Annotated in this window: 42 protein-coding genes (1 of these 42 only partly in view); 18 read left to right on the top strand and 24 right to left on the bottom strand. The window is 64.5% G+C overall.

Going from position 1 to position 57,671, the window contains the following annotated elements; genetic code table 11:
• Nucleotides 1-1,356, bottom strand: partial view of a glycoside hydrolase family 15 protein gene (locus tag ABIB66_RS25875; protein ID WP_354205074.1) — the 5' portion only. The gene continues 444 nt to the left of window position 1, outside the view; only the first 1,356 of its 1,800 coding nucleotides appear in the window; its start codon is at nucleotides 1,354-1,356; its stop codon lies off the left edge, out of view.
• Between the two features lie 43 nt (nucleotides 1,357-1,399).
• Nucleotides 1,400-3,361 (bottom strand): 4-alpha-glucanotransferase, encoded by a 1,962-nt coding sequence (gene malQ, locus ABIB66_RS25870; RefSeq protein ID WP_354205072.1) that lies wholly within the window; start codon nucleotides 3,359-3,361, stop codon nucleotides 1,400-1,402.
• 204 nt (nucleotides 3,362-3,565) lie between these two features.
• Between malQ and ABIB66_RS25865 the strand changes: the two genes are divergently transcribed.
• From ABIB66_RS25865 to treY, 6 genes are read left to right on the top strand one after another with little or no spacing between them, the layout of a single operon-like run.
• Nucleotides 3,566-5,512: a maltotransferase domain-containing protein gene (locus ABIB66_RS25865; RefSeq protein ID WP_354256070.1), complete on the top strand. Its 1,947-nt coding sequence runs from the start codon at nucleotides 3,566-3,568 to the stop codon at nucleotides 5,510-5,512.
• Nucleotides 5,513-5,523: 11 nt separating this feature from the next.
• Complete coding sequence (treS, locus tag ABIB66_RS25860; RefSeq protein WP_354256067.1) at nucleotides 5,524-8,817, top strand: maltose alpha-D-glucosyltransferase; 3,294 nt, start codon at nucleotides 5,524-5,526, stop codon at nucleotides 8,815-8,817.
• Nucleotides 8,810-10,948 carry a 1,4-alpha-glucan branching protein GlgB gene (gene glgB, locus ABIB66_RS25855; protein ID WP_354205066.1) on the top strand — a complete coding sequence of 713 codons (2,139 nt, stop codon included), beginning with the start codon at nucleotides 8,810-8,812 and terminating at the stop codon, nucleotides 10,946-10,948. The genes treS and glgB overlap by 8 nt, the downstream gene beginning before the upstream one ends.
• A gap of 3 nt (nucleotides 10,949-10,951) precedes the next feature.
• Complete coding sequence (gene glgX / locus ABIB66_RS25850; protein WP_354205064.1) at nucleotides 10,952-13,030, top strand: glycogen debranching protein GlgX; 2,079 nt, start codon at nucleotides 10,952-10,954, stop codon at nucleotides 13,028-13,030.
• Nucleotides 13,027-14,781, top strand: coding sequence for a malto-oligosyltrehalose trehalohydrolase (treZ, locus tag ABIB66_RS25845; RefSeq protein ID WP_354205062.1), 1,755 nt, complete (start codon nucleotides 13,027-13,029; stop codon nucleotides 14,779-14,781). The genes glgX and treZ overlap by 4 nt, the downstream gene beginning before the upstream one ends.
• 1 nt (nucleotide 14,782) lies before the next feature.
• Nucleotides 14,783-17,569, top strand: a complete 2,787-nt coding sequence (gene treY / locus ABIB66_RS25840; protein ID WP_354205060.1) for a malto-oligosyltrehalose synthase — start codon at nucleotides 14,783-14,785, stop codon at nucleotides 17,567-17,569.
• Between the two features lie 3 nt (nucleotides 17,570-17,572).
• On the opposite strand, the gene ABIB66_RS25835 is transcribed toward treY, so the two are convergent.
• Nucleotides 17,573-17,890, bottom strand: a complete 318-nt coding sequence (locus ABIB66_RS25835) for a polyhydroxyalkanoic acid system family protein (RefSeq protein WP_354205059.1) — start codon at nucleotides 17,888-17,890, stop codon at nucleotides 17,573-17,575.
• A 184-nt stretch (nucleotides 17,891-18,074) separates the two neighbouring features.
• On the opposite strand from ABIB66_RS25835, the gene ABIB66_RS25830 reads away from it, so the two are divergent.
• Complete coding sequence (locus tag ABIB66_RS25830) at nucleotides 18,075-18,239, top strand: DUF3309 family protein (protein ID WP_007595743.1); 165 nt, start codon at nucleotides 18,075-18,077, stop codon at nucleotides 18,237-18,239.
• Nucleotides 18,240-18,331: 92 nt separating this feature from the next.
• Here the strand turns inward: ABIB66_RS25830 and ligD are convergent, their stop codons facing one another.
• Complete coding sequence (gene ligD / locus ABIB66_RS25825; RefSeq protein WP_354060248.1) at nucleotides 18,332-21,016, bottom strand: DNA ligase D; 2,685 nt, start codon at nucleotides 21,014-21,016, stop codon at nucleotides 18,332-18,334.
• A gap of 118 nt (nucleotides 21,017-21,134) precedes the next feature.
• Here ligD and ku point away from each other — a divergent pair, with 118 nt between their 5' ends.
• Nucleotides 21,135-22,019 carry a non-homologous end joining protein Ku gene (gene ku, locus ABIB66_RS25820; protein ID WP_354205056.1) on the top strand — a complete coding sequence of 295 codons (885 nt, stop codon included), beginning with the start codon at nucleotides 21,135-21,137 and terminating at the stop codon, nucleotides 22,017-22,019.
• A gap of 225 nt (nucleotides 22,020-22,244) precedes the next feature.
• Here ku and ABIB66_RS25815 read toward each other — a convergent pair whose 3' ends face one another.
• The 6 genes from ABIB66_RS25815 to ABIB66_RS25790 form a co-directional block, all read right to left on the bottom strand.
• Entirely contained in the window at nucleotides 22,245-22,934 is a 690-nt protein-coding gene (locus ABIB66_RS25815) for a response regulator (protein WP_354060246.1), read from the bottom strand.
• Nucleotides 22,931-25,654 (bottom strand): DUF4118 domain-containing protein, encoded by a 2,724-nt coding sequence (locus ABIB66_RS25810; RefSeq protein WP_354205518.1) that lies wholly within the window; start codon nucleotides 25,652-25,654, stop codon nucleotides 22,931-22,933. Before ABIB66_RS25810 ends, ABIB66_RS25815 begins: the two co-directional genes overlap by 4 nt.
• Before the next feature lie 36 nt (nucleotides 25,655-25,690).
• Nucleotides 25,691-26,293, bottom strand: coding sequence for a K(+)-transporting ATPase subunit C (locus tag ABIB66_RS25805; RefSeq protein WP_275169293.1), 603 nt, complete (start codon nucleotides 26,291-26,293; stop codon nucleotides 25,691-25,693).
• Nucleotides 26,294-26,445: 152 nt separating this feature from the next.
• On the bottom strand, nucleotides 26,446-28,560 hold the full coding sequence (kdpB, locus tag ABIB66_RS25800; RefSeq protein ID WP_275169294.1) for a potassium-transporting ATPase subunit KdpB: 2,115 nt from the start codon (nucleotides 28,558-28,560) through the stop codon (nucleotides 26,446-26,448).
• A gap of 82 nt (nucleotides 28,561-28,642) precedes the next feature.
• Complete coding sequence (gene kdpA, locus ABIB66_RS25795) at nucleotides 28,643-30,346, bottom strand: potassium-transporting ATPase subunit KdpA (protein ID WP_275169295.1); 1,704 nt, start codon at nucleotides 30,344-30,346, stop codon at nucleotides 28,643-28,645.
• 31 nt (nucleotides 30,347-30,377) lie between these two features.
• Nucleotides 30,378-30,467 (bottom strand): K(+)-transporting ATPase subunit F, encoded by a 90-nt coding sequence (locus ABIB66_RS25790; RefSeq protein WP_018454042.1) that lies wholly within the window; start codon nucleotides 30,465-30,467, stop codon nucleotides 30,378-30,380.
• Nucleotides 30,468-30,883: 416 nt separating this feature from the next.
• Between ABIB66_RS25790 and ABIB66_RS25785 the strand changes: the two genes are divergently transcribed.
• From ABIB66_RS25785 to ABIB66_RS25775, 3 genes are all read left to right on the top strand, one after another.
• Nucleotides 30,884-31,351 (top strand): hypothetical protein, encoded by a 468-nt coding sequence (locus ABIB66_RS25785; RefSeq protein ID WP_354060235.1) that lies wholly within the window; start codon nucleotides 30,884-30,886, stop codon nucleotides 31,349-31,351.
• A gap of 227 nt (nucleotides 31,352-31,578) precedes the next feature.
• Nucleotides 31,579-32,214 (top strand): uracil phosphoribosyltransferase, encoded by a 636-nt coding sequence (upp, locus tag ABIB66_RS25780; RefSeq protein ID WP_275169298.1) that lies wholly within the window; start codon nucleotides 31,579-31,581, stop codon nucleotides 32,212-32,214.
• 33 nt (nucleotides 32,215-32,247) lie between these two features.
• Complete coding sequence (locus ABIB66_RS25775) at nucleotides 32,248-33,834, top strand: AMP-binding protein (protein WP_354205050.1); 1,587 nt, start codon at nucleotides 32,248-32,250, stop codon at nucleotides 33,832-33,834.
• Nucleotides 33,835-33,889: 55 nt separating this feature from the next.
• Here the strand turns inward: ABIB66_RS25775 and ABIB66_RS25770 are convergent, their stop codons facing one another.
• Complete coding sequence (locus ABIB66_RS25770; protein WP_354205048.1) at nucleotides 33,890-35,056, bottom strand: acyl-CoA dehydrogenase family protein; 1,167 nt, start codon at nucleotides 35,054-35,056, stop codon at nucleotides 33,890-33,892.
• A 230-nt stretch (nucleotides 35,057-35,286) separates the two neighbouring features.
• Between ABIB66_RS25770 and ABIB66_RS25765 the strand changes: the two genes are divergently transcribed.
• On the top strand, nucleotides 35,287-35,739 hold the full coding sequence (locus ABIB66_RS25765) for a MaoC family dehydratase (protein ID WP_354205046.1): 453 nt from the start codon (nucleotides 35,287-35,289) through the stop codon (nucleotides 35,737-35,739).
• A complete protein-coding gene (locus ABIB66_RS25760) occupies nucleotides 35,739-36,590 on the top strand; it encodes an HpcH/HpaI aldolase/citrate lyase family protein (RefSeq protein WP_354205044.1) in 852 nt (283 codons plus the stop codon). Before ABIB66_RS25765 ends, ABIB66_RS25760 begins: the two co-directional genes overlap by 1 nt.
• Nucleotides 36,591-36,783: 193 nt before the next feature.
• Here ABIB66_RS25760 and ABIB66_RS25755 read toward each other — a convergent pair whose 3' ends face one another.
• Entirely contained in the window at nucleotides 36,784-37,581 is a 798-nt protein-coding gene (locus ABIB66_RS25755) for a fumarylacetoacetate hydrolase family protein (RefSeq protein ID WP_354205042.1), read from the bottom strand.
• A 199-nt stretch (nucleotides 37,582-37,780) separates the two neighbouring features.
• Here ABIB66_RS25755 and ABIB66_RS25750 point away from each other — a divergent pair, with 199 nt between their 5' ends.
• Complete coding sequence (locus tag ABIB66_RS25750; protein ID WP_354205040.1) at nucleotides 37,781-38,680, top strand: LysR substrate-binding domain-containing protein; 900 nt, start codon at nucleotides 37,781-37,783, stop codon at nucleotides 38,678-38,680.
• A gap of 3 nt (nucleotides 38,681-38,683) precedes the next feature.
• Here the strand turns inward: ABIB66_RS25750 and ABIB66_RS25745 are convergent, their stop codons facing one another.
• From ABIB66_RS25745 to ABIB66_RS25710, 8 genes are read right to left on the bottom strand one after another with little or no spacing between them, the layout of a single operon-like run.
• Nucleotides 38,684-40,171, bottom strand: coding sequence for an amidase (locus tag ABIB66_RS25745; RefSeq protein ID WP_354256063.1), 1,488 nt, complete (start codon nucleotides 40,169-40,171; stop codon nucleotides 38,684-38,686).
• Nucleotides 40,172-40,188: 17 nt separating this feature from the next.
• Nucleotides 40,189-40,986 carry an FAD binding domain-containing protein gene (locus ABIB66_RS25740; protein ID WP_354205036.1) on the bottom strand — a complete coding sequence of 266 codons (798 nt, stop codon included), beginning with the start codon at nucleotides 40,984-40,986 and terminating at the stop codon, nucleotides 40,189-40,191.
• Between the two features lie 11 nt (nucleotides 40,987-40,997).
• Complete coding sequence (locus tag ABIB66_RS25735; RefSeq protein ID WP_354256060.1) at nucleotides 40,998-43,385, bottom strand: xanthine dehydrogenase family protein molybdopterin-binding subunit; 2,388 nt, start codon at nucleotides 43,383-43,385, stop codon at nucleotides 40,998-41,000.
• Nucleotides 43,386-43,387: 2 nt separating this feature from the next.
• The gene (locus ABIB66_RS25730) at nucleotides 43,388-43,876 is read right to left on the bottom strand and encodes a (2Fe-2S)-binding protein (protein ID WP_473320519.1); all 489 of its coding nucleotides are present in this window, start codon (nucleotides 43,874-43,876) and stop codon (nucleotides 43,388-43,390) included.
• 24 nt (nucleotides 43,877-43,900) lie between these two features.
• The gene (locus ABIB66_RS25725) at nucleotides 43,901-45,007 is read right to left on the bottom strand and encodes an ABC transporter ATP-binding protein (RefSeq protein ID WP_354060218.1); all 1,107 of its coding nucleotides are present in this window, start codon (nucleotides 45,005-45,007) and stop codon (nucleotides 43,901-43,903) included.
• Between the two features lie 7 nt (nucleotides 45,008-45,014).
• A complete protein-coding gene (locus ABIB66_RS25720) occupies nucleotides 45,015-45,920 on the bottom strand; it encodes an ABC transporter permease (protein WP_275169308.1) in 906 nt (301 codons plus the stop codon).
• Entirely contained in the window at nucleotides 45,917-46,849 is a 933-nt protein-coding gene (locus ABIB66_RS25715; protein ID WP_354205029.1) for an ABC transporter permease, read from the bottom strand. The genes ABIB66_RS25720 and ABIB66_RS25715 overlap by 4 nt, the downstream gene beginning before the upstream one ends.
• 40 nt (nucleotides 46,850-46,889) lie before the next feature.
• The gene (locus ABIB66_RS25710; RefSeq protein WP_354256057.1) at nucleotides 46,890-48,239 is read right to left on the bottom strand and encodes an ABC transporter substrate-binding protein; all 1,350 of its coding nucleotides are present in this window, start codon (nucleotides 48,237-48,239) and stop codon (nucleotides 46,890-46,892) included.
• A 245-nt stretch (nucleotides 48,240-48,484) separates the two neighbouring features.
• On the opposite strand from ABIB66_RS25710, the gene ABIB66_RS25705 reads away from it, so the two are divergent.
• Nucleotides 48,485-49,975 carry a glycosyl hydrolase family 79 N-terminal domain-containing protein gene (locus ABIB66_RS25705; RefSeq protein ID WP_354205025.1) on the top strand — a complete coding sequence of 497 codons (1,491 nt, stop codon included), beginning with the start codon at nucleotides 48,485-48,487 and terminating at the stop codon, nucleotides 49,973-49,975.
• 6 nt (nucleotides 49,976-49,981) lie between these two features.
• On the opposite strand, the gene ABIB66_RS25700 is transcribed toward ABIB66_RS25705, so the two are convergent.
• Complete coding sequence (locus ABIB66_RS25700; RefSeq protein ID WP_275169312.1) at nucleotides 49,982-51,283, bottom strand: MFS transporter; 1,302 nt, start codon at nucleotides 51,281-51,283, stop codon at nucleotides 49,982-49,984.
• A 348-nt stretch (nucleotides 51,284-51,631) separates the two neighbouring features.
• Here ABIB66_RS25700 and ABIB66_RS25695 point away from each other — a divergent pair, with 348 nt between their 5' ends.
• From ABIB66_RS25695 to ABIB66_RS25685, 3 genes are read left to right on the top strand one after another with little or no spacing between them, the layout of a single operon-like run.
• The gene (locus ABIB66_RS25695; RefSeq protein WP_275169313.1) at nucleotides 51,632-52,846 is read left to right on the top strand and encodes an ABC transporter substrate-binding protein; all 1,215 of its coding nucleotides are present in this window, start codon (nucleotides 51,632-51,634) and stop codon (nucleotides 52,844-52,846) included.
• A gap of 7 nt (nucleotides 52,847-52,853) precedes the next feature.
• A complete protein-coding gene (locus tag ABIB66_RS25690) occupies nucleotides 52,854-54,587 on the top strand; it encodes an FAD-dependent oxidoreductase (protein ID WP_354256054.1) in 1,734 nt (577 codons plus the stop codon).
• A 23-nt stretch (nucleotides 54,588-54,610) separates the two neighbouring features.
• Nucleotides 54,611-55,405, top strand: coding sequence for an IclR family transcriptional regulator (locus ABIB66_RS25685; RefSeq protein WP_275169315.1), 795 nt, complete (start codon nucleotides 54,611-54,613; stop codon nucleotides 55,403-55,405).
• A gap of 145 nt (nucleotides 55,406-55,550) precedes the next feature.
• Here ABIB66_RS25685 and ABIB66_RS25680 read toward each other — a convergent pair whose 3' ends face one another.
• Genes ABIB66_RS25680 through ABIB66_RS25670 form a run of 3 tightly spaced genes read right to left on the bottom strand, consistent with a single transcriptional unit; the run spans nucleotide 55,551 to nucleotide 57,521 of the window.
• Nucleotides 55,551-56,333: an SDR family NAD(P)-dependent oxidoreductase gene (locus ABIB66_RS25680; protein WP_354205022.1), complete on the bottom strand. Its 783-nt coding sequence runs from the start codon at nucleotides 56,331-56,333 to the stop codon at nucleotides 55,551-55,553.
• A gap of 58 nt (nucleotides 56,334-56,391) precedes the next feature.
• A complete protein-coding gene (locus ABIB66_RS25675; protein WP_275169317.1) occupies nucleotides 56,392-56,982 on the bottom strand; it encodes a thiamine pyrophosphate-dependent enzyme in 591 nt (196 codons plus the stop codon).
• Complete coding sequence (locus ABIB66_RS25670) at nucleotides 56,982-57,521, bottom strand: thiamine pyrophosphate-binding protein (protein ID WP_275169318.1); 540 nt, start codon at nucleotides 57,519-57,521, stop codon at nucleotides 56,982-56,984. The genes ABIB66_RS25675 and ABIB66_RS25670 overlap by 1 nt, the downstream gene beginning before the upstream one ends.
• Between the last annotated feature and the right edge of the window lie 150 nt (nucleotides 57,522-57,671).

The following is a 57,671-nucleotide window of genomic DNA, read 5'->3' as shown; positions in this document are numbered from 1 at the left end:
CTCCACGAAGGCATTCTCCTCCGCGTCGAAGCCCTGGTTGCAGACGTCGCGATGAATGGCGTCGCGCAAGGTGCGCCAGTGCAGCAGCGGCGCCTTGAAGCCGAAGGTCTCGGCGCTCTTGATGCCGCGGTCGAAGGCGACCCAGGCCATCACCTTGGAGAAGACATAGTGCTTCGGCTGTCCGCGCCGCTCCCAGATGCCATGATCGGGCTGGTCCCAGACTTCGGCGAGATGCTTGAGCACGGCGCATTCCAGCGCCCAGCTCTCGTCGTCGAGCTTGAGCTTGGCCATCCGCGACTGGTGGAAGGCGTCGATCAGTTCGCCGTAGACGTCGAGCTGGAGCTGCGCATGCGCGGCATTGCCGACGCGCACCGGCTGCGCGCCCTCGTAGCCGTCGAGCCAGGTCGCCTCCCATTCCAGCAGCCGCCGCTGGCCCCAGATGCCGTACATGATCTGCATGTTCGACGGCGAGCCTGCCGCCGCGCGCAACAGCCAATTGTGCCAGGCCGAGGCTTCCTCGGTGTAACCCGAGTTCATCAGCGCCAGCAGCGTGAAGGTGGCATCGCGCAGCCAGCAGAAGCGGTAGTCCCAATTCCTGGCGCCGCCGAGCTTCTCCGGCAACGAGGTGGTCGGCGCCGCGACGATGCCGCCGGTCGGACCGAAGGTCAGCGCCTTGAGTGTGATCAGCGAGCGCACGATCAGGTCGCGATAGTCGCCATCGCGATTACAGTGGCTGCACCAGTCCTGCCAGAATTTTTCCGTCTCCTGGAGCGCGAGCTCCGGGTCGATCGGCGGGGGCGGCTCGAGATGCGAGGGGCCGTAGGTCAGCACGAACGGTACGGTCTCGCCGGCCTTGACCTCGAAATCGGAAACCGTGGTCAGATCCTCACCGCGGGTCTTCGCCGGCGTCCGCAGCACGGTCATGTCCTGGCCGGCGACCGCCAGCAGGGAATGGTCGATCCGCCGCACCCACGGGATGTCGACGCCGAAGCCGAAGCGGATGACGAGCTCCATCCGCATCTTCACCGTGCCGCTGACGCCGCGGACCAGCCGCACGATGTCGGAGGCCTTGCCGCGCGGCGGCATGAAGTCGATCAGCGCAACCGTGCCGCTGTCAGTCTCAAAGCGCGTTTCGAGGATGAGGGTGTCGCCGAGATAGCGGCGGGACGTCGCGGTCAGGTCCTCGCCCGGCGCGATCAGCCAGCGGCCGTTCTTGTGCGTGCCGAGGAGCGCGGCAAAGCAGGCGTCGGAATCGAAGGCCGGCCAGCACAGCCAGTCGATCGAGCCGTTGCGGCCGACCAGCGCCGCGGTCTCGCAGTCGCCGATCAGCGCATAGTCCTCGATTTTCTGAGACAATGTCGTGCGAGCCTCGAAAACGGCGTCCTGGACGACCCGGCGATCAACGCCCGCCGGGCAACGAGCGTTCGCGTGTGGCGGCCTTCAAGGCCGCGAGATCGACCTTCGAGGCGATCTTGTCGAGCGTCACTGGCAGGCGCTGGCGCCAGTTCGGATGCTCGTCGATCGTGCCGGGAATGTTCGGCTGGTCGATCACGCCGAGCAGATCCTCCAGCGACACCGCAAGCAGCCGCGAGGGCGTGCGCGACAGGAAGGCGAGCACCGAATAGACATCATTGGCACGGATGCCGTTGGCACGCAGGATCTCGTCGAGCAGGCCGAGCGCATCCCAGCGGGCCTGATCGTTCTCGCCGGGATCGAGCCCGAGCGAGCGCTTCATCTTGAGATCGCTGAAGGAGCGCCAGCCGGCATAGGTCGACAAATCATGGGTGTTCAGCGTCACCAGCGCGTTGGGCCGGTAGTGATCGACGGGCCGGAAGTGACCGGCATCGTCGCGCTCGAACATCATGACAAGGTAGGACCAGATGCCGAAATCCTGCATGGTCTCGCGAAATCCTTCCGGCACCGTGCCGAGGTCCTCGCCGATCACGATGCACTTATGGGCCGCGCTCTCGCGCGCCACGGTCGCCAGCAGCGCCTCGAACGGCATCTGCACATAGGCGCCGTTGTCGGGCTTGAAGCCGCGCGGCACCAGATAAAGCCGCTTCAGGCCCAGCACGTGATCGAGACGGATCGCCCCGGAATGGCGCATCGAAGCCGCGAGCATATCGGCGAACGGCACGAAGGATTGCGCCTCCAGGCCGCCGGCATTGAAGCCGGCGAGGCCCCAATCCTGGCCGACGGTGTTGAGCACGTCCGGCGGCGCGCCGACGGCGAGATGACGGGAGATCGCCCCCTGCTCGTTCCAGGCATCGAAGCCGTTCGACTGCACGCCGACGGCAACGTCGAGATAAAGCCCGACCCGCATGCCGAGCTGGCCGGCCAGCTCCTTGGCCGCATGCAACTGGCTATCGGCCGTCCATTGCACGAATTCGACGAACTCGACCTCGTGCTTGTCGGGCCCGCTGCGCAGCTCGGCGCATTTCGCCTCGTCCGGCTGCTGCCATTCCATCGGCCATTCCCACCACGGCGCCGCGAAGCGATGACGGAGCACCTCGAAGCAGGCAAAACGGGACAACAGCGGGGCGCGAGCCGCGCGGAAGGCGTCGAACTGGTTGCGGCGGACGCCGCTCGCGGTTTTCACGAAGCTGTCGAAGGCGGCACGCAAGGCCAACCATTTCAAGGCCGCCATGTCCGGATACGGCACACGATCGCCTTTACGGAGCCGCGCGGCGGTCGCGGCCGCGTCGGGGACGAGGTCGGGAGAAAATTCCGGGATCGCCTCGACGTCGATATAGAGCGGATTGAGAAACAGCCGGCTGTTCGGCGAATAGGGGCTGCAGTCCGCCGGATGGTCGTCGAACAACACATGTAGGGGATTGAGCCCGACGCCGTCGGCCCCCAACTGCTTGGCGAGCCGGACGAGACCTGCGAGGTCGGTGAAATCGCCGATGCCCCAATTGCGGTCCGAGCGGACGCTGTAGAGCTGCACGGCAAGCAGCCAGCCGCGGTCGAAATCGCCGCCAAAGGCCCGCTCCGGCGCCACGATCATCGGCACTTCTTCGGTCACGCCTTCGGCATCGGTCAGCGTCAGGCGGTGATAGCCGAGCGGCAGGCCGGCGGGCCAGGCAATCACGGGCTCGCGCGTCTCGCCTTGCGCGATCAAATTGCCGTTGCCGCTGATCTTCCATTTGAGCGGCGGCGTACCGATCGTCACCAATTCGGTGCGCGGATGTCCCAAGGCGCGCACCACCACGGGCCCGCCGACGAAGCGGTAAACCCGCTTCTCCGGCAGGGCGTCGAGGATGGATTTGAGGGCCACGGGATCGGTGACCCGCAGCTTTCCGAGGGCATCGACGAATTCGGATTGAACGCCCTTGATCCGGGCTTGAGCTAAAAGATCCATTCGGCACGCAGCTTGCAGGCCATTTTTTGGCCGGGGGCATCGATTTTAACGAGGTCGCGGAAGAGGTTAGTCAGGGTTAACTCGCGAGCCGCGCCTGCCGTTCCCAACGGAACCAATGACACACAAGCGGCTTTCTATAGTGGTATCAAGCGTAGGTTCCCGGCAAGGGAAACGGGCTCCTGCTTTCTTGTCAATGGCATCACCGTGAACAAGACAATTCAAACTGTCGAGAGTGCCGCAGCGGGCAGCACTTTCCTCATCGAAGACGTCTATCCCCTGATCGACGGCGGGCGCTTCCCGGTGAAGCGGATTGCGCGCGAACCGGTCGAGGTCTGGGCCGACATCTACCGCGACGGCGACGCCGTGATCGGCGCAGCGCTGATCTGGCGACAGGAGCAGGACCGCGAATGGCAGAGCGAGCCGATGATCCCTCACGGCAATGACCGCTGGTCCGGCGCGTTCACACCCGTCGAGCCCGGCAAATATGTCTATGCGATCGAAGCCTGGACCGACGAGTTCGCGACGTGGTCGCACGGGGTCGCGCGCAAGCAGCGCTCCGGCGCCGACGTCACGCTCGATGCGATCGAGGGCGCCGGCCTTCTGACCAAGGCGCATGGCGCGCAGCAGGACGCCGCCGCTCTCATCGTCAGGCAATGCGAGGACTATCTTCAAACCGGCGACGTTGCCCCCCTGCTGGCAACCGAGCTCGGCGAAGCCATGGCCGAGAGCCAGTCGCGGCCTGATCTCTCGCGCTCGGCGCTATTCCCGCTGTTCGTCGACCGCGACAAGGCGCGCTTCGGCGCCTGGTATCAGATGATGCCGCGCAGCCAGAGCGTGGTGCCGGGACAGCATGGCACGCTCCGCGACTGCATCGCGCGCGTGCCCGACATCGCCGCGATGGGCTTTGACGTGCTCTACTTCACGCCGATCCACCCCATTGGCCGCACCCGGCGCAAGGGCCGCAACAACATGCCGGTGGCGGGCGACGGCGATCCCGGCTCGCCTTATGCGATCGGCGCCATCGAGGGCGGGCACGATGCGCTGCACCCCGAACTCGGCACGATCGAGGATTTTCGCGCGCTGGTCGCGACCTGCCTGGAATACGGCCTCGAGCTCGCGCTCGACTTCGCCGTGCAATGCTCGCCGGACCACCCGTGGCTGACGCAACATCCGGAATGGTTCAAATGGCGCCCGGATCGCTCGGTGCGGACGGCTGACGGGCCCTATTCGGATATCGTCATCCCCGATTTCACGTCCGTCGACCGGGCTGGACTGTGGAACGCGTTTCGCGACGCCATGCTGTTCTGGATCGACCACGGCGTCACCATCTTCGCCATCGACAATCACGACACCGCGCCGCTCGCCTTCTGGGAGTGGCTGATCCGTGACATCCGCCGCCGGCATCCCGAGGTGATCCTGTTCTCCAAGACGTTCGCGCGCCCGAAGTTGATGAAGGGGCTCGCCAAGCTCGGTTTTGCACAATCCTTGAGCTATTTCCCCTGGCGCACGGCAAAGTGGGAGGTGGAGCAATATCTCGGCGAGCTGACGCGCTATCCCGAACGTGACTTCTATCGGCCGAACCTGTTCGTGAACACGCCCGATCTTTTGCCCTATCATCTCCAGGGCGGCGAGACATGGGCGTTCAAATCCCGCCTCGCGCTGGCGGCGACCTTGTCCGGCAGTTACGGCGTCTACAGCGGATTCGAGTTGCTGGAGCACGACGCGGTCCCCGGCCGCGAGGAATATCTCGACTCGGAGAAATACCAGATCAAGCAGCGCGACTGGAACAAGCCCGGCAACATCAAGGCCTACATCACGGAGCTCAATCGCATCCGCAATGAGAATGCTGCGCTTCAGCAGACGGCGAACCTGCGCTTCCTCGGCATCGAAGACGGCGAGACGATCGCCTTCGTCAAGGAAGCGACCGACCCAGCCAACATCGTCGTGGCCGTGGTTGCGCTCTCGCGCGACGTTCGCGAATTCTGGTTGCCGCTCGGCGACGTCACGGTTGACGCCGGCGGGAAGCGACACCATGTGTCGGCACTCGAAAACCTCCTCACCGGCGAACAGGCCCGCATCGAATGGGGCGGGATCAGGTTGCGTATCGATCCCGAGCGCGATCCGGCGCTGCTGTTCCGCTGCCTGGCGTAAGGGCGCACGCCATGAACGTATTGTCTTCCGTCGACACCAAGAAAGCCGAGGCTGCCGAGATCGTGGATGAGCTCTGGTACAAGGACGCCATTATCTATCAGCTCCACGTCAAGGCGTTTGCCGATAGCAATCAGGACGGTATCGGCGACTTCGCCGGGCTGACCGAGAAGCTGCCTTATCTCCAGGAGCTCGGCGTCACCGCGCTGTGGCTGCTGCCGTTCTATCCTTCGCCCGGCCGCGACGACGGCTACGACATCGCCGACTACGGCGCGGTCAATCCCGATTTCGGGACAATGAAGGATTTCAAGCGCTTCATCCAGGAGGCGCAGAAGCGCGGCTTGCGCGTCATCACCGAGCTCGTCGTCAACCACACCTCGGACCAGCACAATTGGTTCAAGCGCGCGCGCCGCAGCCCTCCGGGCTCGAGCGCCCGCAACTGGTATGTCTGGAGCGACACCGACCAGAAATACCAGGGCACGCGCATCATCTTCACCGACACCGAGAAGTCGAACTGGACCTGGGACCACGAGGCCGGCGCGTTCTACTGGCACCGCTTCTTCTCGCACCAGCCGGATCTCAATTTCGACAATCCCCGCGTCGTCAGCGCCCTGATCCAGGTGATGAAGCGCTGGCTCGACGCCGGCGTCGACGGCTTCCGTCTGGACGCCATTCCCTATCTCTGCGAGCGCGAAGGCACCTCGAACGAGAACCTCCCGGAGACGCATGCCATCATCAAGCGGCTGCGCCACGAGCTGGATTCCTACTCCAAGGGCAAGCTGCTGCTGGCCGAGGCCAATCAATGGCCGGAGGACGTGCAGGAATATTTCGGCCGCGGCGACGAGTGCCACATGGCCTATCACTTCCCGCTGATGCCGCGCATTTACATGGCGATCGCCCAGGAGGACCGCTTTCCGATCACCGACATCCTGCGCCAGACGCCGGACATTCCGGCGAGCTGCCAATGGGCGCTGTTCCTGCGCAACCATGACGAGCTGACGCTGGAGATGGTGACCGACGTCGAGCGCGACTATCTGTGGACCACCTACGCCAACGATCCGCGCGCCCGCATCAATGTCGGCATCCGCCGGCGCCTTGCGCCGCTGATGGACAACGACCGGCGCAAGATCGAGCTGATGAACTCGCTGCTGCTGTCCTTCCCGGGAACGCCGATCATCTATTATGGCGATGAGATCGGGATGGGCGACAACATCTATCTCGGCGATCGCAACGGCGTGCGCACGCCGATGCAGTGGAGCCCGGACCGCAATGGCGGCTTCTCGCGCTGCGACCCTGCCCGCCTCTATGCGCCGCTGATCATGGATCCCGTCTACGGCTATGAATCAGTGAACGTGGAGGCGCAGTCGCGCAGCCTGTCCTCGCTGCTCAGCGCCACCAAGCGCCTGATCTCGGTGCGCAAATCGACGCTCGCCTTCGGCCGCGGCACCATGACCTTCATCCGTCCGGCCAACCGCGCCGTGCTGGCCTATGTCCGGCAGTACCGCGACGAGGTGATCCTCTGCGTCGCCAATCTGTCGCGCGCAGCCCAGGCGACCGAGCTCGATCTGTCGCCCTGGAAGGACCGCATCCCGCAGGAGATGCTCGGCCGCACGCGTTTTCCGGCGATCGGCGAACTGCCCTACATGGTCACGCTGGGGCCCTATGGCTTCTACTGGTTCCAGCTCGCCGAGCGCGACAAGTCCGAGCCGGTGACACCGCGCGCTGTGCCGGAATTCGAGACGCTGGTGGTGCCGGTGAACTCGACCTGGGTGTCGCTGGCGCGCGAGCGCGGCGTGTTCGAGCATGAGGTGCTGCCGGGCTTCCTGTCGCGCACACGCTGGTATCCGGAGCACAATCCCAAGCACATCAAACCGACGCTGACCTCGGCGGTGCCGTTCTGCGACATCGGCGACAACAGGCCCTGGATCGCGTTCTTCGAGGCGGCGCAGGGCGACGTCACCACGCGCTACGTGCTGCCGATGCAGATCGAATGGGTTCGCTTCGACCGCGAACGCTTCAATCCCAGGGCGCTCGCCGCCGTACGCCAGGGTGCCCGCGAAGGCACGCTGCTGGATGTGGCAACCGAGCAGATCTTCATTGGCCTGTTCCTGCGCAATCTGTCGCAGAACCTGGTGGTGGAGGAAAACAATCTGCGGCTGGAGTTCAAGGCGACCAGCCGGTTTGCCGAGTACACCATCAAGGAGCCCGAACGCATCCGCGCGATCGAACAGTCGAACAGCACCGCGCTGGTCGACAACCAGTATGTCGCCAAGATCTATCGCCAGCTCGAAGCCGGTATCCATCCCGAGATCGAGATCGGCTCCTATCTCACCGAAATCGCCCGCTTTGCCAATACGCCGGCACTGCTCGGCAGCGTCGAGCTGGTCGAAGACGACCGCCGCAGCGCGGTCGGCGTGCTGCACGCCTATGTCGAGAACCAGGGCGACGGCTGGGGCGTCACCGCGGGCTATCTCGACCGCTATATCGACGAGCAGCGGGTGCTGCCTCCGGGCGAGATGCCCCGCGAGACCCAGGAGCAAGCGCCCTATCTGCACTTCATTACGCAGATCGGCCGGCGGCTCGCCGAGCTGCATGTGGCTCTGGCCGCCGCAAAGCCCGGCGATCTCGCGCCGGAGCCGATTGGCTCCGCACAAATCAAGCGCTGGTCATCCGAGCTCAAGGCACGGGCCGAGCGCGTCTTCGAGCGGCTGGCCGCCAGCACCGACGGCCTGCGGGAGGCGGATCGACCGCTGATCAATCAGCTCGTCGCGGAGCGCGCGTCCCTGTCCGGCCGGCTCAATGCGCTATTACCTTCCGAGATCGGCGGGTTGAACATCCGTCATCATGGCGATTTCCGCCTCGGGCAAACTCTGATCGTGAAGGACGATATCTTCATCATCGACTTCGACGGAGATCCGCGTTTGCCGCAGGCCGACAAGCGGCGCAAGCTGCCTGCGGCGCGCGACGTTGCCGGCCTGATCCGCTCGATTGATCTTTCGGTTAACGCGGCGCTCCATCGCGCGCTCACGGGCGCCTCCGACGAACAGGGCCGGCTTACGGCTGCGCTCGACGAATGGCGCGAGCGCACCACCGCGACGTTCCTCACCGCCTACCGCGACGCCATGACCGATCGGCGGCTGTGGCCGGAAGATCCGCAATCCGCGGCAGGCCTGTTAAGCTTTTTCCTGCTTGATCATGCGTTTAAGGAAGTAGAGTACGAGCTGTCCAACCGGCCTGAGGGGCTCCATGCGCCGCTGTCCGGACTGCTTCGCATTCTGTCCAGTATCGAGAGCGAAGCCCATGCCTAAACTCCCTGCCGAGGCCTATGCGATCATCGAGGGTCGCCACTCCGATCCCTTCCACTATCTCGGGCTGCATCCCGAGGGCGACAAGAGCGTGGTGCGCGCGTTTCTTCCCGATGCTTCCAACGTCGAAGCGGTGGGCGAGCACGGCGAGGTGGCGAAGCTCGATCGCGTCCATGATTCCGGCCTGTTCATCGGCGCTCTGCCGAACGGCGCGAAGCACTATCAGCTCCGCGCGAAGTTCGGCGACAACGTCATCGAATTCGAGGACACTTATCGCTTTCCGCCGATCCTGACCGATTTCGACCTCTATCTGCTCGGCGAAGGCACCCACCAACGCCTTTACGACAAGCTCGGCGCACATCCGATGCGGCTCGAAGGCATCGATGGCATCGGCTTCGTGGTGCTGGCGCCTAACGCCCGGCGTGTCTCCGTGGTCGGCGACTTCAACTTCTGGGACGGGCGGCGCCATCCGATGCGGGTGCGCGGCGCGGGCTATTGGGAATTGTTCATCCCGCACGCCAAGGCCGGCGACCACTACAAGTTCGAAATCATCGGACCGCATGGCCATCTGCTTCCGCTGAAGTCCGATCCGATGGCCTTCGCGAGCGAGGTGCGGCCGAAGACCGCTTCCATCGTGTTCGACGAAGCGCATCTGCCGCGGCCGCGACCGGCGCCCGACGGCATCAACGCGCTGTCCGCGCCGATGTCGATCTACGAGGTGCATCTCGGCTCGTGGCGGCGCAAGAACGGCGATGAATGGCTGACCTATCGCGAGCTGGCAGAGCAGCTGCCGGCCTACGCCCGTGACATGGGCTTCACCCATCTCGAATTCCTCCCCGTCAGCGAGCATCCCTTCGATGGCTCGTGGGGCTATCAGCCGACCGGCCTGTATGCGCCGACCAGCCGCTTCGGCACGCCGGAGGATTTTGCCGCGCTGGTCGATGCCTGCCACCGCGAGGGCGTCGGCGTGCTGCTCGACTGGGTGCCCGGCCACTTCCCGGACGATCCGCACGGGCTCGGCAGTTTCGACGGCACAGCGCTGTACGAGCACGCTAATCCGCTCCAGGGCCGTCACCTCGATTGGGGCACGCTGATCTACAATTATGGCCGCACCGAAGTGACGAACTTCCTGGTGTCGAACGCGCTGTTCTGGCTTGAGCGCTACGCGATCGACGGACTGCGCGTCGACGCCGTCGCCTCCATGCTCTACCTCGACTACAGCCGTCCGCCCGGCGCGTGGATTCCGAACCAGCATGGCGGCCGGGAGAATATCGAGGCGATCGCGTTCCTGCGCCGCTTCAACACCGAGCTGTTCGCGCGTTTCCCGCAGGCGACCACGGCCGCCGAAGAGTCCACCGCCTGGCCGCAGGTCTCGCGTCCGGTCGAATTCGGCGGGCTCGGCTTCGGCTACAAGTGGAACATGGGCTGGATGCACGACACGCTGAACTACATCAGCAAGGACCCGATCCACCGCAAGCATCATCACGGCGACATCCTGTTCGGCCTGCACTACGCCTTTTCGGAAAACTTCGTCCTGCCGCTGTCGCATGACGAGGTCGTGCACGGCAAGCGCTCGATCCTGGGGCGCATGCCCGGCGACGAATGGCAGCGTTTCGCGAATTTGCGCGCCTATTACAGCTTCATGTTCGGCCATCCCGGCAAGAAGCTGCTGTTCATGGGCGCCGAGATCGCGCAAAGCCGCGAATGGAATCACGACCAGTCGCTCGACTGGCACTTGCTCGAGTACAAGCCCCATTCAGGCATCCAGGCGCTGATCCGCGATCTCAACCGGCTCTATCGCGCGGTGCCCGCCCTGCACCAGATGGACTGCGAGCCGGCCGGCTTCGAATGGCTGATCACCGACGACGCCGACCGCAACGTGTTCGCCTGGCTGCGCAAGGGATTTGACGAGCAGGCCCGGTGCATGGTGATCGTCAACTTCTCACCCAACGTCTATCGAAACTACCGCGTTCGCGCGCCCTTCGGCGGCAAGTGGAAGGAAGTGTTCAACTCGGACTCCGCCCATTACGGCGGCAGCAATGTCGGCAACATCGGCGAAGTCCACGCCGTCAATGGCGAGCTACGGCTCACCATTCCGCCGCTCGCCGCGATCTTCCTCGTTCCGGAAAGCTGAACGATGCGCCTGACTGCTGGATCGCCCGCACGCCTCGGCGCAAGCTGGGACGGACGCGGCACCAATTTCGCGCTGTTCTCCGCCAACGCGCAGAAGGTCGAGCTGTGCCTGTTCGACATGCAGGGCCGCCGCGAACTCGAGCGCGTCGAGCTGCCGGAGCGCACCGAAGATGTCTGGCACGGCTATCTCAACGACGTCTCACCGGGCCAGCTCTACGGCTACCGCGTGCATGGCCCCTACGAGCCCGAGCAGGGCCACCGCTTCAACGCCAACAAGCTGCTGCTCGACCCCTATGCCAAGCGGCTTTCCGGGCGGTTGGTCTGGAGTGACGCGCATTTCGCCTATCGCACCGGAAGTCCGCGCGAGGATCTGTCGTTCGACCGGCGCGACAACGCGCGCGGCATGCCCAAGGCCGTCGTCGTCGACGAGACTTTCAACTGGGGCCGCCGCGAGATCCGGCCCAACATTCCCTGGGAAGACACCATCATCTACGAGGCTCACGTCAAGGGACTGACACAGAAGCGCGACGACGTGCCGCCGAATTTGCGCGGCACCTATGGCGGCCTGTCCTCGCCCGCGATGATCGAGCACCTGAGGAAGCTCGGCGTCACCACGGTGGAGCTTCTGCCGGTGCACAGCTTCGTCGATGACCGCATCCTGGTGGAGAAGAAGCTCGCCAATTACTGGGGCTACAACACTTTGTCCTTCTTCGCGCCCGAGCAGCGCTACGCCCAGGACAACGCCCTCGATTCCTTCCGGACCACGGTCGCACGCCTGCACGATGCCGGCATCGAGGTGATGCTCGACGTCGTCTACAACCACACCGCCGAGGGCAATCACCTCGGCCCGACGCTGTGCTACCGCGGCATCGACAACGCCTCCTATTACTGGCTGAACCGCGAGAACCCGCGCTATTACGACGACTTCACCGGCTGCGGCTCGTCGGTGAACCTCACCCACCCGCGCGTGCTGCAGATGGTGATGGATTCCCTGCGCTACTGGGTCGAGGTCTGCCACGTCGACGGCTTCCGTTTCGACCTCGCCACCACGCTGGCGCGCGGGCCGAACGGTTATGATCGCGGCAGTTCGTTCCTGACCGCGATCCGCCAGGACCCTGTGCTGGCAAGCGTCAAGCTCGTCGCCGAACCCTGGGACCTCGGGCTCGGCGGCTACCAGGTCGGCGCATTTCCCTCGCAATGGTCGGAATGGAACGACCGTTACCGCAGCGCCATGCGCCGCTATTGGAGCGGCGAAGGCAGCCTGATCGGCGACATCTCCAGCCGCATGACGGCGTCCTCAGACCTGTTCAACCACGATGGACGGCGGCCGCGCGCCAGCGTCAACCACATCACCGTGCATGACGGTTTCACTCTCGCCGACCTCTTCAGCTACAACGAGAAGCACAACGAGGCCAATGGCGAGGACAATCGCGACGGCTCCAACGACAACCACAGCAACAATTGCGGTGTCGAGGGCCCGACCGACGATCCCCAAATCGTCAGCTTGCGCCGACAGCTTCGCAAGAACGTGCTGGCCTGCCTCATGCTGGCGCAGGGCATCCCGCTGATCCTCGCCGGTGACGAGGTCGGGAATTCGCAATCGGGCAACAACAACGCCTATTGCCAGGACAACGAGGTTGGCTGGGTCGGCTGGGACAATCTCGGCAAGGACGGCGACGACATGGTCGATTTCGTCGCCGAACTCGCCGAGATCCGCCGCCGATTCTCGCAGCTTCGCAGCCATCGCTGGCTCGACGGCCGCCCCAAGGACGGCATCTCCTATGGCGCGCTGTGGCTGACGCCGGCGGGTGACGAAATGACGGAAAGCGACTGGAAATTCCCGGAAGGGCGGTTTCTCTCCTATGTGATGGGGCCGATGGAACCGGGCAGCGCGGCGATCTTTATCGTACTCAACGCAGCCCCCGAAGAGATCGCATTCAAATTGCCAAAATTGACCGAATACAAGAGCTGGCAGCAAATCCTGAACACGACCGACGCCAAGCTGAACACGGTCGACTTCCTGCCCGGGAGCGACAGCAAGGCGCCGCCGCGCTCCGTGCTCGCTTTCGCGGGGGCGCTATGAGGCCATCCTTCGGGGCGAGGCCGACGAAGGACGGCGTGTCGTTCCGGCTGTGGGCGCCTGCCGCGCGCCGCGTCGATCTCCTGCTCGACCGACGACACGCGATGCAGCGCCGGCAGGATGGATGGTATGTCGCCGACATTGCCGACCTGCCCGTCGGCAGCAACTACAAATTCAGGATCGACGACGAGATCGACGTGCCCGATCCGGCGTCTGCATTCCAGCCCGACGACGTGTTCGGCCCGAGCGAGGTGATCGATCATGACGCCTTCGCCTGGCGCGCATCCGATTGGCGCGGCCGTCCCTGGGAAGAGACGGTGCTGATCGAGACGCATGTCGGCACCTTCACTGCGGAAGGCACCTATCGCGCCATGATCGACAAGCTCGATCATCTCGTCGCGACCGGCATCACCGCGGTCGAGCTGATGCCGCTGGCCGACTTCGCCGGTCGCCGCGGCTGGGGTTATGATGGCGTGCTGTGGTACGCGCCCGACAGCGCCTATGGTCGTCCCGATGATTTGAAGACGCTGATCGACGAAGCCCATCTGCGCGGGCTGATGGTGTTCCTCGACGTCGTCTACAATCATTTCGGGCCCGAGGGAAATTACCTCGGCCGTTACGCGCCGGCCTTCTTCACCGACGCGCACACGCCATGGGGCAGTGCGATCGATTATCGCGTGCCGCAGGTTCGCGCTTTTGCCGTCGAGAACGCGCTGTCGTGGCTCAGCGACTATCGCTTCGACGGCCTGAGGCTCGATGCCGCCAATCACATCATGGCGATCCCCGGCGAGCAATCGATGCTGCAAGACCTCAGCGTCGCCGCGGGCGAGCTTGCCAAGGCGACGGGGCGGCATATCCATCTCGTGCTGGAGAACGGCGACAACCGCGCGAGCCTGCTCGACGCCGCGCAGGAGCCCCCGAACGGTAAATATCGCGGCCAGTGGAACGACGACTACCACCACGTCTGGCACGTGATGCTGACGGGCGAGCTGGCCGGCTATTATGCGGACTATCAAACGCCGCGGCTCGATCTCGCACGTGCGCTCGCCTCCGGCTTCGTCTATCAGGGCGAGATCTCTGAATTCTGGGGCAAGAAGCCGCGCGGCGAGAAGAGTGACGCGCTGCCGCCGGCAACCTTCGTCAACTTCCTGCAAAATCACGACCAGATCGGCAACCGGCCGCTCGGCGACCGGCTCGAAAGCCTGGCATCGCCCAAGCAGATCGAAGCCGCACTCGCGGTGACCCTACTCGCGCCGATGGTACCGATGCTGTTCCAGGGCGAGGAGTGGGGCTCCACCGCGCCCTTCCCGTTCTTCTGCGACTTCCAGGGCGGACTGGCTGATGCCGTGCGCAAGGGGCGCAAGCACGAATACGCCTGGGCCTATGAGACGTACGGCGACGAGGTGCCCGACCCGCTCGATCCGGCAACGCTGCAATCGGCCGTGCTCGACTGGACCGGTCACACGCCGGAGCAGGGTGCACGTCTCGCGCTGGTGCGCGAGCTGCTCGCACTCCGCCACAAGGAGATCGCGCCACGACTGAAAGGCGCGCGGTTCGGCGATGGCGCCGTGGCCGATAACGGCCTGCTCACCGCACATTGGCACATGGGAGATGGCACGACGCTGCGCCTCGTGGCCAATCTCTCCGACAAGGACATTGCGTATTCCGACGACGGCGTGGGGACCCTGATCTGGGGCGGCGCGACCAGCGACCGGCTTGCGCCCTGGTCGGTGGTCTGGCGCCTCGGAGGGTGACATGCCTTCAGCCGTTCCTCTCGCAACCTACCGGCTTCAGCTCACCGCGGAGTTTGACTTCGACAAGGCCGCCGCGGTGGTGCCTTATCTGAAGGCGCTGGGCATCACGCATCTCTACACCTCGCCGGTGATGAAGGCCCGCAAGGGCTCGACCCACGGCTATGACACCGTCGATCACAGCCAATTCAATCCGGAGCTCGGCGGCGAGGCCGCCTTCGCGCGGTTGAGCGAGGCGCTAACGCAGAACGAGCTCGGCCTCATCATCGATTTCGTACCGAACCATGTCGGCGTGCACTTTGCCGACAATCCCTGGTGGCTGGACGTGCTGGAATGGGGCCAAGCCTCGCCGCACGCCGTTTCCTTCGATATCGACTGGGATCAACTGGCTTTCCGCGCCCGCGGCGGCGTGCTGCTGCCAATCCTCGGAGCGTCCTATGGCGAAGCGCTCGAGAGCGGCGATATCGAGCTGCGCTACGATCCCGACGAAGGTAGTTTTTCCGCCTGGTATTTCGAGCATCGATTGCCGATCGCGCCGGAGCGCTATGGCGAGATGCTGCGGATGATCGTGAAGGAAGCCGACGCCGCCGAGACCGAGGCCGGCAAGCGCCTGCTGTCGCTCGCGGCCCGCTACACGGGACTGCGCCGTCCCAACCGCAAGGAAGCGCCCGGCTTCAAGGCGGAGCTTAGGGAGATCGCAGGCAGTGCCGATATCATCGCGCGCGGCCTCGGCGCCTATCGCGCCGCCAAGGACCGCCCCGCGCAGACGCTGGCGCTGCATCATTTGCTGGAGCGCCAGCACTACAAGCTCGGCCACTGGCGGCTTGCCTCCAGCGACATCAACTATCGCCGCTTCTTCGACGTCAACGGGCTCGCCGGCATGCGCGTCGAGGATCCCGGCACGTTCGCCGCCACGCACCGGCTGGTGAAGCAACTCATTGCCGATGGCAAACTGCAAGGCATCCGGCTCGACCATATCGACGGCCTGCGCGATCCCGCGCAATATTGTCAGCGGCTGCGCCGGCTGGTGCGCGACGCGCAGGGCACCACAAAGCCGTTCTATACGGTGATCGAGAAAATCCTGTGCGAGCACGAGCGCCTGCCGCATTTCGCCGGCGTCCAGGGCACCACCGGCTATGAGTGGATGAATGCCATCACTCACGTTCTGGTCGACGCCAAGGGGCTGGAGGCCCTGGACGAGACCTGGCGGCAGATCAGCAACCGGTCGCCACGGCTCGCGCCTTACGTCAAGGACGCCAAACGGCGCGTGCTGGAGACGTTGCTGACCAGCGAATTCACGGTTCTGACGCGCCTGCTTGCGCGCATCGCCAACGGGCACTATTCGACCCGCGACTTTTCAGCCGACAGCCTGCGGCAGGCGCTCGAACTCTACGTGCTGCATTTCCCGGTGTACCGGACCTACCTGACGACAAGCGCGCCAACGGCGAACGATCGCAAGCTGATCGACGACACCATCGATGCCGCTCGCCGGCAATGGTTCGCCGCGGACGAAGGCATTTTCGACTTCCTGCGCGACGCGCTCACCATGGATTTGCTCAAGCCCGGCCGTCCCCCGCACAGCGCCCCGCGCGTGCGTCGGTTTGCGCTGAAGGTGCAGCAATTCACCGGGCCGATGATGGCGAAGTCGCTGGAGGACACCGCCTTCTATCAATTCCACCGGCTGCTCGCCCTGAACGAAGTCGGCGGCGATCCCGCGAGCAAGGGCCTCACCATTCCCGCTTTCCACGAGATCATGCAGACCCGCGCCAGGGAATGGCCGCAGGGGATGACGGCGACCGCCACGCACGACACCAAACGCGGCGAGGACGCCCGCGCGCGGATCGCTGCCTTAAGTGAAATTCCCGGCGAATGGACCAGTGCCGTGTCACGCTGGAAAGTCCTGAACGCACCGCACCTCGCGCTCGACGGCAATCTGCGCGCTCCTTCGGCCACGTTCGAATACATGCTCTACCAGACCCTGCTCGGCGCCTGGTCCCTCCGGGTGCCGGCCGATGCCGGTTTTGTCGAGCGTATCCAGGCCTATGCGCTCAAGGCCGCGCGCGAGGGCAAGGAGGAGACCAGCTGGCTCAACCCGCACGAGGCCTATGAGAACGGCGTCAAGAGCTTCATCGCGAAGATCCTCGATCCCGCGCTGTCAGGCGAATTCCTGGAGGCGCTGCAAACCCTGGCACGCCGCGTCGCGCTGCTCGGCGCGCTGAATGCGCTAAGCCAGCTCACGCTCAAGGCGACACTCCCGGGCGTGCCCGATTTCTATCAGGGCACCGAATTCTGGGACCTGTCGCTGGTCGATCCCGACAACCGCCGCCCGGTGGATTTTTCCGCGCGACAGGCGGCGCTGGGCACGCTGGACAATCCGGATTGGAATCATCTGATCAAGAGCTGGCCGGACGGCCAGCTCAAGCTGGCCTGGACGCGGCACCTGCTCAAGCTGCGCAATGAGCTGCCCGACGTTTTCGCGCGAGGCGACTACCAGCCGCTTCCGGTGCGGGGCGCACATGCTGACCATGTCGTGGCCTTTGCCCGCCGCCACGGCCGCACTGCTGCGATCGTCGCGGTCGGGCGCCACTTCGCTCCTTTCACGCAAGCAGGACGCGAATGGCCGGCGTTTGAGGGATTCGACGCCACCATCGACGTCACAGGCTACAACGTGCCGGGCTTCGCCGGCAACGATCTGCCGCTCGCGCAGGCGCTTCGCGGTTTTCCCGCTTCGGTCATCCCGGCGCGCCCCGCGGATGCGGCGAAGCCAGTCCGACAGCGCAGCCGCGCTTGAACGCTAGCCTTTCGCGTCTTTGCCCAACAGCAGCTGGCCGCGCTTGCGGATCGTGGCCTGCGCCATCTCCGCAAAGCGCTGCAGCAGCCAGGGCAGCACCACCTGCACCTTGACATGATCGTCGCCAACGTCGACCTGCCCCGTTGCGATCTGCCCGAGCGCGCGGATGCGGAAGTTCATGCTGTCGCCGTTCCAGCGCTCCTCCTCGACCTGCATCACCGGAATGCTGGCGGCAGCGCGGCCGAGCCCTGTTTTGAGACGGCGCACCGCTTCCTCGCGGCCGAGGCGGTGGGGAATGGAGACGACAAGCGGTGCTGACATGGCTCTGCCCGGTTAGTGATTGAACCTCACATAATCATGCCCGCCAGTGCCACAAAGGTTCCATGCAAGTGGAGCGTGCAACCGGTGTTTCATTGGGGGAACTTTAAAACCTGCGGCAAGTTGCCCTCGCACAACGGGACAGGTTGCAACGACCCTTCCAACGAAGGGCTGGAGGAGATTTCGCATGTCTATCGGTACGATTATTCTGATCATTTTGGTCATCGCGCTGCTCGGCGGCTTCAGCGGCATCGGCGGCGGCCCGTTCTACGGCACCGGCTATTACGGCGGCGGCGGTCTCGGGCTCGTCATCGTGATCCTGCTGATCCTGCTGCTGCTGGGACGGATCTAGCCGGGTTCGGTAGGGTGGGTTAGCCGCAAGGCGTAACCCCCCTCTTTCTTTCCGCGTCAACAGAAGGGGTGGGTACGCTTCGCTAACCCACCCTACTTCTTTTTATCCGCCAGCTTCTTGATCGCTGCCTTGATCGACACGGCCGCATCGTCATAACCATCCCACGCCTTCGACCGCGGCAGCAGGCCGGGCACGCTACGCAGCGTGTAGCGCTTCGGATCGAGATCGGTCTTCACCTGCGCCCAGGTGAGCGGCATCGACACAGTGGCACCGGCGCGCGCACGCGGCGACAGCGGGGCCACCGCCGTCGACATGCGATCGTTGCGCAAATAGTCCAGGAAGATCTTTCCCATTCGCAGCTTCTTCGACATGTTGAGCAGATAGCGCTCGGGATTGTCGTCCGCCATCCACTGGCAGACACCTTGCGCGAAGGCCTTGGCTTCTTTCCAGCTCACCTGGTCGCGCGCGCCATGTCGCAGCGGTACCACGACGTGCAGGCCCTTGCCGCCGGTGGTCTTGCAGAAGCTCTCCATGCCGATGTCGGTCAGCCGCTGCCGCATCTCCTTGGCGGCCTCGACGACGTCGGCGAAGACGACGTCGGGCGCGGGATCGAGATCGAACACCAGCCGGCCCGGAGTATCGTAGGCGTAAGGCGCGCAATTCCAGGGATGCAACTCGACGCCGCCGATCTGCGCCACGGCCGCGAGCCCCTCGATGCGATCGATCTGCAAATAAGGCTTGCGGTCGCCGGAGACCCGCGCGAGCTCCAGGAGGTTCGACGTGCCCTGCATGGCGTGGCGCTGGAAGAAGCATTCGCCCTTGATGCCGTCAGGGGCGCGGATCAGCGAACATGGCCGGCCCTTCAGGTGCACGATCATCCACTCGCCGACGGCTTCGAGATAGCGCGCGAGATCCAGCTTGGTGACGGGATCGCCATTGCCGTCGTCCGGCCAGAGCTCCTTGTCCGGCTTGGAGATGACGACACCCATCACTTCGGCACTGCCACCTTGCGCCGTTCGTGCGCCGGTCTTCGCTTGCGCGCGCGGCTTGGCACGCCGCTTGGTCGAGGGCTCGGCAAGCTCGGTATCGACCGGTGTCTCGGCCTCGACCTCCTCCGCCGGCTTGTCCTGCCGCAGACCCTTGAAGGCGGCCTGGCGGATGTTGCCGTCGGCAGTGAAGCCGGCGAACTCGATCTCCGCCACAAGCTCCGGCTTCAGCCAGTGCACCTCGCGCGCTTTTTTCGGTGCGTTCTTGCCGCCAAAGGGGCTTTGCTTGGCCTCCATAGCCTTCAAGGACGGCATGATGCGCTTGACCTTGTCGGCGCCGAAGCCGGTTCCGACCATCCCGACGAAGGCGAGATGATCGCCGCGGTGCACGCCGGCCATCAGCGAACGGAATTTACCATTGGTGGTCTTGTAGCCGCCGATCACGACCTCATGGCCGGCACGGCATTTGGCCTTGGTCCAGCTTTCTGTCCGCCCCGAACGATAAGGTGCGTCCAGCTTCTTCGACACCACGCCCTCGAGCTCGAGCTTACAGGCCGATTGCAGCACGGCGTCGCCGCCGCTTTCGAAATGCTCGACATAGCGAATCTGGCTCGATTTTTTCTTGCGTGCCTCCAGGAGCTCCTTGAGGCGGTCCTTGCGCTCCCCGAGCGGCAGCCGCCGCAAATCGAGGCGTTCGACGAACAGGAGGTCGAAAGCGAAGAAGATGAGCTCGTCGGTCTTGCCGTCCGAGAGCGCCGCCTGAAGCGACGAAAAGTTCGGTGCCCCATTGTGGTCGAGCGCGACGATTTCGCCGTCGATCATCAAATCCGGCAACGCGCCCGCTTCCTTCGCGATGCTTGCGAATTTTTCGGTCCAGTCGAGGCCTTTGCGCGTCTTCAACGTCGCCTTGCCGCCCTCGACCCGCAGCTGCACGCGGTAGCCGTCGAACTTGATCTCGTGGCACCAGCCATCGCCACCCGGCGGGCGCTCGACCGAGGTGCAGAGCTGCGGCGCGACGAAATCCGGCATCTCCGCCTTCTTCGCGGTCGTCGCGGTTGTGGCTTTCTTCTTTGCCGTCTTGCCGGTCTTCAACGCCGCGCGGGGTGCCGGCTTGACCGTGCGCTCTTTCGCCTCGTCCGCCCGGTTGGACTGCCAGACCGCGTCGGCCTTGGCCTTGGTGCCCTTCGCCAGCATGAACGGTTTTGGCGCCCGGCCTTTGCCTCCGGCGATCTGCTCCATCGCACGGCCGGAGGCGACCGACTTGTCCTCCTCGAGAATGTCGTTGTCTGCGCCCTCGCGGACATGTTCGTCGCGATGCTTGATCAAGAGCCAATTGGTCCGCTTGCCGCCGGTGCGGTCGTTGCGCATGCGCACCAGGACCCAGCTACCGTGCAGCTTCTCGCCATGCAGGGTGAATTTCAAATCGCCCTTCTTGAAACCGCGTTCGGGATCTTCGGATTCCCAGGTGCCGCGGTCCCACAGCATGACCGTGCCGCCGCCGTATTGGCCCTCCGGAATCGTACCCTCGAAGTCGCCATAGTCGAGCGGGTGGTCCTCGACCTCGACGGCCAGCCGCTTGTCGTGCGGATCGAGCGAGGGCCCTTTCGTCACCGCCCAGGACTTGAAGACGCCGTCGAACTCGAGCCGCAGATCGTAGTGCAGCCGCGAGGCGTCATGTTTCTGGATCACGAAGCGCCGCTGCTTCGATTGCGCCACCGCGGTCTTTCCCGACGGCTCCGGCGTCTTCTCGAAATCACGTTTCTGTCGATACTTGGAGAGCTTTTGCAGCACGACTGGTCCCGGATTCTCTTTCGGCGTGGAAGCCTATCACGGCCCGCACCCCACCCGGAACCAAAACCCCGCGGGACGGTTGGGGTTCCAAACTGACTCGAAGACGCTGGAGAACGGAATGGCACCGCGCGCCTATTGGAAGGGAACGTTGAAGCTCTCGCTGGTCAGTTGCCCCGTTGTGCTTTATCCGGCGACCACCGCGGCCGAGAAGACGCGGTTTCACATGATCAACCGCGAGACCGGCAACCGATTGAAGCAGCAGATGATCGACGCCGAGACCGGCGACGTCGTCGAAAGCGACCAGAAGGGACGCGGCTACGAGCTGCGCAAGGGTAAATACGTCGAGATCGAGCCGGAGGAGCTCGAAGCGGTCCAGATCGAGAGCAACCACACCATCGACATCGAGAGTTTTGTGCCGAGCGACGAGATCGACCAGCGCTATCTCAACCATCCCTACTACATCGCGCCCGACGGCAAGGCCGCAGTCGATGCCTTTGCCGTGATCCGCGACGCCATGAAGGACCAGGATCGCGTCGCGCTCGCCAAGATCGTGCTCACCAATCGCGAGCACATCATCGCGATCGAGCCGCTCGGCAAAGGTCTGCTCGGCACCACGCTGCGCTTCCCCTACGAACTGCGCGACGAAGACCAGTTCTTCGACGATATCAAGAGCCCGAAGATCGCCAAGGACATGGTCGAGCTCGCGGGCCACATCCTCCAGACCAAGGCTTCCCATTTCGATCCCAGCAAGTTCAAGGACGACTACGAGAACGCGCTGAAGGCCCTGGTGAAGCGCAAGGCCAGCGGCAAGACGATCGAACTGCCGGAGCCCGAGGAGAAGCCGAGCAATGTCGTCAGCCTGATGGATGCGCTGAAGCAGAGCCTGAAGGGCCGCGGCGGGAAGAAGACCGCGGCGAAGTCCCATGCGCGCCGGGCGTCGGGGCGAACGCGCGCCGCGAAGAAGACGCATCGGTCGACGGCGCGCCAGAGGAAGGCGAGCTGACCTGCTCCGTCATTGCGAGCGCAGCGAAGCAATCCAGTATCTTTCCGCGGAGGGATTCTGGATTGCTTCGCTGCGCTCGCAATGACGATGTTGATGCAGGCTTGCGCCGCCATTTCGGTCGTCATGCCCGGGCTTGTCCCGGCATCCACGTTCTCGGGTCCCCCACATCAGGACGTGGATGGCCGGGACAAGCCCGGCCATGACGGATCGTCGCACGTGGGCAGCCTAATCCGCCGACTTCAGTCGATACCCAATCCCCGTCTCCGTCAGCACATATTGCGGCCGTTCCGGATCGGCTTCGATCTTCTGCCGCAGCTGGCGGACATAGACGCGCAGATATTGTGCATCCGTCAGTTCGTCCCAGAGCTCCCTCAGCAGGAAGCGGTGGGTAAGCACCTTGCCGGCGTGCTGCACCAGCACGCGCAGGAGGTCATATTCCTTCGGCGACAGTTTGACGTCGCGCTCGCCGACCTTGACGATCCGGCGCACCAGATCGACCGAGAGATCGCCGGCACGGAACACCGGGCGCTCGCCCTGGATCTGAAGCTGGTGCCGCAGCGCGGCGCGCAGGCGCGCCAGCAGCTCGTCCATGCCGAACGGCTTTGTCAGGTAATCGTCGGCGCCGAGATCGAGCGCCTCCACCTTGCCGGCCTCGTCGCCACGGCTCGACAGTACCACGATCGGCACAGCTTCATTGCGGGCGCGGATGGTGCGCAACAACTCATGGCCCTGGATGTCGGGCAGGCCGAGATCGAGGATGATCAGCGCGGGACCCTCGCTGAGCTTCTCCAGCGCGGTCTTGCCGTTCGACGCCTCCAGGATCTCATAGCCCTGCGTCGAGAGCCCCATCCGCAGCAACTTGCGGATCGGCGGCTCGTCGTCGATGACCAGCACTTTGATCGGGGCAGCGCTCATGCGGCGGTATCCAATGCGCGGGTCCGGGCCGGAATGGGCAGACGGATGGTCAGAACCGCACCGCTCCGGTCGCTGCGATTCGCGGCCGAGATCGTGCCATGCATCGCCTCGACGAAGCCGCGGGAAATGGCGAGCCCGAGCCCGGTGCCGGGCCGGACATGGTCACCCTTCTGCACGCGATAAAACTTGTCGAACACGCTCTCGAGCTCCTCGGACGGAATGCCGTCGCCCTCGTCGGCAATCTGGAGCACCACATGATCGCTGTCGCGCCGGCTGCGAATCGAGACGGTCGCGTGGGGCGGCGAATATTTGGCGGCGTTGTCGAGCAGGTTGAACAGCACCTGCTCGAACAGCACGGCATCGAGCTGGAGCATAGGAAGGTCTGCGGCCAACTCCAGCTCCACCTTGTGGGCGGTGAGGATCTTGGCTGCACGCCGGAGCGCGCTGCCGACGATCTCTCCGAGATCGTGCAACGCAGCGTTGGGCACGATGGCGCCGGATTCGAGCTTGGTCATGTCGAGCAGATTGGCGATGAAGCGGTTGAGCCGTTCGGATTCGTCGATAACCGTCGCGAGCAGGTCGCGCTTCTCGGTCTCGGAGAGCGCGCTGGCGAGATCGCGCATGGTCGAGGCCGCACCCAGCACGGATGCGAGCGGTGTCTTCAGGTCGTGTGAAATCGAGGTGAGCAATGCGGAACGTAGCCGCTCGGATTCGACGGAGCGCTTGACGCGATCGACGTCCTCGACCAGCAGCACGCGCTCGATCGCCAGCGCGCCCTGATCGACCAGCGCGTCGAGCAGCCTGCGCTGGTCGGGCGTCAGCAAGGGACCTGTGCGGTCGTCGTCGATGCCGATGACGCCGATCGGGCCGCGCCCGGTGCGCATCGGCAGGAACAGCCGTTTTGCACCCGGCAGCGTGTCCGAGCCGCGGCCTGCAGGGCGATCATTGCTCCAGGCCCAGTTGGCGGCGGCAAGGTCGGCCTGATCAAGATCGTCCTCGGGGGGATAGCCCGACTTCACCGTGAGCAGGCCCTCGTCCGGCAACAGCAGCACCACGCGGACTTTCAGCATCAGCGCGATCTGGTAGGCGGTCGCCCACAGCACGTCGTCGAGCGTGCCGGTGCCGGCGAGCTTGCGGCTGAAAGCATAGAGCTGCTCGGTGGTCCGGATGCGGCCGATCGCAGCATCGGCCTGGGTACGTACCCGCCCCGCCACGTTCGACACTACGAACGCAATCAGCATGAAGAAAAAGAACGCCGCGACATTGGTCGGATCGGTGATGGTGAAGGTATAGACCGGCGGCAGAAAGAAGAAATTGTAGGCGAGCGACGCCGCGACACTCGCAAGCAACGACGGCCACAATCCGTAGCGCACGGCAACCGTCACCACGGCGGTCAGAAACATCAGGTCGACGTTCTCAATGCCGAAATAGGGCTTGATGGCCACGGCGGCAGCGAGGCCAAGCGCGGTGATCCCGAGTGCCTTCAGGTAGGGTCGCGCATCGAACGGGTCCGATCGCGTTGCGGTCTGCACCGCCGTCTTCGGCGCCGGCTCGCTCGTGAGTTCGTCGCCAGGAATGACATGTACGCTGATATTCCCGGCGCGGCGCACCAGATCGTGCACGACGGAGCCGCGCGTCATCTCGAACCAGAGCGAGCGCGTCGACTTGCCGATCACGATCTGGGTGACGTTGTTGCCTTGCGCGAAGTTGACGACGTCGTCGGCGATGCGGCGGCCGACGCCCGGAATCGTCAGCGCCTCGCCGCCGAGCGATTCTGCGAGCCGCAGCGTATCGGCCAGCCGGTCGCGCTCCTCATCGGACATTTGCAGGGAACGCCGCGTCTCGATCGACACCGCAATGAACGGCGCGTGCAGCCGGTCGGCCAGCCGCTTGGTGTAGCGAACGAGGCTGGCCGCGCACGGATCTTCGCTGATGCAGACGAGGATGCGCTCGCCCGCGGCCCAAGGACCGGCGATCGCGTTCGCCTGCATGTGAGTGAGCAGCTGCTCGTCGACCCGTTCGGCCGTGCGCCGCAGCGCGAGTTCGCGCAGCGCGGTCAGGTTGCCGGGCGAGAAATAATGCTCCAGCGCCCGCTCGGCCTGCCTGGGGACATAGACCTTGCCCTCTTTCAGCCGCTGGATCAGGTCGTCAGGCGTGAGGTCGATCAGCTCGATGGCGTCTGCGCGGTCGAACACCGAATCCGGCACGGTCTCGCGTACCCGCACATGGGTGATCTGGGCGACGACGTCGTTCAGGCTCTCGATGTGCTGGATATTGACGGCGGTGTAGACGTCGATGCCGTGGGACAGCAGTTCTTCGACATCGAGATAACGCTTTGGATGGCGGCTGCCGGCGGCATTGGTGTGAGCGAGTTCGTCGACCAGCGCGATTTTCGGCCGGCGCGCGATCACGGCGTCGAGATCCAGTTCCTCGACAATCTGGCCGCGGTAATCGAGCTTCTTGCGCGGGATCACTTCCAGCCCGCGCACCAGCGCCTCGGTCTCGGCCCGGCCATGGGTCTCGACGAAGCCGACCACGACGTCGATGCCGGCCTTGCGCTTGGCGTGGGCGCTTTGCAGCATCTCGTAGGTCTTGCCGACGCCGGGAGCGGCGCCGACGAAGATCTTCAGCTTGCCGCTCACGCCTTCCTCCCGGCGCGCAGCTTCCAGCAGCGCCTCGGGCGAAGGACGTTGTTCGGGATCGCGGCGCTCTCGGACCATCAAGTCAATATAACATCCGCGCGGGCCTAGCCTAGACTACTTCGTGGCACGATCGAGCGCGAGATTCAGAGCCAGCACGTTGACGCGGGGCTCGCCGATCAGGCCGAGCAGACGGCCTTGGATGTTGGAGGCCACCATTTGCCTGACCTGATCCTCCGGCACGTTTCGCGCCTTTGCTACCCGCAGCACCTGGAATTGCGCCGCTTCCGGCGAGATATCCGGATCGAGGCCACTGGCTGAGGTCGTCACGAGGTCGACCGGCACGGCGGCATTCGGATTCTCGCCCTTGAGCTTGTCCACATCATCCTTCAGCCGGTCGGCCAGCGCCTTGCTGGTCGGGCCGAGATTGGAGCCGCCCGAATTGGCGGCGTTGTAGGGCGCCAGCACGGTCTTGGTCGAATCGCTCGGATCAGGGGCTACCGTCGCCGAGAGGCGGCCGTGGAAATATTTGTCGTCCTTGAACTCCTGCCCGATCAGGGCGGAGCCGATCACCTTGCCGTCCTTCTCGATCAGGCTGCCCTGCGCCTGCACCGGGAAGATTGCGCCGGCAATAGCGGTCATCGCGAGCGGATAGGCCAAGCCAGTGATGGCGGTGAGCACCAGCAGCAGGACAATGGCGGGGCGGATTTCTCTGAGCATGTTAGGTCTCCAGTTATTTCGCCATCTCGAGCGGAGCATCCCTGCCGTCGTTCCGGGGCGATGCGAAGCATCGAACCCGGAACCTCGAGATTCCGGGTTCGCCTCTCCGAGGCGCCCCGGAATGACAGAGAGATTCGCTCCTCGCAATGACGTTAAGCCAGGTGCAAGGCAACGACGACGAGATCGATCGCCTTGATACCGATGAAGGGAATGACGATGCCGCCGAGGCCGTAGATCAGCAGATTGCGCCGGAGCAGTGCGCCCGCGCCGACCGCACGATAGACGACGCCCTTCAGCGCCAGCGGGATCAGGGCGATAATGATCAGCGCGTTGAAGATGATCGCCGACAGGATGGCGCTCTGCGGGCTCGACAGGTTCATGACGTTGAGCACGTTGAGCTGGGGGTAGAACGCCAGGAACATCGCCGGGATGATCGCGAAATACTTCGCGACGTCGTTGGCGATCGAGAACGTGGTCAGCGCGCCGCGCGTCATCAGCAGCTGCTTGCCGATCTCGACCACCTCGATCAGCTTGGTCGGATTGGAGTCGAGGTCGACCATGTTGCCGGCCTCGCGAGCCGCCTGCGTGCCCGTGTTCATGGCGACACCGACGTCCGCCTGCGCGAGCGCCGGCGCGTCGTTGGTGCCGTCGCCGCACATCGCCACCAGCTTGCCCTTGGCCTGCTCGTCGCGGATCAGCTTGAGCTTGTCCTCGGGGGTCGCTTGCGCCAGGAAGTCGTCGACGCCGGCTTCCGCTGCGATCGCGGCGGCCGTCATCGGATTGTCACCGGTAATCATGACGGTGCGGATACCCATGCGTCGCAGCTCGGCAAAGCGCTCGCGGATGCCGCCCTTGACGATGTCCTTGAGCTGGATGACGCCGAGCAGCTTGCCGTCCCTGGCGACCGCCAGCGGCGTACCGCCGGCCTTCGATATGTCGTCGGCGATGGTCTGGATCTCGCGGCCGATGTCCGAGAACCCGGCGGGCTGGATGGAACGAGCCGTGTTGCCTGAGGCGACCGCCAGCGGTGCACCGCCACCGACATAGTTGAGGATCGCATCGACCGCGCCCTTGCGCACCGACGAGCCGCCGGCAGCGACACCGCTCATGCGAGTCTGCGCCGTGAATGGGATGAAGGTGGCTCCCAACTCGGCCATGTCGCGGCCGCGGATGCCGTATTTCTCCTTGGCCAGCACCACGATCGAGCGGCCCTCCGGGGTCTCGTCGGCGAGCGAGGCGAGCTGGGCCGCGTCCGCGAGCTCCTGCTCGGTGACGCCGCGCACCGGGCGGAAGGAGGTCGCCTGGCGGTTGCCGAGTGTAATCGTTCCGGTCTTGTCGAGCAGCAGCGTGTCGACGTCTCCGGCGGCCTCGACGGCACGGCCGGACATCGCCAGCACGTTGAAGCGGACCAGGCGGTCCATGCCGGCGATGCCGATCGCCGACAGCAGCGCGCCGATCGTGGTCGGGATCAGCGTGACGAACAGCGCGACCAGCACGACCACCGAGATCGAGCCGCCGGCATAGGCCGCGTAGCTCGGGATGGTGACGGTGGCGAACACGAAGATGATGGTGAGGCCGGCCAGCAGGATGTTGAGTGCGATCTCGTTCGGGGTCTTCGCCCGCTCGGCGCCCTCGACCAGCTTGATCATGCGGTCGATGAAGGTCGAGCCCTGTGCTGCGGTGATCCGCACGCGGATCCAGTCGGACAGCACCTGGGTGCCGCCGGTCACTGCCGAACGGTCACCGCCGGATTCGCGGATCACGGGTGCGGACTCGCCGGTGATGGCGGCCTCGTTGACGGACGCGACGCCCTCGATCACCTCGCCATCGGAGGGAATGGTATCGCCGGCCTCGACCAGCACAACGTCCCCCACCTTGAGGCTGGTGCCCGGCACGAGATTGAAGGCCTGGCCGGCGCCGGCCAGCAGCTTGGCCTGGCTCTCGGTGCGGGTCTTGCGCAGCGATTCCGCCTGCGCCTTGCCGCGGCCTTCGGCCACGGCCTCGGCAAGATTGGCAAACAGCACCGTGAACCAGAGCCAGACGATGATCTGGAAGGTAAAGCCGAGATTCGCGCCGCCCGTGACGAGATCGCGCAGGAAGATCACAGTGGTGAGCGCGGCCACGATCTCGACCACAAACATCACGGGGTTCTTGATCATCAAGCGCGGATCGAGCTTGGTGAAGGACGCGCGGATCGCAGGCACGACGATCTTGGGATCGAGCATCGCCGAGACGGACGCGCGTTTTTGCAGTTTCATGGTATCCATGGAGGTCACTCCAAAACAATCAGAAGGCTGTCGATCAGAACACTTGCTGTTCAGAAGATTTGCTGTTCAGAACACTTGTTGTTCAGAAGATTTGGCCGGCGTTCATCGCGAGATGCTCGACGATGGGACCGAGAGCGAGGGCAGGGAAGAAGGTCAGGCCGCCGATGATCAGGATCACGCCGACGACGAGGCCAACGAACAGCCCGCCGGTGGTCGGGAGGGTACCCGCGGACGGCGGGATGGATTTCTTGGCGGCCAGCGAGCCCGCAATCGCCATCGCCGGGATGATCATGAAGAAGCGGCCGACGAACATCGCGCTTGCCAGCGTGAGGTTGTAGAAGAAGGTGTTGCCGGTGAGGCCTGCGAAGGCCGAGCCGTTGTTGCCGGTCGCCGAGGTGAAGGCATAGAGCACCTCGGTAAAGCCATGCGGGCCGGCATTCGCCATCGAGGCGACCGCCGCCGGATAGACCACGCCGACCGCGGTCCAGCCGAGGATCATCAGCGGCAGCACCAGGATGGCCAGCATTGCCATCTTGACCTCGCGCGCCTCGATCTTCTTGCCGACATATTCCGGCGTGCGACCGACCATCAGGCCCGCCACGAAGATCGCGAGGATGACGAACAGCAGCATGCCGTACATGCCGGCGCCGACGCCGCCGACGACGATCTCGCCGAGCTCGATGTTGATCAGCGGAATCATGCCGCCGAGTGCGGTGAAGCTGTCATGCATGGCGTTGACAGCGCCGCAGGAGGCGGCCGTCGTGATCACGGCGAACAGGGAGGACGCCACGATGCCGAAGCGAACCTCCTTGCCTTCCATGTTGCCGCCGGTCAGGCCGAGCGCGTGCATGGTCGAAGTACCGTTGGCCTCCGCCCAATAGGTGATGGCGACCCCAGCGAGGAACAGCACGCCCATCACGGACAGGATTGCCCAGCCCTGGCGCTGGTTGCCGACCATACGACCGAACACGTTTGTGAGCGCGGCGCCAAGCGTGAAGATCGACAGCATCTGAATGAAGTTGGACAGCGCGGTCGGGTTCTCGAACGGGTGCGCCGCGTTGGCATTGAAGAAGCCGCCGCCATTGGTGCCAAGCATCTTGATCGCGACCTGCGAGGCGACCGGCCCGACCGCAATGGTCTGCTTGGCGCCTTCGAGCGTGGTGGCCTCGACATAGTCACCAAGCGTCTGTGGCATGCCCTGCCAGACCAGGAATAGCGTGTAGACGATACAGATCGGCAGCAGTACGTAGAGCGTACAGCGCGTGACGTCGACCCAGAAATTTCCGATCGTGCGCATTGAGGCGCGCGAGAAGCCGCGGATCAGCGCCACCGCGAGGGCGATGCCGGTCGCCGCCGACAGGAAGTTCTGGTGCGTCAGGCCAAGCATCTGCACGAGATAGGAGATCGTGCTCTCGCCGCCGTAGTTCTGCCAATTGGTGTTGGTGATAAAGGAGATCGCGGTGTTGAAGGACAAATCCGCGGCGACCGCCGACTGCCCGGCCGGATTGAACGGCAGTACATCCTGCAGCCGCATCACGCCATAGATGATGAGGAAGCCGCCGACGTGGAACAAAAGCATGGCGACCGTATAGGTCAGCCAATGCTGCTCGCGCTTCTCGTCGACGCCGGAGAACCAGTAGATGCCGGCCTCGATCGGACGCAGCACCGGCGACAGGAAGGTCCGCTCGCCGTTGAACACGCGCGTCATGTACCAGCCGAGCGGTTTTGTCAGCGCAACGATAATGACGCAGAAAAGAATGATCTGGAGCCAACCGATCACAGTCATGGAATTAACCCTTCAGGCTTCGTAAGCACGATCAGAACCGCTCGGGCCGCAGCAGCGCGTAAGTGAGGTAGAACAGGAGACCGAGCGAGACGGCACCGGCGAGCGAATAATCGAAGATCATGGTCCGCTCCCTCAAAGCCGTTCGCAGGCGTAGGTGTAACCGATCGCGAGCGCGAAGAAGCCGAAGCCCAGCGCCAGCATCAGAATGTCCATCATGGAGATACTCCTCGTTGCGCCCTTGATTTCGGTGCAACCGTTTTCTTGGGAGACCCGGTCGGCGCGTGAAAGGAATGCCGGTGCATTTCCACGGGGCCTACCGGGACTTTTGACCGGGCTGAAGTGCCACCGCGGGGATAGGTTTTCGAGACGAGGGCCGTGGCGAAGTTATAGGAATCGCATAAAGGCCGGCGGCGGTCCGATGCCCACACTTATGAAATCGCTATATCTCCCGCCCCGTCCCCATCTCGTTTTCAAATGCCGTTTTGGCCATCTTGGAGAGGCCGGCCGACTGACCGACGCCAATCCAGGAGGCCTGACATGACCGCCGCCCGCCGACACCACGAACCGCCGTCACTCAGCGACCGCTTGCGCAGCACGCAGGCGATGACGCGGCCCTTGATGCTCGACATCATCGCGCACGCCTGCCGTCGCTTCCCTTCGCTTGGACAAAGCGAACGCACCGCACGCATCATGCGCTTGGTCGATGTCGAGGCCTGGGCCGATGCCGCGCTGGCACTGATGGAGCTGGAGCTGCCACTCTGGCAGGTCCGCCGCATCGCCTATGACGAGGGCGAATGGCACTGTGCTCTCTCGCGCGAGCGCGAATTGCCGGACTGGCTCGACGCCGCGGTCGAAGCCCACCACGCCGATCTCGCGCTCGCGCTGCTGTCGGCCTTCGTCGAGGTCGAGGCATCGATCCTGGCCGTCTCGCGTCCGAGCGTTCCCACTGTTCGTTCCGCGCCTGACCCGCTCTATGAGCCGGTCGGCTGCGAGAATTTCGGCTAGTGGGGCGCGGTCCTGACGCTCGTCATCACACTCGTGGCGCGCGGGCTCGGAGCATAAGCCCTCACGCCATCGACCGCGAATTGACCATGGCTGCCTAGGAGGCGAGCAACCGGCTCCGCAGCGCGGTCACGATGCCCGGTTGAGGGTGCGTATCCCCTCGGAGAGGGCGTGGCCAAAAACACCCGGCCGATCTGGCGAAATTTCGCGGAACCGTGTAGATCGGGTTCATGAGCACCAGCAACGTCAACGTCGTCGCCCATCCCCTGGTCCAGCACAAGCTCTCCCTGATGCGGGAGAAGGACCGCTCGACCAAGAGCTTTCGCGAGATCCTGAACGAGATCGGGATGCTGCTCGGCTACGAGGTGACGCGCGACCTGCCGCTGGAGCTGGTCGAGATCGAGACGCCGATTGCGCCGATGCGGGCGCCCAAGATCGCCGGCAAGAAGCTCACGCTGGCGCCGATCCTGCGCGCCGGCGTCGGCTTCCTCGACGGCATGCTGGCGCTGATGCCCTCGGCGCGCATCGCCCATATCGGACTCTACCGCGATCCCCAGACGTTGCAGGCCGTGGAATATTACTTCAAGGCGCCGCAGGACCTGTCGGACCGCACCGTGATCCTGATGGACCCGATGCTGGCGACCGGCAACTCGGCCTGCGCCGGCGCCTCGCTGCTGAAGGCGCGCGGCGCCCGCGACATCCGCTTCGTCTGCCTTCTGGCCGCGCCTGAAGGCGTCGCGCAGTTCCAGAGCGAACATCCCGACGTGCCGGTCTGGACCGCCGCGATCGATGAGCGGCTGAACGACCACGGCTACATCGTGCCGGGGCTGGGCGACGCCGGCGACCGGATGTTCGGCACCAAGTAGACAGGTTCGCGCGGTCGGGTTAGTCCGGTTGTCATGAGCGCCAACGTATTTTCGCTGCAAACACTGATCCGGACCGAAGCCGCCGCCGATCCGGCCTTCGTGTTCGACGGCACGCCGGTCTCGCGCGCGGAATTCTCGGAAAAGATCGAGCAGACCGCCGCCTGGCTTGCCGCGCAGGGTATTGGCAAGGGCGACGTCGTCGCGGTCTGGCTGGTCAACCGGATCGAATGGATCGCGCTGCTGTTCGCCGCCGCCCGGCTCGGGGCAATCGTCGCCGCCGTCAATACACGCTACCGCAGCGCGGAGGTCGCTCATCTCCTGAAGCTGTCCGACGCCAGGCTGATGGTGATCGAAGCCGCGTTCCGCTCGATCGACTTTGCCGCTATTCTCGCTGACGTCGCCAAGGACGAGGTGCCTGCGCTGCGAGAACTCGCGGTAGTTGGCGGGGATGCGATCCCCGCACATTGGCCGTGCGTGCGCTTCGATGCCTTCGACAAGCCCTATCCGCCGGCTCCCCCAGCGGATGAGGACGTCGATCTGCCTTTGCTGCTCTACACGACATCGGGCACCACCAAGGGACCGAAGCTTGTCGCGCATTCGCAGCGCACGCTGGCCACGCACGCCGCCTCCGTTGCCAAGGCGCTAAAACTCTCGCCGCAGCGCCATGCGCTGCTGGCCATGCTGCCGTTCTGCGGCACCTTCGGCATGACGAGCCTGCTCGGCTTCATCGCAGCGGGCGCGACCGTCCATGCGCTCGACGCCTTCGAGGGCGCGCCGGCGCTGAAGATTCTCCGCGAGTACGGGATCACCCACGCTTTTGGCTCGGACGAGATGTTCCGCCGCATCCTCACCCTCGCCGACGCGCTGCATCCGTTTCCGCAGCTCGAAATCTGCGGCTTTGCCGCGTTCCAGCCCGGCTGGCGCGAACTCGCCGCGGAGGCCGAGGCGCGCGGCATGCCCCTGTTCGGCCTCTACGGTTCGAGCGAGGTGCAGGCGCTGTTCTCGATCGCACGCGCGAGTGACGCCTTCACCGATCGCATCGAGGGCGGCGGCTGGCCGATGTCGCCGGAGGCCAAGGTCCGTGTGCGCGACACCGAGACCGGCGAACTCGCCGCTCCAGGTGTCTCCGGCGAGATCGAGATCCGTGCGCCGTCACGCTTCCTCGGCTACTACAACAATCCCGACGCGACGCGCGACGCCATCACCGCGGACGGCTTCTTCCGCACCGGGGATATCGGCCGGCTGCGCGGCGACGGCTCCTTCGTCTACGAAACCCGCGCGGGCGATGCCATGCGGCTCGGCGGCTTCCTGGTTGCGCCCGGCGAGATCGAGGACGAGCTCAAATCGTGCGCTGGCGTGGCCGACGCCCAGGTCGTCGCGGTCGATCTGAAGGGAAACGCCCGCTGCGTTGCCTTCGTGATCCCCATCCAGGACCCCCACCACGAGCCGCCGCGGCAGGACGCGTTGATCACGCGCTTGCGCGAGCGGCTCGCCGGCTACAAGGTCCCGGCGCGGATCTATGTCGTGGAGGCCTTCCCCGTCACCGACAGCGCGAATGGCGTCAAGATCCAGCGCGCCCGGCTTCGGGCTATGGCGATGGAGCGGATCGCTGCTGAATAAGCACGGCCACTGGGCTAGCGCGCGAACTCGTCTAGGCCAAAAGGTCGCGCGTTAGCTAGTATGACTTGGCCAGTCCAAGCACCTTTTCCGCAATGAAGCTGAGCGCGAGCTGCGGGCTGACCGGCGCGATGCGCGGGATCAGAACTTCGCGCAAGTAACGCTCGACATGGAACTCCTTGGCATAGCCGAAGCCGCCATGGGTCATCACCGCCTGCTCGCAGGCATGATATCCGGCCTCACCCGCAATGTATTTCGCGGCATTGGCGGCGCCGCCGCAGGGCATGCCCTTGTCGTATTGCCAGGCCGCCGACATCACCATCAACCAGGCCGCCTCGAGCTCGACCCAGTTTACGGCCAGCGGATGCTGAATGCCCTGGTTCTTGCCGATGGGTCGGTTGAACACCACGCGGGTCTTGGCGTATTCAGTCGCGCGCGACAACGCGAGCTTGCCGAGGCCGACTGCTTCCGCTGCGATCAGGATGCGCTCCGGGTTCATGCCTTCGAGGATGTACTGGAAGCCTTTGCCTTCTTCGCCGATCCGGTCTTCCATGGGGATCTCGAAGTCCTCGAAGAACAGCTCGTTGGAATCGACGATCTTGCGGCCCATCTTCTCGATCTCGTGGACCTCGATCCTGTTGCGATCGAAGTCCGTATAGAACAGGCTCAACCCATGCGTCGGCGAGCGCACGTCCTCCAGCGGCGTGGTGCGCGCCAGCAGCAGGATCTTGTGCGCGACCTGCGCGGTCGAGATCCACACCTTCTGGCCGTTGACGATGTAGCGGTCGTTCTTGGCCACCGCGCGGGTCTTGAGCTGGGTGGTGTTGAGGCCGGTGTTGGGCTCGGTGACGGCGAAGCAGGCCTTCTCACGACCCTCGACCATCGGCGGCAGCATGCGCTTGCGCTGTTCCTCGGTGCCGAACACGACCACGGGATTGAGGCCGAACACGTTGATGTGCACCGCGGATGCGCCGGACATGCCGGCGCCGGATTCGGCGATGGCGCGCATCATGATCGCGGCTTCGGTGATGCCGAGCCCGGAGCCACCGTAGGCCTCCGGCACGCAGATGCCGAGCCAGCCGGCGTCGGCCAGCGCCTTGTGGAAGTCGTGCGGAAAACCGCCGTCATGGTCCTTCTTCAGCCAATAGGCATCAGGAAAGCCTTCGCAGATCTTCGCGATCGCGTCGCGAATGGCCTCCTGCTGATCGGTGAGCGCGAAATCCATGATGGTCTCCTTGTTGGGAACCGCGCCCGCGCAATCTCCCCGCCTCTTCGCGTTTCCCACGCGAAGGCCGTGGCCCATTGCTGTGCCCGGACGTGCCCTCGCTTGCGTTCTTTAGCTCGAAAAACGGGGGACAGATACGTGAATTTGCCTGCCAACTGTGTGTACCATGCATGGGATCATGCAGCGCGACGGTGCGAGCGCGCTGTTATTTCGCAGGGAGGAAGACCGCGATGGCCGGACTTTATTTCGAGGAGTTTTCCGTGGGCCAGGAGTTCAGGCATCCCCTGACGCGGACCGTCACGGAGATGGACAACACCATGTTCAGCCTGCTGACGCTCAATCCGCAGCCGCTGCACATCGACGCACATTTTGCGGCCCAGACCGAGTTCGGCCAGCGCATTTTCAACAGCCTTTACACCCTCGGCATCATGATCGGCATGACGGTCTATGATACGACCATGGGCACCACCGTTGCCAATCTCGGCATGACCGACGTCACTTTTCCGAAACCGGTCTTCCATGGCGACACTTTGCAGGCGACGACGAAGGTGCTTTCGTTGCGGGAATCCAAATCGCGCCCCAAGGCGGGCATCGTCGAGTTCGAGCACCACGCTCTCAACCAGAACGACGAGATCGTCGGCAAATGCCGCCGCATGGCGATGATGCACAAGAGGCCGGTCTGATGCGTTCGATGCTGTTCGTGCCGGGCGACTCCCCGCGCAAATTCGAGAAGGCCAGCGAAGGCAACGCCGACGCGCTGATCATCGATCTCGAAGATTCCGTCGTCACAGACAAGAAGCCGGAGGCGCGCGGGTTGACGCTGGCGATGCTGAAGGGCCGCAACAAGCCCCATCAGCTCTATGTCCGCGTCAACGCGCTCGACACCGGCATGACGCTCGCTGACCTTGCCGCGGTGATTCCAGGCAAGCCCGACGGCATCGTGCTGCCGAAATCGCAGGGCGGCGACGACGTGCGGCAGGTCGCGACCTGGCTGGAAGCTTTGGAAGCTGCGGCTGGTATCGCAATCGGCTCAACACGCATCGTCTGCGTCGCGACCGAAACCGCAGGATCGATCTTCGGGCTCGGCAGCTATAAGGGCTGCTCCCCTCGCCTCGCGGGCCTGATGTGGGGCGCGGAGGATCTCTCGGCCTCGCTCGGCGCTACTGAAAAGGCGTCAGGCGGCGTGTTCCACAGTCCTTATCGCCTGGCGCGCGATCTCTGCCTGATGGCGGCCGCCGCGGCCGAGGTCGCGCCGATCGACACCGTCTATACCGATATCGACAATCTGGCGGGGCTCGAACAGGAAACGCGCGCGGCGCGGCGCGACGGTTTTTCGGCGAAAGCGCTGATCCATCCCAAGCACGTCGACGTGGTCAACGCGGCGTTCGAGCCGACCGAGGCCGAGCGCAATTGGGCGGAGAAGGTGATCGCGGCGTTCGCGAACAATCCGAACTCCGGCACGCTGCGCCTCGACGGCCAGATGATCGACAAGCCGCATCTTCGTGCCGCGATGAAGATCCTCGGCCAGAGCTAGATCAGGACGCCGCGCTGCGACAGACGGGATCGAAGCCGCTCTCAGCATCGTCGTGGCCGGGCTTGTCCCGGCCATCCACGGGCTTCCACGCAACCGGCGCCCAAGAACGTGGATGCCCGGGACAAGCCCGGGCATGACGAAGCGACAACGTCCCGCCCCTCACTTTCCCGCAAGCGGGGAGAGGCGAAGACAATCAGACGATCTTGATCGACATGTCCGGCAGGCCGTCGAGCTTGCACAAGAGCACGTCGCCCTTCACGACCGGGCCGACATTCTCCGGCGTGCCGGAATAGATGATGTCGCCGGCCTTGAGCTCGAACGCTTCCGACAGTTTTGCGATCTGTTCGGCCACGCTCCAGATCATCTTGCTGAGATCCGAGCTCTGCTTGACGGTGCCGTTGATCGCCAGCGAAATGGCGCCCTTGTCGAAATGACCGGTCTTGCTGGCCGGGTGGATAGGCCCGATCACCGCGGCGTGGTCAAAGCTCTTGCCTATCTCCCACGGCTTCTTCTCCGCGGCCATCCCGTTCTGGAGATCGCGCCGGGTCATGTCGAGGCCGAGCGCGTAACCATAGACATGGTCGAGCGCCTTCTCAGCCGGAATGTTGGAGCCGCCGGACTTCAGCGCGGCGACCAGCTCGACCTCGTGGTGATAGTTCTTGGTCAGCGACGGGTAGGGATGATCGGCAACCTCGCCCACAGCGACGTTCTGGATTGCGTCGGTCGGCTTCTGGAAAAAGAACGGCGGCTCGCGGTTCGGGTCCGAGCCGCGCTCGATCGCGTGCGCCGCATAGTTACGCCCGATGCAGTAGATGCGGCGGACCTGGAACACCTGGGTTTCGCCGACGATCGGAATGGTGACCATCGGCACCGGAAAGATCGGCTTCAGGCCGGCCTGCGCCGCAGCCGGCGCAACTTCCGCGATTGAGGCAGCACTCGCCGCCGCGGCAATTGCGAGCAGCTCCCGTCGCGTTGCTGAGATCTCTTTCATGTTTGCGCTCCCTTTTTATGTTCGTTGGGCGCATCATGCGCGCCGAGCCGCCTGATAATCAATATTCAGTATGCCAGCAATGCTGGAACCGGCACGTCGTCCAATTGAGAACACGCCGTCTGCGACCGAGCCTTCCCACCCCGGCTCCCCTTCGCCCTAGCATGGAACTTGCATAAATTCTGGGCGACATGGACGCCGCATGAACCTCATCAGCCTCGATATTCGCATGCTCCGGTCGCTGATCTCCGTGGTCGAGACCGGCAGCATCACTGAGACCGCGCGGCGGCTGGGCCGCACCCAGCCGGCGATCACCCTGCAATTGCAGCGGCTGGAGGAGCTCACCGGGAAACAATTATTCGAGCATGCAGGCCGCCGGCTGACGCTGAGCGAGGACGGCACCACGGTTCTCACCTACGCCAAATCCATCCTGCGGTTGCATGACGAATTGATTTCGCAACTGGCGTCGCAGGAGATCGAGGGTCAGGTCGTGCTCGGCACGCCCGACCTCTATGCCGCCTTCATGCTGCCGCAGATCCTCAGCGTGTTCCGAAAATCCTTCCCCCGCGTCCAGGTCGAGCTCAATTGCGCGCTCTCGACGCCGCTGGTGGGCCTGGTCAAGCGCGGCGATGTCGACATCGCGCTCGTCACCCGCATGAACGATTTTACGGGCGGCCAGGTGGTACGGCGCGAGCAACTGGTCTGGATGACCGGCGAGCAGTCCGCCGCGCACCAGGAACGGCCCATTCCGCTGGCGTTGCTGCCGCCCGGCAACATCTATCGCGACTACGCGATCGACACGCTGGAACGCGCGAATTTGCGCTGGCGCATCGCCTGCGTCAGCGAAAGCGTCGGCGGCCTTCAGGCGGCGGCCTTCGCCGGCATGGCCGTGACCGTACTCGGCCGCAGCGCCCTGGTGCCGGCGATGCGCGAGATCGGCCCGAACGAGGGCCTGCCGCCATTGCCGAAGATCGAGCTGCTGCTCTACAAGTCGAGCGCCGCGACCTCGAAGGCGGCGACCGCCTTGCACGACTACCTCGCGCACTATCTCCGCCTCGACGAGGAGCTCAGCGGCCGCGGCGACCCGATCGAGCTGTCCTGAGCTTCAAACCTTCGCGCGCGCGGCACTTTCGCGGAGCGCCAGTGACGGCCAGAACGCCGCCCATGGCTGGGCCTCTTCGAACGCAGCCGCGATGCGGAAGATCGTAGGCTCGTCGAGCCAGCGCGCAACGATCTGAAGGCCGATCGGCATTCCATCGCGATCGAAGCCGCAGGGCAGCGTCGCCGCCGGAAGGCCGGCGAGATTGATCGGCCAGGTGAAGGGCGACCAGCCCAGATGCGGATCGACCTTGCCGCCGTCGATCGTGTCGACGCCGAGGCGGCCGGCCTCGAACGCGGTCACCGCGACGGTCGGCGTCACCAGCGCATCGACGCGTTCGAAAAGCTTCAGGAAGCCGCTGCGAGCCTGGCCGCGGCGATACCCCGCTTCGATATAGTCCGTGCCGCTGTAGCGCCGGCCGGCACTGATGACATCGAGATAATCTGCTTCGGAGCTGGCGAGATCAGCCGTGCTCTTGCTCGCGACCGCGGCCGCCTGTTCGGTGAAGGCGATCGGCTTCAGCGTGTGCTCGAGGATGCCGGGATCAAGGCCAGGACCATCCATGGTGACCTGCGCGCCGCAGGCATCCAGAATGGCCAGCGCCTTGCCGAACGCCGCGCGCACATCGGGACTGACGGCGGCGTAGCCGAGATCGACGCTGGCGCCGATACGAATGCCGTTCAACGGCTCGGCATTCGCATCGAACCGCCGCGCCGCAACCGGCAGGCTCGCGGGATCGCGCAGATCGTAACCGGCGATGATCTCCAGCGTCAGCGCGGCATCCGCGACCGTGCGCGTGATCGGCCCGGTATGCGCGAGCGAGCCCCAGGACGGTGGCGAGAAGCCGGGCGAACGGGGCACCAGGCCAAAGGTCGGCTTCAGCCCGAACACTCCGCAAAAGGACGAGGGCACGCGGATCGAGCCGACGCCGTCGGTTCCGATCGCGATCGGACCGCAGGCGGCGGCGACGCCCGCCGCCGCGCCGCCGCTCGATCCGCCGCTGGTGCGACCGGGGTTCCAGGGATTGCGCGTGGTGCCGGTGACCAGGCTGTCCGCCGTCAACTTGTAACCGGACTCGCAGGTCGTGGTCTTGCAGGTGATTATGGCACCCGCCTCCTTCAGCGCCGAGACAACCGCCGCATCGACATCGGGCACGAAGGCCTTGTTCATCGGCGAGCCACCATAGGCCGGCACGCCTGCGACGAAGACCAGATCCTTGATCGTGACGGGTACACCGGCGAGCGGTCCCTTGGCATCGCCGGCGCGCATCTCCCTGGTGAGACGATCGGCCTCCGCCCTCGCCTGCTCGTACATCGGCGTCACCACCGCGTTGCAGGCCTCGTTCGTCACCTCCAGCGCGGCAATGGTGTCGTCGACGACATCGCGCGGAGTGAACGCCTTGCGCCGGTAGCCGGCCAGGATCTCGGTTGCAGAAAGCGAGCCAAGGCCAGTCGGCGCCGGCGGGAAGGCCGTTCGGCCGGAACCATCAGTCATCATCAACCCTAAAAGTGCTAGCTGAGCGCCGCGTCGACGGCGCGCTTGGCCATGACCGTGACGAGATGCGCACGGTAGTCCGCTTCGGCATGGATGTCGGAGGTGAGACCGTCGGTGTCGATCCTGATCGCCGCGATCGCGGACGGATCGAAATTTCGCGACAGCGCTTCCTCCATCGGGGGAACGCGGAATACGCCGGAGCCCGCTCCGGTCACGGCCACGCGAACGCCATCGGCGAATTTCGCCACGAACACGCCGACCAGCGCATAGCGCGACGCCGGCGCCTTGAACTTGGCGTAGCCCGCCTTGACCGGCACCGGAAAGCGGATCGCCGTGATGATCTCGCCTGGTTCAAGCGCGGTCTCGAACAGGCCGCGGAAAAACCCGTCGGCCGCGATCTCGCGCGTGCTGGTGACGACGGTCGCGCCAAGACCGAGCACACCTGCCGGATAATCGGCCGCCGGATCGTTGTTCGCGACGGAGCCGCCGATGGTGCCGCGGATGCGCACGGCGGGATCGCCGATCATCGAAGCCAGCGCGGCAAGACCTGGAATCTTTGCCTGCACCAGCTTCGAGGCGGCCACCACCGCATGTGGCGTCATCGCACCGATGGTGATAGCGGCGCAATCGTCGGTGATGCCCTTCAGATGTCCGAGCCTCGACAGGTCGACTAGGGCAGGCGGACTGGCGAGCCGCTGCTTCAGCGTCGGGATCAGGGTCATGCCGCCGGCGACGAGCTTGCTGTCCTCGATCGAGGTCAGCAGTTTGGCAGCGTCGGGAATCCGGTCCGGCTGGTGATAGGCAAACGGCTTCATTGTCATCCTCCCTATTCAGCAGCGACCGGCAGCGACGCGTTTTGCAGCAGGCGCCAGATCCGGTTCGGCGTCGCCGGCATGTCGACGTGGGTGACGCCGAGATGCGACAGCGCATCGACCACCGCGTTGATGACCGCCGCCGGCGAACCGATGGTGCCGACCTCGCCGCAGCCCTTTACGCCCATCGGCGTGTGCGTGCACAGAGTCGAATGGGTCGCGATTTTCATCATCGGCATGTGGTCGGCGCGCGGCATGCAGTAGTCCATCAGCGAGCCCGACAGCAGCTGGCCCGAGCCCTCGTCATAGACCGCGTTCTCATAGAGCGCCTGACCGACGCCCTGCACGATGCCGCCGTGCAACTGGCCCTCGACAATCATCGGATTGATGACGGTGCCGACGTCGTCGACCGCGGTGTAGTTGACCAGCGTCACCGTGCCGGTTTCCGGATCGATCTCGACCTCGGCAATGTGGCAGCCGCCGGGATAGGTGAAGTTGACGGGATCGTAATAAGCCTGCTCCTCGAGCCCCGGCTCCAGCACTTCGAGCGGATAGTCGTGCGGCACGTAGGCGGCACCCGCGATCTCCTCGAACGTCTTCATGCGGTCGGTGCCCGCGACCGAGAATTTTCCGGCCTCGAAGTGAATATCCACTTCGGCTGCTTCGAGCAGATGCGCCGCGATCTTCTTGCCTTTCGCAACCACCTTGTCCGTCGCCTTCGACAGCGCCGCGCCGCCGACTACCAGCGAACGCGAGCCGTAGGTACCCATGCCGAACTGCACGCGATCGGTATCGCCGAACACGATATCGACATTGTCAAACGCGACGCCGAGCTTTTCCGAGACGATCTGCGCGAAGGTCGTCTCGTGGCCCTGGCCGTGATTGTGGGTGCCGATCATGACCGTGACTTGGCCGGTCGGATGCACCCGCACCGTGGCACTCTCATAGAGCCCGCCGCGCGCGCCCAATCGTCCCGCGAAGCGCGACGGCGCGAGGCCGCAGGCCTCGACATAGGTCGAGTAGCCGAGCCCGCGGAATTTGCCCCTGCGCGCCGACTCCGCCTTGCGGATACCGATGCTCTTGACGTCGGCCGCGACAAGAGCGCCGTCGAGACACCCCATCGGATCGCCGGAATCGTACTGCACCAGCACCGGCGTCTGATACGGATAGGCCTCCTTCGGGATCATGTTGCGTCGGCGGATCTCCACCCGGTCGATCCCCATCTCGGTTGCCGCGACGTCGACGATGCGCTCCAAGACGAAAGTCGCCTCGGGTCGGCCGGCGCCGCGATAGGCGTCGACCGGAACGGTGTTGGTGAACACCACCTTCACGTTGCAGTAGATGGCAGGTGTGGTGTAGACGCCGCCGAGCAGCGGACCGTAGAGATTGGTCGGAATGTTCGGTCCGAAAGTCGAGAGATAGCCGCCCATATTGGCGAGCGTGTTGACACGGAAGGCCAGAAACTTCCCGGTCTCGTCCAGTGCGAGTTCGGCCTCGGTGACGTGATCGCGGCCGTGGCGATCGGAGACGTAGCCTTCGGAGCGGCTCGCCACCCATTTGATCGGCCGCATCACGCGCTTGGCGGCCCAGGTGATCACGGCCTCCTCACCGTAGTGGAACTGCTTGACGCCAAAGCCGCCGCCGACATCGGGCGCCACCACGCGCAGCTTGTGCTGCGGGATGTTCAGCACCAGCGCACCCATCAGGAAGCGAACGACATGCGGGAACTGGCTGGTGGTCCACAGCGTGAAGCGATCCGTGCCGGGCTCATATTCGGCGATCGCCGCGCGCGGCTCCATCGGGTTGCCGATCAGACGGTTGTTGACGAGGCTGAGCTTCGCGACATGTGCCGCTTTCCGGAACGCGGTCTCGACCGCGGCCTTGTCGCCGAGCTCCCAATCGCAACAGATGTTGTTCGGAACGTCGTCGAACAGTTGTGGCGCGCCGGGCCGCACCGCTTCGAGCACGCCGACCACCGAGGGCAGCACCTCGTAATCGACAGTCAGCAGCTCGGCTGCCGCACCGGCCTGCGCCGGCGTCTCCGCGACGACGAAGGCGACCATGTCGCCGACGAAGCGCACCTTGCCCTGCGCCAGCATCGGGAACGGCGGCTCCTTCATCGGCGCGCCCTTGGCATCCGTGATACCCCAACCGCAGGGCAGCGATCCCAGATTGTCCGTGGCGGCATCCTCGCCGGTAAGAACCGCAATGACGCCAGGCGATGCGAGTGCCGCACCCTTGTCGATGCCGCGCAGGATCGCGTGTCCGTGCGGCGAGCGCACGAACACACCCGCCGTCATGCCGGGCCGCTTGATGTCGGAGACGTAATTGCCGCGGCCGGTGAGGAAGCGCTGGTCCTCTTTCCGCTTGGGTGAAGCGCCGATCCCGATCACATTGCCCATGGTCACTCTCCCTTGGCGGCGTTCATGGCGGCAGCGCCAGCCATGACCGAGACGACGATGTTCTGATAGCCGGTGCAGCGGCAAATATTGCCTTCAAGGCCGTGGCGGACGTCGGCTTCCGTCAGGTCCGGCTTTTCGGTCGCGAGCGCCACCGCCGTCATCAGCATGCCGGGCGTGCAAAAACCGCATTGCAGACCGTGATGCTCACGAAACGCTTCCTGCATCGGATGCAGCTGGTTCGAACCGGGCGCACCTTGCAGGCCCTCGATGGTGAGCAGCGCCGCACCGTCGAGCGCAGGCGCCAGCAGCGTGCAACTCTTCACCGGCAGGCCATCGAGATGCACGACGCAGGCGCCGCATTGGCTGGTGTCGCAGCCGATATGGGTACCGGTGAGATTCAGCCGCTCGCGCAGCAGCTCGGCAACCAGCGTCGCCGGCTCGACCTCGACAGTTGTCGGCCGTCCGTTGAGTGTGAAGGATATCTGCACGATCATACTCCTGTGCGCGACGGGTCTTTAGGCGAGTGGAAGCGCGCTGCCGGTGGCCCATGTGGCCATCACGACGTCGCCGACGGTGAAGGGATCCGCGAAGAAGGTCTTTTCCGGCACGTAGGCGACGAACGCGTCATCCGGCACGGTGTCCAGCATGACCTTGACGAAATAGCCCTGGTACTCGATCGCAAGCACGCGGCTCGGCAGCGACGTGGAGCAGCCCGGCGGCAGCTCCCTGCCCGGCCGGACCAGCGCGACATCGTCGCGACGCACGGCGATATCGATCCTGTCACCGACGCTGACCGTGGACCGCGCCTGAAGCGGGACCTCGATGCCGTCAGGCGCGGCCTGCGCGAGCGTAAAAGTCGAACCGTTGACCTTCTCGACGCGCCCCGACAGGACGTTCTGCCCGCCCATGAATTCGGCGACGTAACGATCGTGCGGATGGGCATAGACGTCGCGCGCCGCGCCCGCCTGCTTGATTCTGCCCTGCTCCATCACCACGACCAGATCGGCGAGCGCGATCGCCTCGAGCTGGGTGTGGGTGACGTGGATGAAGGTGATGCCGAGCTCCTGCTGCATCCGCCTAAGCTCCTGGCGCATCTGCACGCGGAGCTGTTCGTCGAGGGCGGACAGCGGCTCGTCGAGCAAAAGTACCCTCGGCTCGGTGATCGCGGCGCGCGCCAGCGCCACACGCTGCTGCTGGCCGCCGGAGAGCTGGGCCGGCAGGCGGTCGGCGAATTGCGTCAGACGCACCTTCTCGATCATGGCATCCGCAGCGCGCAGACGATCGGCCTTCGACATGCCGCGCACGCGCAAGGCGAACGCGATGTTGTCGCGCACGGTTAGGTGCGGGAACAGCGCGTAGGACTGAAACATCATCGCGGTGCGCCGCTGCACCGGCGCGAGACCGACGACGTTCTGGCCGCCGATCACGATCTCACCCGCACTCGGGTCTTCATGCCCCGCGATCATGCGCAGAATCGTGGTCTTGCCGCAGCCGGACGGGCCGATGAAGCAGCAATAGGCGCCGTCGGCGATCTTGAGATTGACGCCGTCCACCACGTTGGTGACGCCGTCAAAGCTCTTGCAGATGCCCGCCAGTTCGATATCGCCGCGATCGCTCTTCATTCCCAGCTCAACCCTTTGTGCTGCTGCCGCGCTTCTTCTGGATCAGCACGATGCTGCCCAGGCTCGCGCCGATGACGATGAAGGAGACAATCGTCGTCACCGTGCCGAGCGCGTAAAGCGAGGGGGACGTGACGTTCAGGGTCATGCTCCAGATCTCCAGCGGCAGCGTGTTCAGTGAGCCCGCGGTCTGAAGGCTACGCGCAAACTCGTCGTAGGAGAGCGTGAAGCCGAACAGCGCGACCGCGACCAGGCCGGGCGCCAGTACCGGGATCATCACCAGCCGGATCGATTGCCAGCGGCTGGCGCCGAGGTCGTAGGCCGCCTCCTCCCAGACGTGGTTGAAGCGCGACATCACCGCAAACATCACGAGCACGCCGAACGGCAGCGTCCAGGACAGTTGCGCGCCGAGCGCCGAGGTGTACCAGCTCGCATTGAGCCCGAGGGCCTGGAATAACAGACCGGTGCCGAGGCCGAGCACGAGACCGGGCGCGACCAGGCTGCCGATCATCATGTAGAACACGACGGTGTCGCCGCGAAAGCGCTTGCGAAAACCGAGACCGGCGAGGAACGAGACAACCACCGTGATGACGGTGACAATGACGGCGAGCTTGATCGAACGATCGAACGAGCCCTTGACGTCGCCGGTCCGCACCTGGGTGAAGAGATCGACGAACCAGTGTAGCGACTGTCCCTTCATCGGGAAGACGAGGCCGCCGCGGATGTCCTGGAACGACAGGACGTAGATGCAGAACATCGGGCCGTACAGCGCGATCACATAGAACCCGAATAGCGTCGCCAGAAGATAGAACGTCCACGGCCGGCCGCCCTTGCTCGGTGCTATCGCCTTGGTCGTCGCGGGCGCGACCATCTTTGACATGTCGGTTTTGGGCATGTCGGCGAGAACCGCGCTCATCGCGTGATCTCCTGCCTGATGTCGACGGTGCGCAGGATCAGCGAGACGATCGCGACCAGCACCAGCGTCAGCAGCACGGCGCTCGCGGCTGCGGTCGGATATTGCAATACACCGACGTCCTCGTAGAACGCGCTGACCACCGAGGCCGAGCCGCCGCCGGACATCACCTTGACCACGAAGAAATCGCCCATCACGATCGAGACGACGAAGATGGTGCCGAGCGCGATGCCGCTCTTGGACATCGGGACCACGATCAGGCGCATGATGTCGAAACGGCTGGCGCCTGCATCGATCGCGGCCTCGATCAGCTTCTTGTCGATCCGTGCCATGGAATTGAAGATCGGCACGATCATGAAAATGGTGAGCTGATGGACATAGGCGATGACCACCGCGAGGTCGGAGAACAGCAACACTTCAAGCGGCTGGCGGATCACACCGAGCCCCAGCAGCACCTGGTTGATCAGGCCTTCCTTGCCGAGGAGCGGTATCCAGGAAATCATCCGGATGATGTTCGAGGTCCAGAACGGTACCGTGCAGAGCAGGAACAGACCAATCGCCAGCAGTTGGTTGCGGACGTGGAAAACCAGGAAGTATGCGACGAAGAAGCCAATGATCAGCGTGAAGATCCAGGTCAGAACCGTGAACTTGATCGTCGCCAGATACAGCTTCAGCGTCAGTGCCGAATGCAGCACCTCGACATAGCTTGCGAGCGTGAAACCCGGCGTCAGCCCGCCAAAGCCGTCAGTGGCGAAAAAGCTCGCCGCCAGCACGACCAGGATCGGCGCCACGAAGAACGGCACCAGCACCAGCACGAGCGGCGACACGTAGAGCCAGCCGGCGAGATTTGCGTGTGGTGAGGTTTGAGCTGGACTAAGACTTGGCTGCATGTCGGCAAACGCCTCGAAGTCGATCTTTTGGCACCGGCGCATCGTCGCGCCGGCGCTTCGTTCACGTCAGGGAAAGCAGGTTTCAGGCCACCTTGAAGTCGTTCCAGCGCTTGTTCATGTAGGCGGCTTCGTCCATCAGCGTGTTCCAGCAGGAGATGTTCTTGACGCGGTCGAGGAACGAGCCGCCGTCGCGTTTGGTGCCGCTCTTCTCCATCGGGACGCCATAGGGGTCGTTGACCACCTCGGGCGCGGGCTGGCCCTCGTACCAGAACGCCCATTCGGCCGGCGTGAGGAATTTCTTCGCAGTCGAAGGCACCGGGCTGTAATAGCCGTAACGCGCGACGAAGCCGCCCTGCCAGCCCGACAGATACCAGTTGAGATATTCGTAGGCCGCGTCCAGCTTCTTGCCCGAGAGATGCTTCATCAGGCCCATGCCGTTGCACCAGCCGCGATAGCCTTCCTTGCCGTTCTTGATGTTGACCGGCGCGTAGACGCAGGGGATTTCTTTCACGCGCACCGCGGCAACCGCCGGCGACCACATCGACTGGATCACCACTTCGCCCGCCGCCATCAGCTGCACCGACTGGTCGAAGGTGGTCCAGGTCGCGCGGAACTGGCCCTGCTTCTTGAGCTCGATCAGCTTGTTGCAGGTGAAGTCGATCTCCTCCTTGGTCATGTTGCCCTTGTTGCCGTACTTGATCAGGCCGGCGCTTTCGAAGCAGAGCGCGGCGTCCATGATGCCGATCGCGGGCACGTCGAGGATCGCGGCCTTCCCCTTGAATTTCGGATCGATCAGATCCTTCCATTCCGTGACTTCATGGCCGACGAGGTCGGGGCGGTAGCCGATGGAGTCGGCGTTGTAGACCTGTGGCAGGAACGTCGCCCATTCCGTGACGCCGTCGTTGAGGTCGGTCGAATCGGGCTTGGCGATATACATGGCCTCGTAAGGCGAGATGCCCTGGCGCGGGATCTTGTGACCGTCGATCTCGCCCTTGGTGAAGATCGGCAGGATGTTGTCGAACTCCTTGACCTTCTTGACCTCGATGCCCTGGATCACGCCGCGCTTGGCGGCGAGCTTGGCCTGCCAGCCCTCGAGATCGGCGATATCGACCGTATTAGGCTGGCTTATGAAGCGGTTGATGGCGGCGGAGGTGTCGAGGTTCTGCATCGTTACCTTGAAGCCGAGATCCTTGGCCGCCTGGTCACCGATCGCCTTCACCACCGAATAGGACACGCCGACATGGCGCAGCTCGATATCCTTGATCTCCTGCGCCCAGATGGTCGGGAATCCGCGGATCGCGTCCGATCCTGCGGCCGCGCCGGCCACCGCCGCGGCGCCCTTCAACAGCGTGCGCCGGCTCAGCTTTTTCGCAGACTTGTCGCTCGTCCCCGCCGGATTGGCAGTGGATGTCCCCTTGTCCCTGTCAAGCATGGCAACCCTCGTTGGCTACGATGAACGCTCGCACCGATCGCCATTGACCGGCTGCGATATGATCGATTGCACAGGAGGCTATGGGCGGAACTTTGCGAAGTAAAATTGGAAGTAAAAATTCGCGCTATAAGGGAGGCTAATGGTTCGGACGGCTGCATTTGCTTTTGGCAGCACGCATAAGAAGGCGTCAGGACGTGCATACAAGACGGCGAATGCGGCGCGGCGGACTTTTTCACGCAGCACGTGTGACAAGGCTTGCGCTGCTCGCGGCCGGAACATCGTGCGCGGCGCACGCCGGCGCCGTGTCGATCGCACCTGCGGGGCTGCAAGCGATCGGCACCGTCGATCCCCGCTTCCAGTCCTACAACATCGAGATGGTGGAGCTGACCGGCGGGCGGTTCTGGAAGCCTTATCCGCAAACGATGCGCACGCGGGTTGACAAGGATCGCTACAGTTACAGACCTCCAATCGATCTCGGCAACACGCGTCTGCGCAAGCTCGCGGTGGCGTTGTCGCCGGCGTATCTGCGCGTGAGTGGCACCTGGGCCAATGCGACGTTCTTCGCCGACACCGCGAATGCGCCGGCTGCACCGCCCCCGGGATTCGACGCAGTGCTAAGCCGCGCGCAGTGGCGCGGCGTCGTCGACTTTGCGCGCGCGACTGGTGCGGAGATCGTCACCTCCTTTGCCATCAGCCCGGGCAGCCGCGATGCGGATGGCCTTTGGAGGCCGGATCAGGCGCAACGCCTAATCGACTATACGCGTTCGCTGAGCGGCCACATCGCCGCCGCCGAATTCATGAACGAGCCGACGCTCGCGGCGATGAGCGGAGCGCCGCGAGGATATGACGCGAAAGCCTATGTTCGCGATTTCGACGTCTTTCGCGACTGGATACGGCGCGCGGCGCCGGAAACACTGATCGTCGGCCCGGGCTCGGTCGGCGATTCCACGTCCTCTTCCGCGTCAAGTATTCGCACCCGCGATCTGCTTGCCAATTCCGGAGCCGACGTCGATCGCTTCTCGTACCATCACTACAACACGATCTCACCACGCTGCGGCGGCCGCGATGAGCCGGCACGCGCGTTGTCCGAAGAATGGCTCGCCCGAACCGATGCGACGCTGTCGATCTACCGTGGCCTGCGCGATGAATTCGCGCCGAGCAAACCGATCTGGCTGACGGAAACCGCCGATGCCGCTTGCGGCGGCAACCGCTGGGATAAGACTTTCCCCGATACGTTCCGCTATCTCGACCAGCTCGGAGGCCTGGCCAAGGCTGGCGTTCAAGTGGTGATGCACAACACGCTGGCCGCGAGCGATTACGGATTGCTGGACGAGAAGACGTTCCGCCCGAGACCCAATTATTGGGGCGCGCTGCTCTGGCATCGGTTGATGGGCACGACGGTGCTCGGCGCAGGCGCAGCGATGGCGCCCGGCCTCCATGTCTACGCGCACTGTCACCCGTCGATGCGCGGCGCCGTGACCGTGCTCGCGATCAATATCTCGCGCAGCGCAACGCGCACGATCATGTTACCGCTGTCCGCCAAACGCTACACTTTGCAGGCAGCAGGACTGAATGGTGCAACCGTGCAACTGAACGGCAAGACGCTCGCGCTGACCGACGAAGATGGGCTGCCGCACCTCGCCGCGCGCAAGACTGCGGCCAGCGCAGTGCGCCTCGCGCCTGAGACCATCACCTTCCTCGTCGTCCCGGGCGCTGCGAACCCGGCGTGCCGATGACCGCGTTCAGGATCTGAGCGAGTCCCGCGCCGTCTCCGGCGCCATCAGGGTTGCGACGATCGTGATGATCGAGAGCGCGATGATGTAGACCGACACCGCCCAATAGGAACCGGCCCACGCGAGCAACGCGGTTGCGATCAGCGGCGAGAAGCCGCCACTGAGCGCGGCGGCAACGTTGGCTCCCAGCGATGCGCCGCTGTAGCGCACCTGAGTGCGGAACAGCTCCGGCATGAAGGCAGCCTTCGGCCCGAACAGCAGCGCATGCGTCAGTGTCATCGTGACGACGAGCGCGAGCGTGATCAGGGCCGGCTCCCTGGTGTCGAGGAACCAGAACAACGGAAACGCCAACGCCACCGAGAACACGCCGCCGGCGAGATACAGCGCTTTGCGGCCGAAGATGTCGGACAGCCAGCCGGCGAGAGGCAGCGTCGCGAGCTCGACGAGTGCGGCATAGACCACCGCATTTAGGATCACCTGCCGCGGCAGGCCGAGCTGCGTCGTTGCATAGACCACGGTGAAGACAGTGAGGAGATAAGCGAGCCCGACTTCGGACACGGTGATACCGACCGCCAGCAGGAAGCTGCGCCAATCGCGGCGCAGGACTTCCAGCGCCGGCTGCGCCAGCACCTCCTTGCGCTCGAGCACCTCCTTGAAGTGCGGCGTCTCCGCGAGTTTCAGCCGCACGATGAACCCGACGCCGACGAGCAGGATGCTGATCAGAAACGGCACGCGCCAGCCCCAGCTCAGGAAGTCCGCTTCGGGCAGCTGCGTCATCAGACCAAAAATGCCGGTGGAGGCGGCGACGCCGACGGGGAAGCCGATCTGCACCAGGCTGCCGTAGAAGCCGCGGCGGTTGCCGGCGTGCTCGGCCACCATGACCACGGCGCCGCTCCACTCGCCACCGAGCCCGATGCCCTGGACGAAGCGCAAAATGACGAGGAAGATCGGCGCCCAGACGCCGATCTGGCTGTAGGTCGGCAGGCAGCCGATCAGGAACGTGCCCAGTCCCATCGCCATCATGGTCGCGACCAGCATCTTCTTGCGGCCGAGCCGGTCGCCATAATGCCCGATGATCGCGCCGCCGATCGGCCGCGCGACGAAGCCGACCGCATAGGTCGAGAACGCCGCCAGCGTGCCGACGAAGGGATCGAAGCTCGGGAAGAACAGCTTGTTCAGCACCAGCGCCGCCGCCGTGCCGTAGATCAGGAAGTCGTACCACTCGATCGCGGTGCCGAGCGCACTCGCCCACACCACATGCGCCGTCGTCGATTTCTCCCTCGCCGTGGAGATCCCCGATGCTGCCGTCATTACCATCCGCCCCAAAATTCCAGGTGGCATCATGGCTAAACGTTGTGGCGGTTGCAACTTGTGGGAGTGTCAGGTCTCCCCAAATCACGATGCGAGATTTTCGCGCCACTGCCTCCTCACCGTCGTCCCGGCGAAGGCCGGGACCCATAACCACAGGGAGGAGCTTGGCGAGGACCGGTGCTCCGGTACTGCGACCGCCCGGCAGCGATAGATCACGCGGTATGGGTCCCGGCCTTCGCCGGGACGACGTAGTCCGTATTCGCCATTGACAAACTTATTCGCCATTATCTAATTTATCTGCCAGAACAACCAGCCGCGCCAAGCGGCCCAAAAAGAGAGGGAACGACGATGAGAGGGCTTTTGGCCTGCGCCATGCTCGCGGCCATGACTTCGGTTGCCATGACCACCGTTGCGAACGCGCAAATCTCCGACGACGCGGTGCGGATCGGCGTGCTGACGGATCTGTCGAGCTGGGGCCGCGACAACAGTGGGCCGGGCTCCGTGGAGGCCGCGAAAATGGCGGTGGAGGAGTTCGGGCCCACCGTGCTCGGCAAGCCGATCGAGATCATCAGCGCCGACCACCAGATGAAGACCGACGTCGGCGTACAGATCGTGCGCGGCTGGTTCGACAACGGCAAGGTCGATACCGTCGTCGACATCCCAAATTCCGGCATCGCGATCGCCGTGCACAACATGGTGCGCGAGCGCAACAAGGTTGCGCTGCTCTCCGGCCCCGGCGCGAGTTCGCTGACCGACGAGCTTTGCAGCCCCAACACCGTGCATTTCACCTACGATACCTACGCGCTGTCAAAGGTGACGGCCTCCGCCGTGATCAAGGAAGGCGGAAAATCCTGGTACTTCATCACCGCCGACTACGCCTTCGGCCAGCAGCTCGAGAAGGACGCCACGCGCTTCATCAACGAGATGGGCGGCAAGGTTTTGGGTGGCGTGAAGCACCCGACCAATACGGCCGATTTCTCCTCCTTTGCACTCCAGGCGCAAAGCTCGAAATCGGACGTCGTCGCCTTCGCCAATGCCGGCCAGGACACCGACAATGCGATCAAGCAGTCGGGCGAGTTCGGCCTGGTCCAAGGCGGACAGAAACTGGTCGGCCTCTTGATGTTCGACACCGACGTGCATGCGATCGGCCTCAAATCCGCGCAGGGCACCTACATGACCACCGCGTCGTATTGGAACATGGACGAGGCGACCCGCGCATGGTCACGGAAATTCTACGAGCGCACCAAGGTGATGCCGACCATGATCCAGACCGGCGTTTACGGCTCGGTGCTGCATTATCTCAAGGCCATCAAGGCCGCCGGCACCGATGATCCCGCCAAGGCGATGGCCAAGATGCGCGAGCTGCCGATCGAGGATACATTCGTCCATGGCGGACGCTTGCGCGAGGATGGCCGCGTCATTCGCGACATGTATCTCGCCAAGGTGAAAACACCCGAGCAGTCCAAAGAACCCTGGGATTATCTGGAGATCATCAAGACGGTGAAGGGAGAGGACGCCTTCCGCCCGGTCTCCGAGTCCAAATGTCCGCTGCTGAAGAAGTGAGGCCCGCATGACCGGCAACGAGCGCAACGCAGGCGAAACCTATGAGTGCGATGTGCTCGTGGCCGGATCGGGCTGCTCCGGCATGTCGGCCGCTATCACCGCACGCTATCGCGGCCTCGACGTCCTGATCGTCGACAAGGAGCCGCGATTCGGCGGCACGACCGCGCGGTCCGGCGGCTGGTTGTGGATTCCCGGCACGTCGCTGGCAAAGGCTTACGGCATCGAGGACACGCCGGAGCAGGCGCGGACTTACCTGCGGCACGAAGCCGGCAACAACTTTGACGCCGCGCGGGTCGATGCGTTCCTGAGCGCCGGGCCCGAGGCGGTCGATTTTTTCACCAGCAAGACGGCGCTCCGTTTCGACATGCCGCTGGTGTTCCCGGACTACCACGCCGAGGCGCCCGGCGGCACCCAGGGCGGTCGTTCGATGGTGGCACGCCCGTTCGACGGCCGCGAGCTCGGCGGCCAGATCAAGACCCTCGGCATGCCCCTGCCCGAGCTGACCGTATTCGGCATGATGCTCGGATCCGGCAAGGACATCGTCCATTTCATGCGCGCGACGAAGTCGCTGACCTCAGCGGTCTATGTCGCAAAGCGCCTGTCGCGGCATCTGATGGACGTGCTGCGCTACGGCCGCGGCATGACGCTGACCAACGGCAATGCGCTCGCCGGGCGCCTCGCGAAATCCGCGCAGGACATGAAGATTCCGATGTGGCTGTCCGCGCCGGTACGCGAGCTGACGGTCGAGAACGGCACTGTCACCGGCGCCATTGTCGCCCGCGAGGGACGCGACGTCCGCATTCGTGCAAGACAAGGCGTCGTGCTCGCTTGCGGCGGTTTCCCGCATGATGTCGAACGGCGCAAGAAGATGTTCCCACACGCGCCGACCGGCAACGAGCACTTTTCGCCGGGACCGACCGGCAACACCGGCGACGGCCTCCGGCTTGCCGAGAACGCCGGCGGACACATCGAGGACCGCCTGCCGAACGCGGCAGCCTGGGTCCCGGTCTCGGTCACCAAGCGCAAGGACGGCTCAAACGGCGTGATGCCGCATTTCATCGACCGCGCCAAACCCGGCGTGATCGCGGTGATGCGTGACGGCAAGCGCTTTGCCAACGAGGGCAATTCCTATCACGACTTCGTCCAGGCCATGGTCAAGGCGGCGAAGCCCGGCGAGGAGATCGCGGCCTACCTGGTCTGCGATCACCAGACCCTGCGCAAATACGGCCTCGGCTGCGTACCGCCATTCCCGATGCCGCTGGGTCATCACCTCAAGACCGGCTATCTCATGCGCGGCGAGACGCTGGAGGCGCTCGCGGCAAAGGCGGGCATCGACAGCACGGCGTTCGTCGGGACCGTCAAGCAGTTCAATGCGACCGCACCACAGGGACATGATGCGGCCTTCGGCAAGGGCTCGAGGGCCTATAACCGCTACCAGGGCGATGCGCTGCACGGCCCGAACCCCTGCGTCGCCCCAATCGAGAACGGCCCGTTCTACGCTATCAAGATGGTAGTCGGCGATCTCGGCACCTATGCCGGCATCGTCACCGACGAGAATGCGCGGGCGCTCGATGCTGAAGGACGGGTGATTCCCGGGCTGTATGCCGCCGGCAACGACATGGCGAGCATCATGGGTGGCAATTATCCCGGCGCCGGCATCACGCTTGGGCCGGCGCTGACCTTCGGCTACATTGCCGGCCGTCATCTCGCCGACAGCGCCGCCAAGCGCAACGCGGCGTAAGCGAGCCGCACGCCAGGAGGCGCATGAAAAGAGAAAGCCGCGGCATCCAGTCGATCGAGGTCGGCGGAGAATTGCTCCGCGCGCTTGCGAGATGCGGCGAGCCGATGATGCTGCGCGATCTCGCGCGCGAGGCCGGCATGACGCCGGCCAAGGCGCATCCCTATCTCGCCAGCTTCTCCCGCATCGGCCTGATCGAGCAGGACGAGACCACCGGCCGTTACGAGATCGGCGCGCTGGCGCTGGAGCTCGGCCTGATCAGCCTGCGCCGCCTGTCCGGCGTACGCATCGCAGGACCGAAGATAGCGGCGCTCGCAAGTCAGATCGGGCATGCGGTCTCGCTCGCGGTCTGGGGGACGCACGGCCCGACCGTGGTGCAGCTGGAAGAACCCGGCCAGCCGGTGCATATCGTGATGCGGGCCGGTTCGGTGATGGCGCTGCTGGAGACAGCCACGGGCCGGGCTTTTGCCGCCTTCCTGCCGGAGAAAACCATCAACGCCGCACTCGAAAGCGGCCTCGATCGTCACGGCGTCGGCTACAATCCGAAACGCACCGTGAAAGGCGCGAAGCTCGCCGACATGCTCACCGAGGTCCGCAAGCACGGCCTCGCCCGCGCGCTCGGCGACCCCCTGCCCGGCGTCAACGCATTCTCAGCGCCCGTGTTCGACCATTCCGGCCATGTCGCGCTGGTGATCACCGCGATGGGGCCGGAAGGCACGTTCGATGCCCGCTGGGACAGCCCCATCGCCCACGCGCTAAGCGACTGCGCCGGCGGGATCTCGAAGCGGCTGGGTCACGGGATAACGGCTGCGGCGGAGTGAGGGGCTCGCTGCCTCATCCGACCTCCGCTGTCATGCCACGCGAAGGCGGGGCATCCAGTACGCCGCGGCACCTCGGTTCACCGCGGGCGTCTTGGCGTACTGGATCGCCCGGTCAAGCCGGGCGATGACAGAGAATGGGTCCGCCCTACTTGTCCCTCACCGGCACCGTGTAATTCAGGATCAACCGCCCACCATCCGGATAGATCGTCTGTCCCGTGATATACGACGCATCGTCGCTTGCCAGGAACGCCACGACGGAGGCCACCTCGCCCGGCTCGCCGCCGCGGCCGGCCGGCGTGCGTGACATTACGGTTTTGCGGGCATCCTCCGAGGTGTAGATGGACGATGCCACCATGTCGGTCAAAATCGTGCCCGGCCCGACAGCGACGACGCGAATATTGTGCGGAGCCAGCGCGACGGCGGCCACTGATGTGAGCTGCTTCATGCCGCCCTTGGACATGGCGTAGGTGGCAAGCGCCGGGATCGCCAGCAGCGCGTTCACCGAAGACATGTTGATGATGACTCCGCCGCCGCTACCTTGCGCAATCATCTGCTTCGCCGCCGCCTGCACGCCGAAGAACGCGCCCTTCAGATTGATGCCGATGATCTCGTCAAATTCTTCTTCGGAAATCTCCAGGAGGTCCCGGTTGCGGGCGACGCCGGCATTGTTGACCATGATGTCGAGCCGGCCGAACTCCTTTGCGGCAGTTGCGACCAGCTGGTCGACATCGGCGCGCTTTGCGACATTGCCGACGACAGTGCGCAAGGCCTCCGGCCGTCCGAGCTCGGCAGCCGTCGCGGCCAAGCCATCGGCATCGACGTCCGAGATGACGACTTTGACGCCGTCGTCCAGGAATCGTTTCGCGCAAGCCTTGCCGATACCGCGCGCCGCGCCGGTGATGGCGGCGACCTTGCCGGATTGTTTCATGGTCTCACTCCAGAGTATCTGCTTCGACAGCAGACTGTCGCCGGGCGAGAAACCCGGCTCAGGCCGCCGCGAAGCCGAGATGAGCACGGAACCGGTTCTTGATAAAGACAGCATCGCGCGAGGGCAGCGAGCGCGGCGGATTTTCGGCCAGTACCTTGATGACAAAAAGCCGCGGGCCATCGGCCGTCTCGTCGAGCTGCGTCGCCAGACGTGCCACCTCCTCGAGCGTCCGCACGGTTCCGGTCGCGGCAAAGCCGCAGGCCACAGCAATCGCGGTGAGATCGACGCCGCGCCCGGTGTGGCTGGCCTGCATCCCGGTCTCGCCAAAATGCTGATTGTCGATCACGACGATGTCGAGATTGCGCGGGCGTGCGACGCCGATGGTCGCCATGCCGCCGAGGCCCATCAATTGCTCGCCATCCCCGGTCAAGGCGAGGACGCGCTTTCCCGGCTGGGCCTGCGCGAGGCCAAGCCCGATCAGCGCGGCGCCGCCCATGGCGCCCCAGAGATAGAAATTGCCGTCGTGGTCGCCGACCGAATGAAGGTCATAGGTCGGCGAGCCGAGGCCGGAGACGACCAGCGTGTCCTTGCGATTCTTCAGGAGCGCGGCGACCGCGGCGCGGCGATCGAGTTGAGCTTGCATTGGCATCACCACTTCTTCTTGCCGATCAGGCGCTGCCCGATCAAAACGGCAATCTGCTGATCGGATTCGTAGGCAAGCGGCGCGGCCGATTCGACCGTCTCGATCAGATCCTCTCCTGTCTCCGCGCGCATCACCTTCAGGCCGATCGCCTCCAGCGAGGGCTGGGTAGCCCGGCTCATCGGCACCTGCCAGGGATTGAACTCGGCCCATTCGCCGCGCATCGTCACCAGCATCAGCAGTGGAAATCGTCCGATTGCCGACAGCGACAGCATGTTGATGCAATTGCCGACCCCGCTCGACTGCATCAAGAGCACGCTGCGCTGTCCACCGAGCCAGGCGCCTGCGGCGATGGCAACGCCCTCCTCTTCCGTCGTCAGCACGTTGGTGGTGACGTCGCGGTCGGCCGAGAACAGGCTGATGAGCTGGCTGTGGCCGGCATCGGGGACGTAGGACATCTGCCGCACGTCGGCGGCTTTCAGGATGCGGTAGAGCTCGGACGGCCAATCGTCTGCGCGCGTGTCGGGATTGGATTGAAGGCTGTGCACCGCTTGTCTCCGTGATTTCGAGCGGCACTCTAGCGATGTTCAGGCCCGAAAGCTCTGACCGTCTGGCGCGATCAGGTATCGAGGGATTGTATAGCTGCCTCTTCCACTGCCGGTGGGACAGCGCACGATGCGCATGGCTGCGCCCTCTCC

The organism is Bradyrhizobium sp. F1.13.3 (assembly GCF_040548265.1).
In the GTDB taxonomy this organism is placed as follows: domain Bacteria; phylum Pseudomonadota; class Alphaproteobacteria; order Rhizobiales; family Xanthobacteraceae; genus Bradyrhizobium.
The sequence above is the reverse complement of the archived record's forward strand: the minus strand, read 5'-3'. Positions and strand labels throughout refer to the sequence as shown.

Bases quoted from the DNA above. Each gene is read 5' to 3' on its own strand.
- malQ (WP_354205072.1), bottom strand. From the start codon at position 3,361: ATGGATCTTTTAGCTCAAGCCCGGATCAAGGGCGTTCAATCCGAATTC.
- treS (WP_354256067.1), top strand. From the start codon at position 5,524: ATGAACGTATTGTCTTCCGTCGACACCAAGAAAGCCGAGGCTGCCGAG.
- glgB (WP_354205066.1), top strand. From the start codon at position 8,810: ATGCCTAAACTCCCTGCCGAGGCCTATGCGATCATCGAGGGTCGCCAC.
- glgX (WP_354205064.1), top strand. From the start codon at position 10,952: ATGCGCCTGACTGCTGGATCGCCCGCACGCCTCGGCGCAAGCTGGGAC.
- treZ (WP_354205062.1), top strand. From the start codon at position 13,027: ATGAGGCCATCCTTCGGGGCGAGGCCGACGAAGGACGGCGTGTCGTTC.
- treY (WP_354205060.1), top strand. From the start codon at position 14,783: ATGCCTTCAGCCGTTCCTCTCGCAACCTACCGGCTTCAGCTCACCGCG.
- ABIB66_RS25835 (WP_354205059.1), bottom strand. From the start codon at position 17,890: ATGTCAGCACCGCTTGTCGTCTCCATTCCCCACCGCCTCGGCCGCGAG.
- ABIB66_RS25830 (WP_007595743.1), top strand. From the start codon at position 18,075: ATGTCTATCGGTACGATTATTCTGATCATTTTGGTCATCGCGCTGCTC.
- ku (WP_354205056.1), top strand. From the start codon at position 21,135: ATGGCACCGCGCGCCTATTGGAAGGGAACGTTGAAGCTCTCGCTGGTC.
- ABIB66_RS25815 (WP_354060246.1), bottom strand. From the start codon at position 22,934: ATGAGCGCTGCCCCGATCAAAGTGCTGGTCATCGACGACGAGCCGCCG.
- ABIB66_RS25810 (WP_354205518.1), bottom strand. From the start codon at position 25,654: ATGGTCCGAGAGCGCCGCGATCCCGAACAACGTCCTTCGCCCGAGGCG.
- ABIB66_RS25805 (WP_275169293.1), bottom strand. From the start codon at position 26,293: ATGCTCAGAGAAATCCGCCCCGCCATTGTCCTGCTGCTGGTGCTCACC.
- kdpB (WP_275169294.1), bottom strand. From the start codon at position 28,560: ATGGATACCATGAAACTGCAAAAACGCGCGTCCGTCTCGGCGATGCTC.
- kdpA (WP_275169295.1), bottom strand. From the start codon at position 30,346: ATGACTGTGATCGGTTGGCTCCAGATCATTCTTTTCTGCGTCATTATC.
- ABIB66_RS25790 (WP_018454042.1), bottom strand. From the start codon at position 30,467: ATGATCTTCGATTATTCGCTCGCCGGTGCCGTCTCGCTCGGTCTCCTG.
- ABIB66_RS25785 (WP_354060235.1), top strand. From the start codon at position 30,884: ATGACCGCCGCCCGCCGACACCACGAACCGCCGTCACTCAGCGACCGC.
- upp (WP_275169298.1), top strand. From the start codon at position 31,579: ATGAGCACCAGCAACGTCAACGTCGTCGCCCATCCCCTGGTCCAGCAC.
- ABIB66_RS25775 (WP_354205050.1), top strand. From the start codon at position 32,248: ATGAGCGCCAACGTATTTTCGCTGCAAACACTGATCCGGACCGAAGCC.
- ABIB66_RS25770 (WP_354205048.1), bottom strand. From the start codon at position 35,056: ATGGATTTCGCGCTCACCGATCAGCAGGAGGCCATTCGCGACGCGATC.
- ABIB66_RS25765 (WP_354205046.1), top strand. From the start codon at position 35,287: ATGGCCGGACTTTATTTCGAGGAGTTTTCCGTGGGCCAGGAGTTCAGG.
- ABIB66_RS25760 (WP_354205044.1), top strand. From the start codon at position 35,739: ATGCGTTCGATGCTGTTCGTGCCGGGCGACTCCCCGCGCAAATTCGAG.
- ABIB66_RS25755 (WP_354205042.1), bottom strand. From the start codon at position 37,581: ATGAAAGAGATCTCAGCAACGCGACGGGAGCTGCTCGCAATTGCCGCG.
- ABIB66_RS25750 (WP_354205040.1), top strand. From the start codon at position 37,781: ATGAACCTCATCAGCCTCGATATTCGCATGCTCCGGTCGCTGATCTCC.
- ABIB66_RS25745 (WP_354256063.1), bottom strand. From the start codon at position 40,171: ATGACTGATGGTTCCGGCCGAACGGCCTTCCCGCCGGCGCCGACTGGC.
- ABIB66_RS25740 (WP_354205036.1), bottom strand. From the start codon at position 40,986: ATGAAGCCGTTTGCCTATCACCAGCCGGACCGGATTCCCGACGCTGCC.
- ABIB66_RS25735 (WP_354256060.1), bottom strand. From the start codon at position 43,385: ATGGGCAATGTGATCGGGATCGGCGCTTCACCCAAGCGGAAAGAGGAC.
- ABIB66_RS25725 (WP_354060218.1), bottom strand. From the start codon at position 45,007: ATGAAGAGCGATCGCGGCGATATCGAACTGGCGGGCATCTGCAAGAGC.
- ABIB66_RS25720 (WP_275169308.1), bottom strand. From the start codon at position 45,920: ATGAGCGCGGTTCTCGCCGACATGCCCAAAACCGACATGTCAAAGATG.
- ABIB66_RS25715 (WP_354205029.1), bottom strand. From the start codon at position 46,849: ATGCGCCGGTGCCAAAAGATCGACTTCGAGGCGTTTGCCGACATGCAG.
- ABIB66_RS25710 (WP_354256057.1), bottom strand. From the start codon at position 48,239: ATGCTTGACAGGGACAAGGGGACATCCACTGCCAATCCGGCGGGGACG.
- ABIB66_RS25700 (WP_275169312.1), bottom strand. From the start codon at position 51,283: ATGACGGCAGCATCGGGGATCTCCACGGCGAGGGAGAAATCGACGACG.
- ABIB66_RS25695 (WP_275169313.1), top strand. From the start codon at position 51,632: ATGAGAGGGCTTTTGGCCTGCGCCATGCTCGCGGCCATGACTTCGGTT.
- ABIB66_RS25690 (WP_354256054.1), top strand. From the start codon at position 52,854: ATGACCGGCAACGAGCGCAACGCAGGCGAAACCTATGAGTGCGATGTG.
- ABIB66_RS25685 (WP_275169315.1), top strand. From the start codon at position 54,611: ATGAAAAGAGAAAGCCGCGGCATCCAGTCGATCGAGGTCGGCGGAGAA.
- ABIB66_RS25680 (WP_354205022.1), bottom strand. From the start codon at position 56,333: ATGAAACAATCCGGCAAGGTCGCCGCCATCACCGGCGCGGCGCGCGGT.
- ABIB66_RS25675 (WP_275169317.1), bottom strand. From the start codon at position 56,982: ATGCCAATGCAAGCTCAACTCGATCGCCGCGCCGCGGTCGCCGCGCTC.